We start from the raw sequence: 57,671 nt of genomic DNA on the forward strand, positions 1-57,671 counted from the left end.
AGGAAAAACGAAAAACCAAAAAAGAGGAAACGCTCAAGTCGGAAAAAGAAGAAACGGTATCAGTTCAGCAACTGGTAAAAGATGAACGTACCCATAAAATTACCGGTACTGTATTCCTGCTGGTTTCCATTTTAATTTTTATAGCATTAACATCTTATCTCTTTACGTGGAAAGAGGATTTTGATAAAGTATCCCGGAACACTTCCGATTTTCTTTTTGATGATGAACTGCAGGTAGGTAACCTGCTGGGCCGTTCAGGCGCTTGGGTTTCTCATATGCTTTTTCATGGTGCATTCGGCATAGCCTCCTTTCTTATCAGTTCTTTGTTTTTTGTAATCGGCGTGAACATGGTCTTCGGTAAAAAGATATTTTCGGTTGCCCGTAACATCAAATATGTATTGGTAGGATTGCTGGTACTGCCTGTTTTCTTTTCCTTTTTTTTACCTTCCAAAGGTATCAGTTGGGGCGGCGCTATGGGTAATTACAGTGCTGCCTGGCTCCAGGGTTTTTTAGGCAAAGCCGGCACGGCGATTTTATTGGCAGTAGCTGCACTCAGTTATTTTATATGGAGATTTAACCCGGTGTTTTCATTGCCGGCTAAAAAAGAAAAAGCTCCCATACCGGTTACTGACGAATTAAATGAACTTAAAGAAGAAGCGCCTGTAGCAACATCAGAAATTGCAGAGCCTAAAGCTAAAAATCAACTCAAAAAAGAGAATAACCAACCTGTTCCTCTCACCATCAACAATACAGAAGAGAACAATCCGCTTCATGAGTTTGTCGTTTCAGAAAAAGAAACGGTGGGTACAGACCCCCAACCGATAGCGCCTCTTATTCAGGAGTTGAGCATTCCACCTGTACAGGAAATAACAGCGCCTGCTTTCGAGGAAGATATCATTTCACCAGTGGAACCAAAGAAGAAAGCAACCTCCTCAGAACCTTTGGAACTGGAAATAAAAACAACGCCTGATCCTGTTTCAGAAGAAGAAGGAAGCAATCCTGTTGTTGAAAATCTTCCTCCTTATGATCCTTTTCTTGATTTGAAAGATTATAAATTCCCCACGCTCAACCTGCTTGAAAATCACGGCAGCGAAAAAATTGTACAGGATGCAGGTGAACTGGAGAATTACAAGAACCAGATCATTAATACACTCCGTAACTACGATATTGAGATACAAAAAATATCTGCAACAGTTGGTCCCACGGTAACGCTTTATGAAATTGTACCTGCCGCCGGTGTACGAATTTCAAGGATCAAAAACCTGGAAGATGATATTGCTTTGAGTCTTGCTGCTTTAGGTATACGTATCATTGCACCTATACCGGGCAAAGGAACGATTGGTATAGAAGTTCCCAACGTTAAGAAGACAGTGGTGAGCATGAAAACATTACTTTCTTCTGAAAAATTTCAACATAACAATTTTGCATTGCCTATTGCTGTAGGAAAGCGTATTGATAATGAAAACTTCATTGTTGACCTGGCCAGTATGCCTCACTTACTTATGGCAGGTGCAACCGGGCAGGGTAAATCAGTTGGATTAAATGCCATTCTTGTTTCACTGTTGTATAAAAAACATCCTTCACAACTCAAACTTGTATTGGTTGATCCAAAAAAGGTGGAGCTGAGTTTATATCGTCATATTGAACGTCATTTCCTTGCAAAGTTGCCGGGCGAAGAAGATGCCATCATCACTGATACCAAGAAAGTAATCAATACACTTAATGCGCTTTGTATTGAAATGGACAACCGTTATGATTTGCTCAAGGAAGCCGGTTGCCGTAATATCCGTGAATACAATGAAAAGTTTGTAGCCCGTAAACTCAACCCGCAAAAAGGCCATCAATATCTTCCCTTTATTGTATTGGTGGTGGATGAGTTTGCTGATTTGATTATGACGGCCGGAAAAGAAATTGAAATGCCTATTGCCCGCCTGGCGCAACTGGCACGTGCGGTAGGTATTCACCTCATCATTGCTACACAGCGCCCATCAGTAAATATTATCACAGGTACCATCAAAGCTAACTTTCCGGCACGTATTGCTTTCAAAGTATCGTCAAAAGTAGACAGCCGCACCATACTTGATACAGGAGGAGCGGAGCAATTAATTGGTAAGGGTGATATGCTCATCAGTTATAACGGAGAACTCACCCGTTTGCAATGCGCCTTTGTAGATACGCCTGAGGTAGATGATATCGTTTCTTTCATCAGCAAACAACGGGGCTATGCCCAGCCTTTCCTGCTTCCGGAATATGTGGATGAAAAAGAAATGGAAGGAAAAGATTTTGATTTAAGCGACCGTGACCCGTTATTTGAAGACGCTGCCCGTTTAATTGTACAGAACCAGGTTGGTTCTACTTCTTTACTGCAACGCAGGATGAAACTGGGATACAACAGGGCGGGCCGCTTAATGGATCAGTTGGAAGCCGCCGGTATTGTGGGCGGCAGCCAGGGCAGCAAAGCAAGGGATGTGCTCATTAAAACCGAAGCGGAACTGGAACATCATCTGCAAATGATGGGGTAGGCCGGCTGTTAAAATATATGCAAATCATCTGCTGAAAGAATAACCTCTGCAACACTTATCTTTGCCACCCCCGTCTCAGGGCTATATTGAACGTTAATAGTTAATTCAAATGAAATTATTTCGATTGATTGCAGCTTCATTTTTTGCTTTAGTTGTGTATGTTACCGGAACGGCACAAAATAAATCCATGGGGCAAAGTGATGCCAATGCAAAGAAAATTCTGGATGCTGTAAGTAATAAGTTTAAAACCTATAAAGGAGTGCAGGCTTCTTTTTCTTTTACAACTGAGGATGCAAAAGGAAAGATACAGGGCACCAAAAAAGGAACCTTGCTCATGAAAGGTACTAAGTACCGTGTTACGTTAACAGGAGGTCAGGATATTTTTTGTGATGGAGTAAATATCTGGACGTACGATAAAGCGGCGAATGAAGTAACTCTTTCAAAATTTGATCCCAGCCAGAATACCATAACGCCACAGAAGTTGTTTACCAACTTTTACGACAAGGATTTTCTGTATAAACTCAATGGCGAAAAAAAGCAGGGTGGAAAAACACTCCAGGAAATTGAGTTAACTCCCTACGATAAAACAAAGCCTTTCTTTAAAGTGTACGTTTGGGTGGATAAAGCCACTCAATCCATCTACAGTACAAAAGTGATGGAAAAAAGCGGTAACCGTTATACTTACACCGTTTCATCATTAAACGGGAATGCCAATTTGCAGGATGCTCAGTTTGTGTTTGATAAGAAGAAATACCCGGGTGTTGAAGTGATTGATTTACGATGATAAAATGATTTAATAAAAAAAGCGCTGATTTCAGCGCTTTTTTATTGTTCATTTTTTACTATCTTAACTTTTCATCTGATAAAAAACTACAGCTATGAGAAAATTAATTTACGCAGCAAGCCTGCTGCTGTCAGCAGCTATTTTATTTACTGCCTGTAAGGGTGATGCCGGTCCTCAAGGTCCGCAAGGTCCCCAGGGTCCCCAGGGTCCGCAAGGCGCTCAAGGGGTTATCGGCCCCACAGGTCCGGTTGGCCCACAAGGTCCGCAGGGAGTTCAGGGCCCTCAAGGTCCGCAGGGTCCTGCAGGTCAAAATGCCCAGGTCATCTATTCCAACTGGATTCCTTCGCCTACAACATTTGGGGCAGCAGGTTGGTTTGATACCACGATCAGTACAGTTGGCCAGGTAAGTCGTGCTAATTTACCGGCTCCTTCTGTAACACAGGCCATCCTTACACAAGGTCTTACTTTAATGTATCATACCTTTTCCTCAACAGGAACTGCAGGTTTGGCTACAACTGCCAATGCACAGCCATTACCATTTAGTGCAAGAGCAGGTTCTGATATCATTGAAATCAACTACCGCCCCGCTATCGGACGTATGATTGTGTTTATTAAAAACCTTTCTACCACAACCGGCTACGGAGTACTTACCAATCACTTCTTCCGTTATGTATTGATTCCCGGCCTGGTATCAGGTGGACGTTTTACTTCTGGTCCGGCAACAGGTTATACTGTTGACCAGGTAAAAGCAATGAGTTATGAGCAGGTAACAGCCTTGTTCCGCATTCCTGCAACAGGTACCAATGAACGTTGATAAAAAATGCAAATGTCAATTATAAGAAAGCCCGCTGTTATCAGCGGGCTTTCTTTATTATAATGTGGATTTATTTATCGGAGCAGATGCAGGCTTCCTTTTGTTACTACCTGCTTATTATCTTTTACATACTTGCAGTAATAAACATAGGTTCCGGGATCTTGCGGAACTCCTTTAAGCCTTCCGTCCCATCCGCTCAATACATCAGAGGTAGCAAATACCTGCTGACCCCAGCGGTTATAAATTACAAGTGAGTAATCATTGATGCGAAATGCATTGAGTATTTTAAAGAAATCATTTTTGCCATCACCATTCGGTGTAAAGGCATTGGGGAAAAGAATGATACAATCCACACCTGTTACCAATACGTCATCCGTTTTTGATCCGCAGGCATTGGTAACAGTTACGGAATACAAACCGGGTCTGTCTACAATAAATGTACTGTTCGTGGAATTGTTCTGCCATAGATAGGATGCATAATTGCCGGGGAATAAAATCAATGTATCTCCATTACATAATTCCCTGTTAGCTCCCAGGTTTGGTGTGGCAGGCACATCCACTCTCAGGTTGAGTGTGCGTATGCTGTCACAACCATTCGCTGCTACTAAAGTGTCTATATAAGTTCCTGCAACGGTATAACCAAGATAAGACTGTCCCCTGCATATCGTTTGGTTCAATATTGAACGTCCTCTTCTTAAAACGGTGAGGTTTAAAGTACGTACACTGTCGCAACCATTGGCTGCTACTAATGTATCTCTAAAGATGCCGCTGGTAGTATATCCAAGAAAAGACTGTCCTTCACAAATTGTTTGTGTAATGGTATTGAAGGATCTGGGTTTAACAGTTAAAGTAAGTGTGCGGATACTGTCGCAACCTGAAACAGTTTTCAATGTGTCAATATAAGTTCCGCTGGTGGTGTAACCGGCATAAGAAGTACCGGCACATATCGTTTGTGAAACAGTGGATCTTACTTCACCACCAATGGCAATAAATACAGAATCAAACTGGCTGCCGCAACCCGGCACCGTTACTTTTAATTCATATTTACCGGCATTAAGAGCCGATACATTGGGAATCGTTGGGTTTTGCAACGTACTGAAAAAATTATTGGGACCTCTCCACTCGTAAGTAGCTGTAAGTAATGAGTCAGCAACTAATTTGATGGTGTTTCCATCGCAAATGGTGGCAGTAGGAGTAGAAGCGTTTGCATAGTTGTTATTAAAACTGCTGAAAAAGCCAAAGCTGGTTCCATCTCTTTCTGTACCCTGCAACACACCCATATGAAAGAAGGTGATGGAATTGGTAACAGTTACTGTTGAATCCAGCGGCACAATTCCGTTTGGTAATAAAACAGAAGCAGCATACCATTCATTATTGGTGCCAGGGACTACTCTGAATGAATCAGCAATTATAATCGTTGGGTTGTTATTGACTTTAAAAGAACCTTGTCCTCCGTTTTTAACCAGCAGGTTCATGTAAATCTGCCGGGTGGTGCTTTTTGCAAACGTGGCAGAAAGACTACCTGTACATTTGATAGGAGGAAGGATAGCCGAACCAAGTTCGCAACCAATTCCTGAAATCTGGTACACATATACAGGATTAGTAGAGCGGATATAAATAGAAGGGTTCGTAACGGTTACTTCATAGGTTTGTCCTGCATTGAGCGTGGTTACCTGTACACCATCTTTAAAAATGGCTGTGTTATTGGCAGTGGCAGTTACATAGAGTTTTTCAAGGCTTCCGTTCAGGTATCCTTTTGTGGCCATGTATTCTGTTCCGGTAATACTTACAGGAATGGTTTGATCTCCCACCATATCAGCACAACCAAAGCCAATGGGGCTAATCAAATCATCGGCCAGCGTTATCGCTACCGGTTTATTGGATGTAACACGGGAGCCTTCCAGGTGCTGATTCGGCATGGGTGATGCTGCTACTGCTGCATAGGTTTGTCCACGGTTTAGTGTTATGGTATAAGGCACACCGGCAACATGACCGATCACATCTTTAGAAGGAGTGATGGTAACAGTAGTGTTGTTTTCTGTAGCTACAATACTGAACGATGAAAACGGGGCCGGGTTATAAGAAGCATTGTTGAAGGCTGAATTCTGAGATGAAATAAAGAAGTCATTACCCAATGCATTTCTTCCCTTTAATACAAACAATTCAGGATTACGGCTGGTATGATTCACCTCGTAGTAAACTGAAATCTGTGCAGTAGAACTGATGCGAAGACCTTTGTTGTGCACGGTATTGGCCGGTCTGCATTCAACAGCATCAATCCAGGCAGTAATGTCAACTGATTTACTGGATTGTGGCGCCAATGTAAAAGTTTGAGAAGGCATTCCTCCGCCGGAAGGTTGTGAAATGGTTACAGTACAAGCTTCTTTGAACGAAGTGATCCGAAGAATCATCGGCTTATCAAAGTTGTTATGGGATGATATATCCGGTGCAGCAAACCAGAATTCGGTATCAATTTGCGCATAGCTGCCGGCAGATCCCAACAAAAAAAGTAGCAGGGTAGTTATGGTTTTTCGAATGCAGTTCATGAGGGCCTTTTTCGATGGTACAGAATATTGGTTTTTGTTCACCGGTTTGGCAAAAGTGATTCACAACTGCTTTGCCGGTTTTCGGTTGCTCTAACAGAATTAATCATAACCCTGTAAAAGCCACACAATTTTATAAGATTCTAACGTAAAAAGAAATGAATTGGTATATACTAAATGAGAACCTTTAGTGGAGTTTGAAATTTTACTTATCCGGGAAACTTCCTCAAATAAAAAAACCGCCTGTTGCAACAGGCGGTTGTAAACTATCTTTTAAATGAACTTATTTGTTCTTTGGTCTGTCGAGCATATAATCAAAACGCTTTCCTGAAACTGTTCCTTCCTGTTCCGCCATATCCGGAATGGCTTCTGCTTTATAAGCGCCTGCATCCAGTTTGGCTTTTGTTTCTGTAAAGGCTTTGAGGGTTTCTTCAATATCTGCATCGGTATGAGCCGCAGAAGGAATCAAACGGTAAATGATATGCCCTTTCGGAATTACAGGATATACCACAATTGAGCAGAAGATGTTATAATTCTCTCTCAAATCCATTACCATAGCTGTGGCTTCTTCTACACCACCTGTCATATACACAGGTGTAACAGGACTGTCTGTTTTACCAATATCAAAGCCACGCTCTTTCAACCCTTGCTGCAGCTTGCGTGCATTGTACCAGAGTTTTTCTTTTAACTCAGGCATGGTACGCAACATTTCCAAACGCTTGAGGTTGCCGATTACAATCGGCATGGGCAAACTCTTGGCAAATATCTGGGAACGGATATTGTAACGGATATAATCAATAATCACACGTGGACCTGCTAAGAACGCACCAATGGAAGCCATTGATTTGGCAAAGGTGCTGAAGTATAAATCAATCTCATCCTGGCAGCCCTGCTCTTCACCGGCACCGGCACCTGTTTTACCAAGTGTACCAAAACCATGTGCATCATCCACCAGCAAACGGAACTCATATTTTTTCTTCAACTCACAAATTTCTTTCAGCTTGCCCTGGTCGCCCGCCATACCAAATACACCTTCAGTAATTACGAGGATACCGCCGCTCTTTTGTTTTTCAATCAATGCAGTGGCACGTTGTAATTGCTTTTCGCAATCTTCCACATCATTGTGCTTAAACACATAACGGTGACCGGGGTGTAAACGCAAGCCATCAATAATACAGGCATGGCTTTCGGCGTCATACACAATCACATCATGACGGCCGCAGATGGCATCAATCGCACTCATGATGCCCTGGTAACCGAAGTTCATCAGGATGGCATCTTCTTTCATCTCAAACTCTGCCAGTTCTTTTTCTAACTGCTCATGATAATTAGAGTTGCCGCTCATCATACGTGCACCCATGGGGTAGGCTAAACCAAACTCCTGTGCTGCTTCCGCATCTACTTTGCGGATTTCCGGATGATTGGCCAGACCCAGGTAGTTGTTCAAACTCCACACAATTTTTTCTTTACCACGAAAGATCATGCGGCTGTTGATATCACCTTCCAGTTTGGGAAATGCAAAGTAGCCATGAGCTCTTTCTCTGTGCTGACCGATAGGGCCATAATTCTTAACCAGTTTTTCGAAAATATCTGCCATAAATGAAGGAATTGTTATCTGTTCAAAATTGCCGCAAAGGTAAGGGTTTGAGGGCAAGCATAGAAGGCAGATTTTCAGCCATCTTCTGTGAGAAAATTGACCTGATTTGAAGCCGCAACAGGTATCTTTGAGGCCCCAAAAATCAAACTATGAGAGGATTTTTTCTGAGTGTCAGCGTTCTGCTGGTGATGGCAGCCTTTGCACAGCATAAAACAGGTGCCGTTGTAAAGCCCAATACCATCGAACGACCCAAATTGGTAGTAGGAATTATGATTGACCAGATGCGCTGGGATTACCTGTACCGTTACTATGATCGCTATGCATCCACAGGAGGCTTTAAACGTTTATTAGGGCAGGGTTTCAGTTGTGAAAATGCATTCATTCCTTATACCCCCACAGCTACCGGTTGCGGTCATGCTGCTGTTTACTCCGGCACAGTGCCTGCCATTAACGGCATTACCGGTAATAACTGGTGGGATGCCAAATTGCAACGCAACATGTATTGTGTAGAAGATAAATCTGTAAAAACGGTTGGGTCTGATACAAGAGATGGTGAAATGAGTCCCCGTAATATGATGAGCAATACCATAACAGATGAGTTGAGATTGGCAACCAATTTTAAAAGCAAGAGCATTGGTATTTCCATTAAAGACAGGGGTGCCATTTTACCGGCCGGTCATTCCGGTACCGCTTATTGGTATGATGAAGCAAGAGGTGTGTTTGTAAGCAGCACCTATTACATGAATCAATTACCGGCCTGGGCACAGGAGTTTAATAACCGCAAATTGCCCGATGCGTATTACAAGGAGGGATGGAATACATTATATCCCATCAGCACTTACAGCAACAGTGGTGCCGACAGTGCTGTACATGAGCGGGGTGATTTGCTAAACAAAACAACGTATCCTTACGATACAAAACCGTATATCGGAACCAATTACGGTAAGCTGCCTTATATGCCGCAAGGTACTACCTACACATTTGAAATGGCCAAAGCGGCAATGAACGGCGAGCAGTTAGGTAAAAGAAGCGTTACTGATTTTTTAGCAGTAAGCATTTCTTCGCCGGATTATATGGGACATACGTATGGTCCTAATTCAGTAGAAGCAGAAGATACCTATCTGCGTCTTGATAAAGATCTCGGAGATTTTCTCAACTACTTAGATGCACAGTTAGGCAAAGGTGAGTACCTGCTTTTTTTAACCGCCGATCATGGAGCAGCACATGTGCCCGGATTTTTAAAAGAAAATAAATTACCCGGCGGTTCCATTGCATTGGGCAACCTCGTTAAAAAGGCAAATGAAGAAGTAGCTGAAAAGTTCGGAATAAAAAACGCCATCATTTTTTCTACTTACTATAATCTTTCGCTTAATGTAAAAGCAATGGATACGCTGCAACAGGAAACAGTGGAGAAAATAAAGCAACACATCATTCATTTCTTTGAACAACAGGAAGGCATTTTCAGAGTGGTAGATAAATCAAAACTGGAATATACAGTTCTGCCAAATCCCTTGCGGGAGCGGTTGATCAATGGCTATTATCCTTACCGCAGCGGGGAGTTGCAGGTGATACCACAACCACAATGGTTCAAGGATAATCCGAAAGGTACTGATCACAGTGTTTGGAATCCTTATGACAGTCATATTCCATTACTCTGGTTTGGTTGGAAAATTAAGCCGGGCCGCTCTACCGAAGAAGTGTATATGACGGATATTGCTGCAACGATTGCTGCCATGCTGCGTATTCAAATGCCCAATGGTTGTGTAGGTAAGCCCATACAATCCATTTTGAAATAATTGCACTCTGAAAAATAAAATGCAGTCAGTTGCTATCATTCAATAGCAGCATCCCTCTCTTTTGGAGAGGGACGGGAGGGTGAGGTCGGTAATGAAATAATAGCAGGTATTGACTGCATGGCATTAATCTTGACTCAATAGATACATCATTCAGAAAGCCCCTGAACAAGGGGCTTATCTGTCAAATTGACGAAGTATGAACAAAACAAGTTTGTTTTTAAGAACGCCTGACGAAGATGTTGACTTTTTGCCCATCATCCCCTTAAATGAAAGTGAAGCACAAAGTGATGAAGATCTATCGAGGATTGACACATTGCCCTTACTGCCCTTACGTAATACGGTTTTATTTCCCGGCGTAGTGTTGCCCATTACAGTGGGACGTGATAAAAGCATACAGGCTGTAAATGAAGCGTATAAAGATCAGAAGCTGATTGGTGTAGTAGCGCAAAAAGACAGTAATGTGGAAGATCCTGCCGTTACTGACCTGGAAGATATCGGCACTGTTGCCAAAATCATCAAGTTGATTAAAATGCCGGATGGTGGTACCACCGTCATCATCCAGGGCATGCGCCGTATGCAGATTACCGGCATTGTGAGTGAAGAACCTTTTTTCAAGGCCACCATCACCATTCTCAAAGAAGAAACAACGCCGGAAGATGCCAATTTCCAGGCACAGGCCGGTTCCATTAAAGACCTGGCGGGACAAATCATTCAGCTTTCGCCTAACATACCCAGTGAAGCCGCCATCATTTTAAAAAACATTGAGAATCCTTCTTTTCTTATACATTTTGTAAGTAATAATCTCAATGCAGATATTGTTGAAAAACAAAAACTGCTGGAAACACAAAACATCCGTGAGCGTGCAGATCTGTTGCTCACCTTACTGCAAAAAGAATTACAGTTTGCAGAGTTGAAAAACCAGGTGACCAACAAAACAAGAACGGAGCTGGATAAACAGCAACGGGAATATTTTCTGCACCAGCAAATGAAAAGCATCAAAGAAGAATTAGGTGGTGATGCCAATGACCTGGAGCTGCAGGAAATGAAAAAGAAAGCAGAAACCAAAAAGTGGAGTAAGGAAGCTGCGGAGTTATTCAAAAAAGGAATTGAAAAGCTGGAGCGTATGCATCCCTCCACGCCTGATTATTCTGTTGCTTACAATCATCTTGATTTATTACTCGATTTACCATGGGGTGATTACACAACAGATAATTATGATTTAAAGAAAGCACGCAAAGTGCTGGATCATGATCACTACGGCATTCATAAAGTAAAAGAACGCATTCTTGAATATTTAGCTGTATTGAAGTTGAAAGGCGATATGAAGAGCCCGATTCTTTGCTTGCTGGGCCCTCCCGGTATTGGTAAAACAAGTTTAGGAAAAAGTATTGCGTCTGCTTTGGGAAGGAAATATGTACGCATCAGTTTGGGTGGTTTGCATGATGAAAGTGAAATAAGAGGTCACCGCAAAACATACATCGGTGCTATGCCCGGACGTATTTTGCAATCGCTGCGTAAAGTAAAATCATCCAACCCGGTGATGATACTGGATGAGATTGATAAAATAGGAAATGATTTTCGGGGCGATCCTTCCAGTGCGTTATTAGAGTTGCTTGACCCTGAGCAGAATCATACCTTCTATGATAATTACTTAGAGTTAGAATATGATTTAAGCAAAGTATTATTCATTGCAACTGCTAACAGTTTATCTTCTATTCAACCTCCGTTGCGGGATCGTTTGGAAATTATTGATCTCAGCGGTTATGCCGTGGAAGAAAAAATAGAGATTGCTAAAAACTATCTCGTACCCAAACAGAAAGAGGCACATGGGTTGAACAAAATGAATTTTAAAATCAGCGATACGGTACTCCGTAAAGTGGTGGAAGATTATACAAGAGAGAGCGGTGTGCGGGAACTGGACCGTATGCTGGCTTCACTCATGCGTGCACAGGCAAAAGAATATGCATTGCATGAAAAATTAAAACCTACCATCACAGCAAATGATGTAGAAAAAATATTGGGTAAACCACGTTACAGCAATGAACTCTACAAAACGGCGAATATGCCGGGTGTAGCCGTGGGTTTGGCATGGACTGCTGTTGGTGGTGATATTCTTTTTATTGAAACCAGTTTAACTGAAGGCAAAGGTGAGTTACGCCTCACCGGTAATTTAGGAAATGTGATGAAGGAAAGTGCCACCACTGCTCTCAGTTACCTGCAGGCCAATGCTAAAAAAGCCGGTGTTGATGCGGCCGCTTTTCAAAAGAGCAATGTACATGTGCATGTGCCGGAAGGTGCGGTGCCCAAGGATGGTCCCAGTGCCGGTATTACCATGCTCACGGCAATGGCCAGCGCCTTTACAGGACGCCGGGTAAAACCCTTCTTAGCCATGACGGGTGAAATCACACTTCGTGGACAGGTGTTGCCGGTGGGAGGGATTAAGGAAAAAGTATTGGCAGCCAAACGTGCCGGTATCAAAGAGATCATCATGTGCTGGCAAAATGAAAAAGATGTACAGGAAATTAATTCGCAGTACATCAAAGGAATGAAGTTTCATTATGTAAAAACCATGCAGCAGGTTTTAGAATTGGCCTTAATGCCTGTTCATTAAAACCTATGGCTATATTTTGAAAAAAATGTCTTTTTTCTAAACAATTCAAAGTATTCCCTGTTTTATATTCAACTAACAATTTTTCATGTTGGTTGTTTTAAGGGTTAAAGAGCTTCCCCCGTTTCCACGGGGGAATTTTTTTTGAACTGCTTCTTTGCTGCTGAATCTGTAATTTACAGGCTGTATGCAGCGTGTTTTACTGTTTCTTTTGCTGGTTGTTACAGGTCATTCTCTTGCCGCACAAACACTTGGTGGCAGCAGTACTTATAATTTTCTGCGATTCCCCGCATCACCGCAACTGGCGGCTCTTGGAGGTATAAACGTTGCTCAATCAACCAATGATGTATCGTTAACTGTTCAGAACCCCGCCCTGCTGCATAAAGACATGCATTCGCAGGCATCGTTCAACTTTAACAGCCTATATGATGGTGTAAAAAATTATCATTGGGTGCAGGGTTTTCATCATCCCAAACTCAATACCAATTTTGCTGCTTCTGTACTTTTTTTTGATTACGGCAGTATTACACAAACTGATGCATCCGGTAATAGTTTTGGTACGGTGCGTCCACGAGACTTTGCAATACAGCTTGCAGCCTCCCGTCAATACCTGGAGCGCTGGCATTATGGCCTCAGTGTAAAATATCTTTCCAGCAACTATGGTTTGTACCGGTCTTCTGCTATTGCTGCCAATGCAGGAGTAGTGTATAAAGATTCTGCTAACCTGCTGCAGATTGGTTTGGTGGCGATGAATATGGGCGGACAGTTAAAACGTTATAACGATGCAGTGCCGGAAGAGTTGCCTTTTGATGTAGTGTTTGGCATTTACAAACAGTTAGAAAAAGCGCCCATCCGTTTTTCTTTAACTGCCCACCACCTGCACCGTTTTGATATTTTGTACAATGATACCCTGTTCAATAATGAAAATGGTTTCCGTAATCCTTCTGCTAAAAAGTTTACGTTTGAAAAACTGTTTCAGCATTTTGTATTCTCCACACAGTTGCTCATTGGTCAGCGGGTGGAAGTAACAGTAGGTTATAATTATCTGCGTCGTTCGGAACTGCGTATTACCAATGTGCCTAATGGTTTAACCGGTTTTTCATTGGGTGTGGGTGCCATCCTTCCCAAGTTGCAGTTACGATATGCAAGGAGTTATTTTCAAAACAATACAGCTTATAATCAGATCGGTTTAAACCTGCCGCTCAACCAGTATTTCAGTTTGGGAAAATGGGGAGAGAAAGTGGGGTGGTAGCTTTTGAATGGTTTTACTATAATCCAGTTTTTTCCTTAATCCTCCTCCCAAACAACAACTCCACCAGTACATTGTATAAAAAATGTACAATCATCGGCAGTAACAATCCTCCGCTGATGTACACCAGTGCATGAAAGCCCAATGCAAAGGGAATGATTTGCAGAATGGCTCTTTGCCCCTGTGTGCCATGACCAAAGGCAAATATCACCGCACTGCATCCGGCGGCTGCAATCCACAAAGGAAATGTTTCTTTGTACAGCAACTGAAACAACACACCACGGTATACATACTCTTCACAAAACGCAGCCACAACACAGGCGAGGATCCAAAGAATACGATCCCTTGCAGTATCGGGCAGCAAATGATGCAGCGTACTTTCTTCTTGCTGCTGATTGTATTTCTGTCCCAGCCATGCAATCAATAATGCAGCTATTAAAAAAACAAGCGATGCGCCGATGCTCAATAGATTGAAAGTGCTGTTGATTACAATCTTTAAATCAAGACTGCCTGCAGTGATATAGGCAAGCCCTGCAAGTACTAATTGAAGTGCCATTGATTGCAGGTAGATAGGTGTTTTGGCAAACTGCACATCTCCGGCTTCTGCCTCCAGCGCTTTGATGTTTTTATAACTCATAGCGGAGAGATAAGGAAGCGCTGCTGCAATGATGATAAAGAAAAATAAACTCATGCTTCTGTTTTAATGCCGGCCAGTTGAAGAAATGTTTGATGCAGTTGCATTACCTGCGGTACTACCGGCTCCCGGTCGTTATTGCGGATTACATAATTACAAAGACGCATTTTCAGTTCCTCGTTCACCTGGTTCTTCATCCGTCGTTTTACTTCTTCTGCACTTACACCATCACGATCCATCACCCGTTTTATACGGATAGTTTCAGGTGCCGTAACACCAATGATGTAATCAAGTCCTTCTGCCGTTCCACTCTCAAATAAAAGAGCGGCTTCTTTTATTACATAGGGAGCGGATTGCAATGCAAACCACCGGTTAGCATCAGCAATAGTAGCCGGATGCACGAGGCTGTTCAATAATTCCAATTGTTCTTTCTGCTTAAATACAATCGATGAAAGATGTTCCCTGTTCAGCTTGCCGTGGATATAAGTTTCCGGGCCAAATGCTGCAATAAGTTGCTGCTTTAATAGTTCATCTTCCTGCATTAATCGTTTAGCAGCATCATCAGCATAATAAACAGGTATGCCCAGCACTTCAAATACTTTTGCAACGGTGCTTTTACCGCTGCCAATACCTCCTGTGAGTCCTATCTTGAGCATACTTTATAAAAGCCGATAGCCGGTAGGCATTAGTTTTGAGTAAAGTACACATTACTATTGGCTACCGGCTATTAACGATGAGGCTGTTAAATTATTTCTTATCCGCAGTAGCTGCTTTATTCAGCTGTGCGGTCCAGTCCATACTAATGGAAGATTTTTCAATCTTAATATAACTGCCGGGATTAATTTCCAGCGACAAAGTATTGTCTTCATTTACTTTGTTGATAACACCATGAATGCCGGCGATGGTTACTACTTTATCACCTTTCTGCAAATTGTCAATAAAACTTTTTTGCTCTTTCGCTTTTTTAGCCTGTGGACGAATCATAAAAAACCAGAACACTACAATCATCAATCCTAAAAAGATCAATTGAAAACTTCCGCCACCGCTTTTGGGATCACCCATTAATAAAATAAAATCCATCATTGTTGTTATGTATTAATTATTGTTTGAAAAATTATTTCTTGGCTACCACTTCGCCTTCAAATTTGAGAATATGCTCCCGTTGGGCTGTGTTGCAGGTAACGGTAATATATTTATCTGCTTTACCCACACGGCCCTGGCTGTTAAACTCTGCCTGTATCACACCTTCAGCGCCGGGTTCAATGGGTGCTTCCGGTTTAGAGGGAACAGTGCATCCGCAACTGGCGCTGGCATTGGTAATAACCAATGGTTTGGTGCCTGTGTTTTTAAAATGAAAACTGATGAGCACTTTTTCACCATCCACCACTTTACCAAACTGCTGTACAGAGTCCAGCCATTGAACAGTGGTCCAGTTGCTGCTGTCAGTAACCAGTTCATTGATTTTGTTTTGCTGGGCAGCGGCGTCATTTGGCTCCTTGGGATTTTGAGGGTTGCTGTCGCAGGCACTCATCAAGGCCAGTAAACTCATGCTTAAAAATAACTGCTTCATATACATTTATTTGTCGGTGGCAAATGTACAGCCTAAGTGCGGCTCTACGGTTTTTTGAAAGAAACTTTATGAAGTTTGTTTTCTCTTACAAAATCTTTGTGAATACTGTCAAGGATACCGTTTACAAAGTGACCGCTTTGCGGTGTGCTGTATTCCTTTGCAAGGTCAATATATTCATTGATAGTTACTTTGGGCGGAATGGTTTCAAAATAAAGAAACTCACAAATGCCCATACGCATCAGGATCATATCAAGGAGGGCTGTACGCTCCGGGTCCCAGTTCTGCAGTTTGCTTTTGATGTATTCATTGCACAGTTCCTCTTTGTCAATTACAGCCAGCAACAGGTCTTTTGCATATTTCATCTTTTCACTGCTGATGAAATGCTGAAAATCGTAAGTATGAGGTTTGTTGAAGAAATTCAGCATCAGGAGGTTCATCATTTCACTGTCATCATCCCAATGCACAAAGAGTTCTTCCACATAAGCCACAAAATCTTCATTGGGCAGCATCAGGTCAGTGAAAATAAATTCCAGGATGGATTTTTCTTCCTTCTTATCCCGTAATGGTTTTTGAATATAAGCCCGGTACACTTCTGATTCCGTTAACTCAGTATAGAGTTTCCGCACCCAGTCCATATTCAGCTGGAGTTCGGGTTTTAATTCTTTAACTGCCTGCTGGTAGGAGGGAAGTTCCAGAATGCGCCAGAGCAAGTCATTGCCGGCAATCTTGGTATTTACGTTTAAATCACTTTGGGTAGGTAAATGTTTAGAAGCCTTTTGGCGGCTGTCGGTTTCGGCATAGCGTGCCACTTCGGTTAAAAAGTGCGCAAGAAATATAAATAACTGGCGGCCCTGGTCCAGGTGATTCTCAACTGAGCGCAGTGCCTGTTCACGGGTAATACTGCCATCGGCTGCCGTACAGCTGTAAAGGGTTTGCATTACTTTTACCCGTATGTTTCTTCTACTGATCATTTTCTGAAAGAACTTTTTAACAAGCCGCAAATATAAGCAAACCTTTGCCTTATCTTTACGTTCTTACAGATTCTGTATCATTTAACATTCAACACAAAGCCATGAGAAAAAAACAACTCCTTTTAATCCTTTTATCCTTTTCGTTATTGCTGGTGCAGTGCCGCTTCCAGGAAAACAAAAATCAAACAGCTTCGGAAGCGTATGAAGCGCAGGAAGGGGAAGAGGTTGAAAATGAAGATGGTATTCGTGAAGCACAGGAAATGGATTTTGAAATGACCCGTGATAACAGGCTGGGTTATGTACCGGCGAGCCGGTTAGTGGATGCTTATAACAGGATTACCCTGGAACGCAGAGCAGGCCGTTATGCCCGTACTTCTGCACTTAACTGGGTAGAGCGTGGCCCTAATACTAACACCATCGGACCCAGTAATGGAAATTTTCGTGGACCCGGCCCCGGTGTTCCTGTGGTGAGCGGACGTATGCGTGCTGTACACGTTGACCTCAATGATGCCTCCAATAAAACCGTATGGGCGGCCAGCGTAAGTGGTGGCTTGTGGAAAACCAATGACATTACTGCCAATCCGGCTAACTGGATATTGGTGAATGATTTCCTGGGCAACCTGGCTATTTCCAGCATTACTCAAAGTCCGGCTGATAAAAATATCCTGTATTTCGCCACCGGCGAACGCAATAATAATGTTGATGCTGTGAGAGGCGGCGGTGTATGGAAAAGTATTGATGGAGGTGCTACCTGGAATCTGTTAACCAATACCACAGGTTTCTGGAATGTTTCAAAAATTGTATGTGATGCGGCAGGTAATGTTTATGTGGGAACCAATGGAAATAACCAGGGGTTACAACGTTCAACAAATGGGGGTACAAGCTGGACCAACATCACCCCAACTAATCCGGGAAACAGTAATAGCATTACTGATATTAAAGTAAGCAGTACAGGTCGCCTTCATGTTACCATGAGCGGTACCAATGAAGCCGGTTCTTATTTTACAGATAATCCTTCTACCGTAACATCTGCATCATGGACTGCGCCCATTACACCCATTCCAAATCTTAATCTCAATTGTGAAATAGCGGTTGCAGGTAATGTTCTGTACGCATTACCTGAAGGAGCCAGTGCCCAAACACCGCAAATTTATAAATCTACTGACGGTGGTTTTAGCTGGTTACCAACACCAACATCACCGCCCCCAACTGTACAATTCTCGAACCACTTTATACCGGATTTGACAAGACTTGCGAATCTTATGATTGCATAAGACTTTGACAAGTCTTTTTTATTGCCTGATTTTAAGCGATTTAAAAACCATAAAATTGAGAACTATGACAATTGATAAAGGCTATACTGAATTTATACAGTCTATAAAAAGGCAAATTGTGCAGAGCCGGTATGTGGCCGCCAGGCTGGCCAACAGGGAGCAACTGATGCTGTACTTTAAAACCGGGTTGATGATTTCTGAAAAGATTAAGGCCCAGAAATGGGGTGCTAAAGTACTTGACCAGATTTCGGCAGACCTGCAAAAGGAACTGCCTGGACTAAAAGGTTTTTCGCCGGGCAATTTGAAGAAAATAAGGCTGTTCGCCGAGGCTTATGCACCTCATCTGGCAATTGGTTCGACAGCGTCGAACCAATTTGGGCAGGCTGGTGCTGAAGAACCGTTTTCAATTAGTTCGACACTGTCGAACCTAATTGAAAATAAGACATTTTATGAAGCATTTACAGGCATCAGCTTCTCCCACCATTTTACAATTATAACCAAAATAAAGGGCTGGGAATCCCGCATTTTCTACGTCCAGTCTGCGGCGGGCAATTTTTGGTCGCTGACGGTGCTGGAACACCAAATTGAGAACGACCTGTACGGCAAGGAAGGTAAACTGCCCAACAATTTTGAGGGTACTTTAGCTGAAACTTTAAAGCCTTCTGCACTTAAAGTTTTTAAAGATGAATACCTGCTGGACTTTATTGCCGGAGATGAATTGGACGATGAACGACATATTGAGCAACAGGTGGTTTTAAACATCCGGAATTTTATTCTGCAAATGGGCAAAGGCTTTTGCTTTATTGGCAACCAATACAGGCTTGAAGTAGATGGCGATGAATTTTTTATTGACCTGCTCTTTTTTAACCGGCACCTGCAATGCCTGGTGGCTTTTGAATTAAAGAAAGGAAAATTTAAACCTGCCGATGCCGGGCAGCTTAATTTTTACCTGAATGTGCTGGATGAAAAAGTAAAACTGCAGCAGGAAAACAGCAGCATTGGTATTGTGCTTTGCAAGGAGAAAAATAATACTGTGGTTGAGTTTGCCATTAAAAGTTTTGATAAGGCAATGGGTGTAGCCACTTATAAAACCTCAAAGCATACTCCTGAGAATATAAAGGACTTACTACCAAACCCGAATAGTATTGCCAATTTAATCAAATAACTCTTTATTCATCTTTGCCTGAATTAGATGCCCGTATAACTTCAGGAAGAGTAGTGGCTAATGTCCGTAAAATTAAAGGAGCGGATAGGCCAATATGGAAGTACACAATCTTATTAAGCTTTTGTGCATCATCAAAGTAAACATATCCAAGTATTACACTTAACGCAATATTGAATATTATAGCCAAATAGTACAAGATTGATTTAAAATCAGGACGTCTGTCTTTGGGGGCATTCATGCCATCAATCAAATAAAGAATTTGAACAGCGGCTCCCCCAAGTCCGGAAATAAAAACGGGTTCTGGTATAGACATAATGTTTAATCTATTCGGTTCTTAAATGTTCCTATAATCCTGTCCATTAAGGGCGCCTTATTTCTAAATAAACGCCTTGAAGTAAATAATGGCTCTCCGGCCTTTTTTCTATAAGAAGACCTTACAAATTCCCCGGAATTAGTTATTACATTGACAACAATATTAGGGTCAATTTTTGTTTGCACCGATATTTCATCAAGTGTTTTCCAGTAATCACCTTCTGCTTTGTCAAAAAAAGTTATTATCGCTTCTTTTGCCGTATTTATTTTATCAGACATAGAGCCAATATTTATAAATTTAATTTCATTAAACTATCACATATGAATATATCACTTTTTACAAGGTTGTTTTAAATTGAGCAACGGCTGTCTTTTCCCACTCGTAGAAATTCTCTGGGTCAGCCCAGAATTGTTTCCAGGAATTATTCAACAGTTCACACACTTTACCTTTTGATTCAGGTGAAATGATGTCGCAGCCAATTTGTTTTGTACCAACAAGACAAAATTCTGCCGCCAATTTAAGCAATTTATCAGGTACAGCTACAGGAAATCCAGTTGGTTTTTTATGGTCAACTATAACTTTGAATTCATCCCATTTATCCTCTATTTCTTTCTTAACATCCTTGAAACCCACCAATTCCAGACCATACAAAATTGCTTTCATTCTGGCTTCGCCTGGTGGATGCGATGATTTTTGAAATGTCGGGATTTTATAAACTTCCCATGACATTTTTGTACACATATGTATGTTTGACCAGATATATGCTGGCCCCAAAGTGTATGTAGCGAATAAATCACAGAACAGCTCAACTGACCACTTTTCAACCCATGATTCTTTCCAAACATGAATTGAATCAAATTCTGCCTGATTCGTTTTATTAAGCTCCCGCCTTTTTATTTCATCATCAAAGTACTTTCTCACTTCAACATTAAATAAACCCAGGTTATTTTGCATTGCATCCAGCTTTGGATTTTCTAAATACAAAAGCGGATGGCCTAACTCATGATAAATGTCAGGAATGTGTAACACAAATTCTGATTCCAAAAGAGGTATGCAAATAAGATTATAGTCGGGATAAATGTGATAATACTTTTGAGATAAACATGATGCTACAGGTGTCTGCAGAGGATAATTTATTTCCTGGCAAATTTGATATACAAGTTTATTTACAAACTCATCGTCAGCGGCTTTTCTGCTCATAGCGGCGATGACTACATTTTCAATATCAGACATTCGGCCAGAAAGTTGCTTGAACTTAGAAAATTTCTGCCTTATACTTTTGGGGTCATTGTAGTCATCATCATTGTACAAATAATCAAGTTCAGATATAATTTGTTCAATTTCCCTGTTTGCGATTGTTGCTAATGATGGGAAATACACTCCAAGCTCTCTTGCACCCGGTATCTTTGACATTAGGACCCGACCTTTGGCAATAGCCTCTCTGATTGCGCCGTTAATATAATTCTTCATAAGTTTAATCGCCTATTATCTTTGCCAAAACTTCACTATTCTCAACATCCAAAGCTTCTGTTATCAATTCAATTTTAGGCACAACTGTTTCTGTGTTTTTATTCTTGATATCTTCAATTAATGTACTAAAGAAAACATCAGGTCTTTTGTTAAAGTTCCGCAGTTCCCGTTCAATTATACTTGCCAGCATTTGAAACTGTGGTTCAGCATTATTTACATCAGTGAGTTTGGATACAAAATCAATGAGCTGTTCCTGCCGTGCGTCTGTAATTTCAGGGTGTATTTTGGCCTTCACAATAAAATCATTGAGTATATCCAGATACTTACTTGTAATGCGAAAAGTATTTGTATTTATACCAATATTGCTCATAGTTGTATGTTTAATGTTATGAATGAATAGTTTTAAGAACATCAAGTGCTTCCAAATCAAAATCACTACCGAGTATATTAATTCGTCTGTCAGTTATTTTAATTGTCAACGGGTATCTTGAGCAATCGTCTGGTTTTGTGTAGGCCAGGCATGACAAATAATAGATGTCTTCCAGAATGTGCTCTATATCCATGTTTCCAAAAGGAAATTTAATATATAACGGATTAGAGCTTCCATTATGTTTAAACTCCCGTCCTGTTGTACAAAGAAAAGCCTCCCGATTATTTATCTTAACCCAGGAGCCAATTTCAGGGTTTAATACATAACCGTTGTCATACTCAGTATGCAAAACATCATATTCTTTCAGCACTTCAAAAAGCCGTAATTGAAGTATTGAGTGTTTAGGTATCTCAACAATATTAACAGAAACATCATCAGGCAAAATGCCCTTTTCTTTCAACAATTGAATCGCCTTAAATATTCCATTGCGTTCAACAACAAATAATTTTCCATCACGGTGGATGACAATCTTTTTTAAAAGGTTAGTAGTATTATTTTTCTGCACAGTAATATACCTGACAAGCATTTTAATAATTTGGCTTTCCGATAAACGTTCTTTATTCTTTGATTTATCGAATTTGGTAAGTATGTTCTTAGAATACTTATCAATAAAGGTAAAACCAGCTATATGTTTTTTTACATCAATACCAATTGTTAAATCTGCGTGTAAAGGTGAATTTAAAACATAGGGCCATCTTTCATTATTCAGAAGTACTTGATTGATTGCAACACCTTTCACATAGCCATCGTATTTACCTTTTAATTCTCTTCTTATTACATAACCTTTCTGCCCATTAGTTTCGGTGTATAAAAAACATTCTTCCAAAGTATCGCTGTGCATGATACTTGCAGTAATGTTATATTCTTCAAGGCACTCCGATACTACTAATGCAGCTAAATCATCATGCTGACGTTGTTCTTTTTCTACGCCTGATGGAAGCATAATGAGTGCATACCCGCCACTATTCTTTTTAATATTCTCTTCCATCTTTTGTAAAATTTCAAACCCAATTGCCACGGCATTCCTCTTATTCCTGTTGTCATAAGTAATCACAATGGGATTCCATCCATCTTCTGTAGGATGAGTTCTATTTACCTGCGCCCTTAAGTGACCAAGAAAATGTTTCTCATTACCAAACATATTATATACGGTCTGTGGCACTAAATAATACTGTGTTTCAAATATTGCATTCGTATAAAACCCTGCATTATCATCAAATAACAATGCCTTTCGCTTTTTTCCAAGGTCTTCCAGAAATGTATGAATAGAGTTTTCTGTGTTTCGCACTGACAAAGAAACATTGTTACCAAACAGCGAGTCAGGGGCCAGAAATTTCTTCTTTTCAACACAAATTGGTTGAGTACTTACTTGCAATTTGATTTTACCATACATCAATCTCCGGAAGTAGTTATTATGAATGATGCGAATTAACCTTCTTCTTGGAAAAGGATTTATAATTGACTTATGATGCACTTTTTGCACTATAGGGTCTTCGGTATCATATACTTTATAACAGAGTGCTGCCACTGCGGCTCTCTCTTGCCCATCATTTGTTCTATATAACAACACGGCTGCATCATCCGGAAGATTGGCTACTTCAGGTGGCATAGACTGCCCAAACTTTTCCTGAATATCCTGTAGCAATGTTACCACCTTGCCATCAGCTTCCCGGGTGAACTTATAATTAGATACATTTAAGTCGCTAAATTCAACTGGCCGTATTTCATATCTGACTCCACCATATTGATACACATAATGTGATTTGCTTACCTTTTGCGATTTAAATTCATTTCTTGTTAAACGGGCATTTAGCGGATATAGCGATATGTATTTCTTCGTTATGTCCAGTTCAAAACCAAATCCGTTGCCTGGCAATTCGGTTACCCTTGAATAAAAACCAGTATAAATGCCTACAGGATTTCTTTGCTCTTTAGCAATTACATTAAAGAACCCGTCTCCGGAGCCTGGCTGCCAAAGGCCTTCATTCTTTGTAAGTTCTGATTGGCTATCAAATTGTAAGAACCTCAGAATAACTTTTTTAGTTTCTTCATCATAATTGACAAAATCCAATCTTATAGGATTGCTGCTCTTTTTAAAATATACAACATCGCCGTGTTTTACGGTGTATTCATCAGGTACTTTATTAGTAATATCATCATCTGCCCTTATAACGAGATGAGGCTTTTTATCCTTTGTAACAACAGTAACCGGATGCCTGAGTTTATAAGCCAGGCTTTTGATTATGTATTGAATATTAATATCAAAATCGTCATTGGCATCATCATCAGCCTTTGACTCTTTTAATCCAATTATTTCATACAAAAAATAATCAGCAGACAATAGATTACAATTTTCAATCTTGAAAATGTTCGTCTCGTACTGCGTACTTACTGGCTGTTTCATAACTATTTGTTTTACATATTTTCTGAAATGGACATCTTTGACAATGCTCAATGTATTCTGTGGTGGAAAAATTATCCGCACTCAATTGACTGTACTTTTTATTAGCCCCGGCTATGTGCATCCTGATTATGGCAGAAGACATATTCTCTCCGAAGGCTTCAATTTTATCATCTGTTACATCATAATCCCTTTTTATCCGGTCTTTGTGAAGCAATTGATATTCGGTCAGTTTATAATCCTGAATTTTCCATTTAGAAATATTTGCAGGAAAATCTGCATGAGGTTTTATTGTACCTACTTTATAAAGTGCCACTGCATAGGCAATTAACTGTTCATCGTATGAAGCCGTACCATAGGTATGTACTTTCCAGTCAAAAATATGCGGCGGACTATCATCGAAAAAAGCAATAAAGTCAGGAATTGCCTTTACACTAAACCGGTCAAAATTGTAAATCAATGGCCTTTGACTAATTACATATTTGGCAGTTTTCAGGTAATCAATAAAGCTTTTGTCGTCAAGAATATTTGTAAGAGCAGTAATGATATCATCTTTAGCCTGATTGATTTCCCCGTCAGAAACACCCTCTCCAAGCTCACATTCAAAAAAGGCATTAAATTCAGGGTTATTTGTTAATACAGCATCCGGCTTACGATAGTTTTTAGAAACAGCATACTCTAATTGTACATCAAACATTGCAAGTGCCTGTTCAATAAAATAATCTTTCTTTACCGGGTATTTATTATTGATTGCCAGTACCAGGTATTTGCTTAGAATATTATCTACTATTGTACCCCTCCAGGCTTGAACTGTCTGCAACTTTGAAAGAAGGGTTACTTCCCGCCGAAACAAATCATTCTTTACCCGGCTATCCGCTACAATATTCTTGTAGAACCATAACCTTTCACACTGAACAAACTGCTTATATCCTGTAACTGAAATCATTTTTTCCGATTTCTGATAAACTTTAAATAATTAAGTAATTCCAATTCTTCATCATCTGAAATATCACCAACCCTGTAGGCAATGGATGTTTTACCGGATTCACTTTTCATTTTTTCTTTACGTTCGGGAACAGGATAGCCTACTTTCTCCATAAGCAAATCATAACTTACACCATATATTTCAGAAAGTTTATGAAGCGTTAATGGGGAAGGCTGTTTTACTTTTCCTGATTCAAGCTGACTCAAATAAGCATTCGAAACATCAGCCTGTTTCTCCACTTCCCGAAGGGTCATATTTTTTGCTTCTCTCAAAGCCCTGAAGTATTCGCCATAATTTTGCATGAGTTTAAATTTATCGGTTTGCTAAGTATTGCAAGCAAATATACAGATTGTTGCTTGATATTGCGAGCAATAATTTTAGAAATTTTGTTTCCTTTCAAAATTTTTAATACAACTAATTGATATTTAATTGATTGACAGAGGCAGAACGTTATAATTTCGGAGTATCAGTTGTGCTTGAAATAAAATTTCTGACAAATTTTTCTGCGCTAATAAAATTAATTCGCTTTTGCTCAAGCAGCTTTTTTAACTCAGCAATAAGCCTGAATTGCAACTTAAAATTTATACTGCCTTTTGTTTTGGAATACTCCTGTTTTACTGTCGGCATAATCCTGTTATCAATTTCTGCCAGATAATAAGACGCCGCCGCAGTAATTCTTGATTCGAGCAGTTGATATTTATCCCCTTGTTTTAGTTTGCAGATATTGCTTACTTCGTCTGTAAATTTAAGTGAAGTAGTAATACAGTTTTTAACTCTTACAACTACTTCTGCAATTGCAGAATAGTTGTTTAGAAAATTCTCATTCTGAGAAAAAAAAGCAGATAACTCTTCCCAGCTAAAATGCCCTCTGAGTTTTCGTTCTGCAAACAATGCCTGCTCATTCAAAAGAATTTCGTTTAGTTTATCTCCGTGTAGTGAATTTGGTAAAGTACCGGCAGCAAAAGCTGAATTATTAATAATTTGAAGGTTAACCTGAGAACTTAAGGATAAACCCTGTAAAGATTTTAATCGGCTTAAAGCAACATAAGCCTGTCCCGGAACAAAAACATTTTCTAAATCCAAAACTGCATTTTCAAAAGTTAGTCCCTGGCTTTTATGAATTGTAATAGCCCAGGCTAACTTAACGGGAAACTGTTTGAATGTACCTATTACTTCAGGGCTTACAGTATTTCTTGATTCATTAAATACATATTTTATTTTTGACCAAACTTCCTTTTCAATTTGTATCAATTTACCATCATCAAGAAGGATAGATAATCTTTCAGGTTCTATAATTTTTATCAAACCTGTCTTTCCGTTATAATATTTTTTATCTTTTCCCTTGTCATTACGCAATAACATTATTCTTGCGTCAATTTTTAATGTTAAACAATTCTCAGTGGGGAAAGACACTTCATCAAAGTCGCCATCAACCTCTGCCCACAAAGAGTGCTCTTGGGTGGTAAGCGTTTTAAGCTCTTTTTCATTTATTGAATCAACTTTAGCATTGTGAGTCGTAAGGATAACAGCACTTTTATGATTTACAGCATCAGGTTTGTAATAAGTGTTGATTAACTCAACTTCTCTTTGAGAACAATTACCTGTTCGCATGAGATTCAGCAATTCAATGAAGCTATCGTCTGATTGCCGATAGACTTGCGTAAGTTCGAGAAATAGCGGTGGTGCTTTTTTTACAGATAGTGCGTTTAAGAAATTAATTCCATTGTAATAAGATTTTATCTGCATCCACTCTTCATCTGCAATGATTGGTGAAAGTTGGCATAGGTCTCCTACGAATAAAACCTGAACCCCTCCAAATGGCACATCTTCTTTTTTTCTCGTTCTCCTGAGCACATAGTCAATTGCATCTAATGTATCAGCTCTCAACATTGATACTTCGTCAATAACCAGTAGTTCAAGCTCCTTAATTAGCGCCTTTTTATTACTATCTATTGAAGCTCCTGGCTGACTTTTTCCTGGAAGAAAAGGTCCATAAGGCAAGTTAAAAAAAGAATGAATGGTAACTCCATTTGCATTGACTGCCGCAATGCCGGTAGGTGCAACAATTATACATTTCTTAGCAATGTTTTGCCAAAGTGTATTCAGAAAAGTTGTTTTGCCGGTTCCGGCCTTCCCTGTAAGAAAAACAGATTTATCTGTAGTATTAATAAATTCAGAAGCAAGTTTAAAAGTATCATTAGTTTCTATTGTATTCATTGAACAATAAGAGTTTTTGTGGGCGTTGCAGGCGATTTGCAAATTTAAACTACAATTGTTAATCCAATAAATCACATATTACATACTGTGATATCATCATGTGGTTCCAGCATTTTTTGACTACCCAGCTATTTTCTCCGCCTTCAACCTCCCCACTTCCTCCCCAATCAACCTCTTAATATCCATCTTCACCTGGTAATAATTATCCAGCACTTGCTGTTGCGTAACATTGGAGACCGCAGGAATTTCCCGGTAGTTACTTACTTCTGCATTTAGCTTATCATGGTCATTGATGATTTCGGAATGAAACATTTTGAGTTTTATTTTTTCCAACGGGTCGTCGGCAACCATGCCTACAAATTCGCCGGAAGAAAGGGCAGCGATTTTAGAGGCAGGAATGGCAGCATCCAATTGTTTGCTGTGGCTTACCGATGTATCGGTACGGTTGATGGAAACACTCTGCCTGTCCTGCATTATTTTTCCAAATCTCTCCGATAATAGTCTAGAAGTTTCACCCATCACCTGACCGCTGATGATGTTGCCGGTGATGTTTACAATTACATCTGCTTGTTCCCTACCATAATCTTTTTTGAGCTGACTAAAATCCTGCATGGCTAATGTTGTTGCAACTTTATTGCTTCTGGCAGTGGCAATCAGGCTGTCAATATTGTTGAAGTAGATAGTTGGAAATTCATCAAACACCAAACTGCATTTTTGCATACCCTTTTTGTTTACCTGCCTCACCAACCTGGAAACATACAATGATAACACGGCTCCATAAATCTGCTGCTTCTCCGGGTTGTTGCCCACACAAACAATTTTTGGATGCTTTGGGTTGTTGATGTCTAATGTAAAATCATTGCCGGATAATACCCAATACAACTGCGGCGCAGCAAGCCTTGCCATCCCAATTTTTGCTGAAGCCACCTGACCCTCCAATTGCTCCATTGCATCGTTTTGATATGCGGTAATGAAGGGATTAACCAGCACTTCAATTTCAGGCTGTGTGTTAAGCACCGGAAACAGTTCATCATATTCTGCCTGCATCAGTTCAATTACATGCGGCAGGGTGCAATATTTTCCATCATTATATTTTCGTAAAAACCAAATAACAGCCGTAACAAAATTGATGGGTGATTCCACAAAGAAATCTCCCTGCTTGTTTATCCACTCCCTGTTCAACCCTAATAGTATGGTTCTTGCACTTTCTGTTGCATCGGTGATATCATTCATGCTGTTTGGGTCAAGAGGATTGCAGCGGTGCGATACAGAAAGATTATCAAAGTTGATAACATAGAAAGATGGCTTTACAGAATAGTTGTGTTTGTTTTGTTGGAGCCAGTTGTAAACAATCCTGCTCAAATCATCGTACTTAAAATCATAAACGAACAAGGCAAAGCCCTTTTCAATATGCTGTTTAATTACATGCTGAATAACAAACCAACTCTTACCGGCGCCGGGGCTACCAATAACCAACAAGCCCCGAAAAGGATTGATGATATTTATCCAGCTTTTTCTTACCCTGCCTTTCAGATTGTAACGGGCAGGCAGGTTAATGGAAAATTCATTGGAGATAAGCCGTTCTTCCTGAGGAAATGTTTCGTTGAGTGAATTGAAAACATCGTCACCCAAATTTAGTTTGATTAACCGGCTGAGTAAATTACCGCCTGCAAGTATCAGTAAAAAGCCAATACCGGTGGCTGTGATGTAAACGAAGGCAACTGTCTGTACATCGTACTGTAGTTTAAAATAAAGCTGACTTGAAAAATAGAGCAGCAAGCCAATTAGCAAATATGCTGTGATGCTTCTCCAATTTATCTTTTCATCTTTTTTACCCTGTGCACCAAATAGTGAAATAACCAGCAGCCCCAATGCCATAAATTTTGATGTAAGCTGATTTTGAAATAGTCCTGTGTTAGAAATATTTTTCATCAACCTGTCAGTAATGGTGCTTGTAATTTCCCACTGCTCGAAAGCAACATAGCAGTAATAATAAAAATGCAGCAGCAAAATAAAAATGCTGGCAAATCTGGTCAGGTCAACAATCTTCCGCAGCCCCTGTTCATTCTCGCCTGTGTGTGACATAACATTGTTTTACATTTTACAAATTTGGTTTCTTCTTTTTCCTTTTCTTTTTAAGCAGGCTGTGGGGTGTGTTGTCGTATTGTTCCTTGGTGGATAGCAGAACATCTAACGGACTTTCAGATTTCGTAGTGAGAGATATTGTTTTATCCTGTTGTTTTTGCTGAACCATTTCTTTTTGAATGGAACCACCGGAACCGCTGCCTTTTTTCTCATCTTGTGTTAGCGATTTTTCATTGTCTGTTGCCAACCTGCTTTGTAATGCCGCAGCACTGTAACCTTTACCTAAATCACTGCCATTAAAAACAACCTTGTTCTGATTATCAACAAATGTGATACCGTACAAACTGCCTTCAGCATTTTGGCGAAGCAGGGTGTAGATGTTTTTCTGTTTCAATTGCTCCATTAATTCTTTCATTGTGGAAGGCAATTGTGAAAGGCAATCATCCAGCTTAATTTTTACAAATGGTTTAAGCGATTCCTTTGCAGTTTCATTAAGAGTAAATTTCTTTTCAAGATTACCTAATATTGGTTTGCAAGAAATAGAGCTTGCTTTGATAGGAACACCGACCTTATTTCCATTGTTATCTAAAATGCGGTAAACTAATCCACGGTTCTTGTAAATCCTTCCTTCTTCCTTACCTCTGTCTGCTAATACATTGAACTGTTTGAGTGCTGAATTAAATTCAGGTAAGGATGTAAACTTGTATTGACTGAAAACTGCACTCACTACATTGGAAATACTTCTTTTAGTTTCAACCTTTCCATAAACCGCTTTTTCTGCATCAACAGCTTTAATTCCAGGGCTTCTCGATTGCTGCTGCCTTTCTGCTTTTATCAAACTATATATTTTCTCAATTTCCTTTCTTGCTTTTTCAGATTGATTTCTGCCAATGTTGTGGGTGTTAATCCTGCTGCCATCAGCTTTGATGGTGGTACTTACAATATGAATGTGCGGATGCCCGGCATCTTCATGTCTGTAAACCAGGTATGGTTGGTTGCCAAATCCAATCTTTTCCATGTAGTCAGATGCAATCTGCAGCAACTTATTTTCTGCCAACTTTTCTGACGGGTCAAAATTGAGAGATACATGCAGCGTTTTTGTAGTAGCTCTTTCATTCAAACTGTTTAGTCTTTCAAAGCCAGCCAGCTTTTGATAAAAATTCATCTCTTTTGATTCTTTCAAATAATTTGCAGCATGAAGGCAAAGAGCATTTCCCTTCTGCACTTTCTTTTCGTTGTAGTTGAGTGCAGCTTCAATACTTTTCGGTATCGTTATTTTTGTAACCATTGCTCATAGAGTTGATTCATCCGTAATTTTATTTCTTCCACTTTGCTGATTAATACTTTCTGCAATCCATCATACTGCTGCACCCAAACCCTGAACTCGGGTATCTTATCAAGTATATGAAGTTTGTGTACTGCCTGGTTAAAATTATTGCCGATGGCATTGAGTTCTTTTTTCAGGTTCAGCATGTCCAGCAAAAAATCATCTGCACTTTCGTTTCTGTACTTTACAGTAACAGGTTTTTGCAACGCTACTTTTCGCAGGTAAGCACTTGTATCTTTTTCAGTGGTTTTTTTCTGGAATTTTTCAAGCTGGTTGAACTCTGTTTCATTCATCCTCACCACTACCATTTTCTTTCTCACTTCACTTTCTAACTTCTTCATGGTTTTAAGTTTTCTGTTTCAATATCCCGAAACGACTTCGGAGTGAAGGGCAAGATGACCCAAACGTATAACGTTTGTACATCTTGCCATGTGCAAGACCGGGCACATTATGCCCTTGTAAAGTTTATCGTTTGAGAATATTCTAAGACCTTGCAAAATCATAGAAAAATAAGTGTAAAATCTGTACCAGTATTGCTGTTTGCATGGCTAATATTTAGTCAGGCAAAAGCATCAACGACTGCTAACTATCAGTATTTAAAATCTAATTTTTGGGATGAGCAGTATTGCTTTTCAGAATTTCGAGTAATTCATTGAGTTTATCATCAATTATCAGAATTTCTTTTGTTGCATATTCTTTGCGTTTTGCATCAAAATCCCAGTTGTATTCCAGCAATTCTTTTAGTGAATTATAATAGTGTAAATACATATCAAATGCATCCATATCGTATTCCGGGTAATTGAAATCCGCAATCAGGTGACCAGCCGCATCATAATGAAGAAATTGACTCAAACTTCTCTGCTGGTCCTGTAAAGAATATCTTCCAAACAACACATCATGCAACAAGCCTTTTTGATGAAGCCCTGCACCTCCCGAAAGCATACCTGTAATTAATTCAATTTTAAAAGCAGGATTGTGTAAAACAACCTTTGAAGATGTATTTTCTTTTGAATAGATAATTTCAATTTCAGTATTGGGCGGCAGATGGATTTGATGTGGCAAAAGCTCTTTCAGGATTTGTTTAAAATCCCAGGATAACTGATGAATAAATGACTGCCCCACAACAGTTATTTCATTTATATAGATTGGCGTTGCTAACACAGGTACATCTGTAATCATTTTACCAGATGAAAGGCGGTCAAAGCCTTTATTAATTCCTATGTACCAGGAGTCTTTAAAGTATCCATTCAGCGACTTCAGTATCATGTATGGGAGCAGCCCATTTATGAATGCAGTAAAATGGTTTGAATCCTTTAAAATCATTTCAGCATCACCGGCATTTAACAGGGTTCTGAAATAGGTTAGCTCATAGTTTCCCCAGGGTGTAATGCCTCCAATCATATCAAGCTGTTTACTCAACTCAAAACCTATTCTAAAGTCATAAGTGTAATTAGGCTCTCCTGTATTTTGAAAAAGCCATTGTAACTGGCCATCTGTTACTAATCGTTTTCCATGACTGGTCCGAATGTAGTAAATACGATTGCTTATTTCATGGTTACTTCTTTTTTCTATATAAGCATGAGGAATACTTTTCCGTTTAGGTACATAAATAATAAGAAACTTCGCTTCCGTTTCCTCAATGTATTCAGTGGTTATTTCAATAACGGGACTGATATTATCGAAGCAAATGCTATGTATTTTTCCTTTTAATTCATCCACATCAATATCCTTGTCAAACTCAAAATGCCCGTCATCACTTACTCCAAAAATCAGCTTGCCACCATTTCGGTTAGCAAATGCAACAATTTCACAGGCAATATCCTTTCGGTTCTTGTCATTCAATTGAGTGATTTTATCAAAAGATTTTAATTCAATGTCAGTTCGTTCTCTTTCCTCTGATTGCACTAACTGCTTTAATCTCTCTATGGTTATTTTCATGTGTAAATTTTACTTTAAACTTTGATAAATTTAAGCTGTAAGCTGCAAATATGAAAGAAGCTTTATAGTAGCCCCTCATTAGCAAAGCTATAATACCCTTCGCTGGTGATAATGATGTGGTCTATCACCCGAATATCATGGTAAGAAGCAGCGACTTTTATTTTTTGAGTCATTTCTTCATCAGCCCGGCTTGGTTTTAAATTTCCTGACGGATGATTGTGTGAAAGTATGATTGATACAGCCAAAGATTTAATAGCAGCAGCCAGTATCAGTCTTGGGTCAGCTACAGTACCCGTTAAACCACCTGAAGATGCTTCATAAACACCAATCACTTTGTTGCCTCTGTTTAATAACATCACTTTAAATTCTTCCTGCATTTCGATAGTGTTTTCATTCCATAATTCTTTCAGCAATTGATAGCAATCTTTAACGCTGTTAATCTTTGGTCTTTCAGAAGCTTTTACTTTTGTTTTGTAAACCAATTCTACTTCTGCTACTCTTGTCCATTCCGGAAAATTCATTGCTAACTGTTCCATAACTTTTCATTTTAATGATTTAAAAATTAATTATGGAACCTCATCCGTCTTTTGACGACCAAGGCAATGAAGCAACGGAATAAATAGTATCTCAAAAAGTGTGGGAACAGTTTTCTTTATGCCGGAATTTCGTTGCCGCCCCGGAGACAAAAGGCGAACTTTGTGGGAGAATTAATGAAGGAAAAAAATCTCGAAAAAGATTGCAGCCACAATAAAGACAGTAATGAAATCTCAATAAGTATTTCTGCAGATTATAAGCTGGTCAGGAAATTTCTTTTGTTCTTATTTTATTGAAGGTTTTACATTGTAAAACACTTTTGTATTTCCTGTTGCTGTATGTTGCTTATGTTTATTTGTTATCCAATTCCATATTTTCAACGAACCATCCGTTTTGCATCTCATCCGGTAACGAATTATAAAAGCAGATGTCAGCGTCAGCATACCAATGAAAATGATTGAAGCATTAATGCTTATTAAGTCTGCTATTATTCCTGTAAGTATTGCACCAATAGCATAACCTAAATCTCTCCACAAACGAAAGATGCCGATACTTTTTGCCCTGTCTTGCGGATTTGTATTTTCTGCAACTGTGGCAAGGAATGTTGGATATACCATTGCTGTACCCCATCCTAAAATGGAAGAGAGAACAATAAAATGTAACATAGTATTGGCCCAAACCAAAACAATCAAAGCAATGGCCTGTAAAAACATTCCTATGTAGAGCATATCTTTTTTACAAAACTTATCAGCCATTCTCCCGGTAAACAATTGACCGATGCCCCAAACGGCGGGATATATTGCTGTAACAATTCCGATTTCACGAATAGTAAAACCTTTAGTTGCAAGCAGGATTGGGAAAATTCCCCAGGCCATTCCATCATTCAGGTTATTGATTAAACCTGCCTGTGTTACTGAACCTAAGTTTTTGTCTTTCCATGTTGTATCCCAAAATATATTCTTTAGTCTCGGAACGGTATTGCTGATTGTTTCTTTTGCTACATGATGCTTAGTATCTTTTATAAAAAAGATACTTCCAGCTAATCCCAAAAAAACCAATCCAATTCCCAAATAAAAAGGATACGGTCTTATGCCGTATTCACTGGCAATCCAGCCGGTCAAAAAAGCAACAATAGCGACAGCAATATATCCTGCAAATTCATTTAAACCCATAGCAAAGCCTCTTTGCTTTTCACCAACAAGGTCAATTTTCATCACTACAGTACTTGACCAGGTTAAACCCTGGTTGATTCCTAAAAGTACATTGGCAGCAATTATCCAGTTCCAGTTGGGTGCAAACATCAGCATGAATGGAATAGGAATACCAACTATCCAACCTGCAATTAATAATTTTTTTCTTCCGAATTTGTTTGCTAAAGCACCCGTATAGTAATTGGTGATGGCTTTTACAATACCAAATACAATGATGAAGGAAAGAATCGCTGTTTTCGCTGCAATGGCAAATTCCTTTTCGGCAATTTGTGGCAGAATACTTCGTTCTAAACCAACCATACCACCTACAAAAGCATTTATGATGACAAGTAATGTAAACTGCTTCCAGTTTTCTTTTAACCCTAATTGTATTTTCATTTTTTCTGTTAAGAGATTGAACATCTGTTTGCACCAGCTTCTAAATCAATTGGGTTTATATCACTGAAATCACCTTCAATATTCTTTTCAACAATAGACAAATAATTAGCTGGTGTTGGTGGAATACGTTGCAGAATAGTATTAATAAAATCTTCCTCTTTCAATTGAAGCATTTCCACAGTTTTTTTAATGTTACCTATTGTTGCTTGAATGGGTATGTTATCAAAATCTACCGGCTGACTTGTGTGAGCTGGCAATACAATGATATTTTCATCTAATGCCAGCAGTTTTTTCAACGATTGATAAAGCATTTTTGATTTTTGTATTGCTTCATCATTGTTTGCTTTCAAATCCGGTCTGCCAACTCCGTTTATAAAAAGTGTATCGCCTGTCAGTAATACTTTATCATCAATCAGGAAGCTGATGCTTTCTATTGTATGGCCGGGTGTTTGTATGGCTTTGATTGAGATATTGCCAATTTGAAAAATAGCGGCATCTGTAATTGGCTCAGAAGTAAAACTCACTTTATTTGGTATTGGAAGAAAAAGCGGGGCATTGTTTTTAGCTGCTAATTGTTTTGACCTTGAAAGATGGTCTGCATGAATATGAGTTTCTGACACAAATTTTAATACTGCCTTCTCTGCCAGTAAATATTTTTCATAAGCTTCCGAAACTATTGAAGCATCTATTACCGCTGCTTCATTTTGGGAAATTATCAGGTAAGACAAACAACCCTTACCAGTTCTTCTGAATTGTATTACTTTAAAATTACCAAAGGTCATAGCGGCAGTGTTCCATGCAAGGCTCCAACCTTTCATGCCTGCTTCTAATGAAAATACATTGTAGCCCTGGTCTTGAAGTATTTTAGCAGCAACTAAACTCATTCTGCCGCCTGCACAAAATGTAACCACCGGAACGGCTTTGTCAAGATGCAATCCATTAAATGCTTCGGTATCATTTTTCTTCAGCTTATCATAAGCATTAAAATGTATGCTGCCGGGTATATACCATTCCATTCGTTCTGCTAATGGCCGTATATCGAGAATAGAAACCGGCTGGCCTGTCTCTAACCAGTTACAGAGAGTTTTTGTATCAATTGTTTTTGCTTCTGCCATTTGTGATTTTTATTGCACAAAGGTGAAAGCAATAAATGGCTATTCTTTTAACATAAGATAAATAATCAGCGATGCCCCCGGATGCGGCTGAGGCTTACTTGTGTGATTCCTAAATAAGAGGCAACATACTTTAGCGGAACTTTCATTACTACGTTAGGGGCTTCATTTAATAAGGCATTGTATCTTTCTTCGGCTGAGTGAAACTGCATACCTTCAATACGGTTTACAGTTTCTACATAAGCGGCTTCAAATATCTTCCGAAACAGCCTTTCAATCTCGGGAAAAGTATCATAAAGTTTGAATAGCTGATTGGCATTGATAGCCACTACGTCTGCATCTTCTAATATCTGAATGGCTTTGCGACTTGGTTTGCCTGTAAACAGGCTTTCTACTCTTGCAATAATGTTATTTTCAAATGAGAAACTCTCTGTTATGTCTATGCCATCTTTATAATAATAAATTCTTGCTACTCCTTTATTGATGAAATAAATTGTTTTGCAGGTATGGCCAATGGGTTGCAGGTCTTTATTTTTTTTAATGGTTACAATATTGCTTATTTCTGTAATAGCATTTTCCGCTTCTTTTGAAAGGGGATTGAATTTTTTGAAGTATTTAAAAAGTTTTTGCATAAACTATTAAGCCCTGTAAATATACTTTAGTATTATTCAACAAAAAACCTAAGCTGCCCCGCCATTTTATAAACTCTTTCACAATGTTGCGGGGCAGCTTTTTTATAAGTTTAAGGGGCATTGCAAAATGCCCCTTAATAATCGTCAATAATAAATACCCATGCTGGCCTGGAATAGTGCCAAACAAATGTTTTGCGCTTGCCTTCTCCATCAGCAACAAGAAGAACCTAATTGTTTTGGCGGACATTTTATAGTTCCGTAGCTGCAATAAACACAACAGTCACCTTGTTTAGGCTTTAGTCTTGTCTTGCAGTTTTCACATTCGTAAAAAAATTGGCAAGCATCAGTAGGCATTGTTTCTTCTTTTTTGTGACCGCAGACAGGGCAAGTGATTACCGATTGAAGTATTAATGTGATGTTCATTATTATTTGCTAATGATGGTTGAAGAAGTTACTTTATAGCCGATAATTTTTATAATATTTGCAATACTGTCAACAGATGTTTTACTATTATCAAATCTTACGATTGCAGTAGTATTTTTGTAAGAAGTAGTAGTCTTAATTACTCCGTTTACGTTTGAAAGTTCCCTATTGATATGGGCTGTACAGCCTTCACAAGTCATTCCGCTTATGTTGAGTTGAACTGTTGCAATGTTAGATTTGTCAACTATGATAACCTTTGGTTCTTGTGTTTTAGGATAAAATATTTTTGCGTAATAAGGAAACGCAATTAAAAGTCCGGCCACAATAGTAATAATGGTTAAGAATAATTTGGATTGCCAAAATGATTTTTTATTGTCTGCTTTGCAATCGCAGTCAACCTGCTTTTGTGGTTTTAACTTTTGATACCATGCAAAAGTAAAAATTGCAATTGTTAAGCCAATCAGGTATGGTCGGTACGGCTCAATCCCCGAAAAAGATGAAGCAAGTCCGCTTGCTCCACCGAGAAAAGCTAAAACAGGAGTGATGCAACAAAGAGAGGCTGCAACAGCGGCAATAATTCCAGCAACCCAGCTTTTAGTATTTTTTGTTGTCATTGTCATACTATTTGTGCCGCTACGTCTTGTTGATTGATAATTTTAAAAAACGGTACTAATATTTTTAGATGTTCGCTGCGAAGCGAATAGAAAATGGTTTGCCCGTCTTTTCTGGCTTTAATAATATTGCCATCTTTGAGTTTTCGTAAATGTTGAGACACGGCAGGAATACTCATTCCCAAAATATCACTAAGGTCGCAGGGACAGAGTTCCTTTTCTTCTTTAAGCAGAAAAAGAATTTTCAGCCGCACATCGTTACCTGCCAATGAAAGAATTTGTCCTAACTGCATAAACGATTTGGAGTTTGCCTTTAATTTTTCACGGCAACTTTTTATTTGCTCCATGTCTGCCTGTAACCTGATGCAAGTGTCACTCATTGTCCAAAGTTTTGTCGTGTCAAAGATAGGAAAAGCTTACTTATTTAAGCAAATACTTAAATACAATTGGAATCAGATAATAGTAATCTTCTGCCTGAATAGCTAACGAGCCACACCCTAAAGTGTGGCTCGTTTCCGGGCTTTAAAAGAGGGGCAAACTTTAATAGTTTGCCCCTTGCGACTTAGTTATAGCTCCCTGCATTTTCACCCTTGACAAAACTCTCACAAAGCTGAAAGGCTTTTTGTGTTCTTAGTTGCGCCGTACCGCCGTATAACAAAGATTTCATTTTGGCTTCATCATCTTTGTAATTTCGCACATTCTGAAAATATCCGGTAATGGCGTTGTATGTACCAAACACCGTCCCCTTTGTGGTTTCATATTGTTGCGATGGACTGCTCATGTTGTACTCGTAAACATCATCACACATATTTTTGAAGCAGGTGCTTAATTCATCCAGTTCACCCTTCTCAATGTTCTGCAATACTTCTTTGTTGGGAACCATTGCAAGCTGTATCAGTTTCTGCACTTCTTTATCTGTAATGCGAACCTTTGCCCATTGGTTAAAAATTCCTTCTAACTGTACAGATAGCTGGTTGGATATTCCCATTACTTTGTGTGCTTCTTCCAGCCGTTCTTTCGCATTGGCAGTGTGACGAATTTTAATAAAATTACTACAGTTTCTTAAAGCGGCATTAAGGGTATTGTTACAAACAATACGAATAGGAGTAAAAGCCGCCATAATGCTGCCAAACCCATCATGCGAAGTAGTAAGGAACAAATACTTTTCAATCATATCATCATTGCCCACTTTGATATAACCGGGAAGTTTGGCTGTTATAAAAATCTTTTCGCCTTTTCCCAATGCTCCGGCGGTTTCATACTGTATGCCATCACCATCTACAATAGCATCAAAGAAACTGAAAGCATCGGCATTTTGTACCACTTCATAATCCTTTCCTAAACGGTCGCCTAATATGGCGTTGGTATCAGGGCGGTATGTATAAAATGAACTTGTAGAAATAACCTCATTGCCATTATCCAGTCTATGAAGGTTTGGTCTTTTGCAAACTTCAAAATCAAGTCCTGCAAATTGCAATGCTTCCTTACTGTTGGGATAGTCTTCCACAATTTGCCCTAAACCATGCCATGCTTTTTCTTTTACTGAAAAGAAACTGTGTTTACCTGTTTGCTCATTAAAATTAATATTGTGTGCCATAGTTGTAAATTTTGATTGTTTAAAAAAATGAAAGCATCCCGCCATGTAACGGGATGCCATGAAAGTTAAAATGGTAAGTCCTCTGCAACTTCTGAAACTGCTGCCGGTGCGGTGTTCATTGGCACTACCGGTGCAGGTGCTGTATTGCCCCCTGTGGAACGGCCATGCAGTTTGATGGTATTTACATGGAATGTAAGACTGGCTTTTACTTCACCCTCTTTGTTTGTCCAGGCGTTTGCACCAATGCGGCCTGCACATTCCACCAATGTGCCCTTGGTTAAATACTGTGCCACACCCGGATTAATCCAGTAAGAACAGTTTACATAGGTTACAATTTTCTGCACCTCGGTACTGCCTTTTGCTTTGTAAGTGTCATTAATAGCAATAGAAAAGTTCACCACTTTTTTCCCTGCTTTTGTTTCGCTAACGGTTGCGTCTGCTGTCATTCTTCCGATGATTTCCATAACATGAAATTTTAAATGTTTAAAAAATGATTGTTTAATTGTGTTCTGATGATGAAAAAAAAATGTTTTGTAAAAGAAAAAATGGAAAAAAAGAAAGCATTACAGTAAGGCGGCTGCAGGAAAGCAAAAAGGAAACGGAATAAATAACATCTTAAGTAGTGTGGTATATTCTTGTTTATGCCGTAGTCTTTTTGCACTTTGATAAATCATTATCGCAGCCGCATAGCTTCGCTTTCGCTTTTGCCCATTTTCTTACAAAACGGCTTATTAATATTTATAGACTCTTATTGGGGAAATGAGAGGGGTATTCTTTAAAGTATCAGGAATACTTGAATGTCTGGAATTGTGTTTGGCCGGAGCGATTTCTGGAATCTGGCGGAGAAGCCAATCTCAATTCCCAATAATCTTTACCCGGCGCAATGGTTTCGCCGTTTCGTTATGACGAAGGAGTAACGATTTATATAAACGGTGAAAGGATTGCGCCGGGTCTATTGATGATAGAAGAACAGAACGTTGAACGGAGCGTCGCAACGGAAGATGCACAAAGATTTAAAAGCTGGTAACAACAAAATACTACTTTCCTGAAAGAATAGAATAGTTTTCCCTTCTTCGTTCTTCGTCATGGTCACGAACGGAGCTAATAGATTGCATTTGGGAAATATATTCAGCAGGTAATTTATTTAGGATGGCACCGGACACTATATACTCTTTGTACCAATCATAGGGAAACAAATTATTGTCTATTGCTTTACTATCGGCAATGTAAACCTGTGCCCTGTAAGTATTACCGGCATCATCAAAAAAAGTCAACTTGTCTTCATTATAACCCATGCCTAAACCTTCTGCTTTATCGAGGAAAGATTTTTCATTAATATTAATAGAGAACAACACTCCCCAAACCAATTCAGCAAGATTATCAGTCTTTATAATATTCGCTTTTGCAGAACCATCCTTGCTTACTTTGTTACAAACTAATCTGTACCCCGGAAGAAATGCGTTGGTAATCTTCACTGCTGAAGGAACCCGTTTTGCAAGCCTGTTCAGATTCATATTAGAGCCGTAAGCAAAAATCAACATATAGTATTCAAATTTAGAATTCAAATTTACATTGCTTCTTTGGTTGTCTGGAATTGTGTTTGGCAGGACAGGTTATGTATATCTTCCGATAGCCAAACTCAATTCCTGAGTTCATTGTCCGGCACAGTGGTTCTGCCATCGGTAATAATAAAGGAGAATGTTTGAAAAGGCAGAAGGACTGTGCCGGGTCTCCCTGATAATTAAGAAAATCAGTCTAAATTAGCAATTCACTAACTAACTGTTTATGGCAATCTGGAAATCATATAAAATATCAGACGTAATCAACGAAATCGAAGAGGAAAAATTTGTACTTCCTGTTATTCAACGACGGTTGGTATGGGATGAAGAAAAAATGGAACTGCTATTTGATACATTATTGAAAGGTGACTCTTTTGGCGGCATTATGGTGATTGAAGAAGAGAAGGGAAGTAAACCTCTTTTTAATTACAGGACATTTACAAAAGATGGTGGTATCATAAATTCAAGACAAGTAGATACGCTAACCCAATTACAGAATTTTGTTATTGACGGGCAACAGCGATTGCAATCTTTCTATATTGGATTGAAAGGAAGTTTTAACGGTAAGGTGTTGTACTTTGATTTGTACAGCGATTATAATACGGAATTTGAATTTAAGTTTGAGAAAGAAGAAAGTAAGCTCCCCAAGCAATCAAAGGGAAATGAGGACAGAATTATACCAGAGCATAATTGGTATCTCGCCAGCTCGTTATTGAAAAGACTAAAAGACACCAACGATGAAGACCAGGTAGCAGAGGAGATAATAAAGGCGCAAAATATACAGGATGCTATTCAAAGAAAACATGTTGAGAAAAATATAAAGGCTTTTTACAAGAATACATTGACAGCAGATTGTCTCGGTATTTCAAAAGTATCAGTAAATAAATCATTTGATGAAATAACCAATAAACAAAGAATCGTTGAGTTATTCCGAAGGTTGAACGATGGCGGCACAAAGCTATCTTCTTTTGATTTGGTAGCTTCTGTGCTCAAAGGGTTTGAATGGGAAATGGAGAGCTTTTTGGAAGAAACATTAAAAAGCTATGAAGAGATTGGGTTAACACAGGACAATCTTATTAAGTTGATATTTTTGTTGCAGGACAATCATAAAAAAGAGATGGCTGCAATTGAAGCGGCGGATGCTCAGTTTGCCATAAAGAACAGGGAAAGAATAAAGATTACCCTGAAATGCCTCAAGGATTTTCTCATCAATTCAAAATTATATTATTACTATAAAGATGGCAACCGCTCCTTTATTCCATTGTTTTTTATCGCCTATCATCTTTTTCATAAACAAATAACCGATGGGGAATTGGAAAAATTCTTTGCCAATTTTGATGCTAAGAATACGGAACACCCAAGAATGGAGAAATGGATTTACCATTCTCTGATTAATGGAGTATTCAAAAGCAAAGGAGCAGGATGGATACCCTACAAAACAGGCATCCGTAAGTTATTGGATAAGATGCAACATTTCAAGAACAAAGATTTTCCAACCGATGAATTGTTCCAGGTTTACAATGACCATCCGATAACATTTACACGAACCTATACTATTGGCAATCTCGATGAATTGGAAAGTTCATTTGTTTATTACCTGATGTATGACAGAGGGCAGACCATTAGGATAAATGATATTGACCACATCATGCCTAAATCAATATTAGAATCTCTAAAGATTGAATCAGCAAAAATTAACAGTATCAGGAATTTTCAATTGATAGATTTCAGCACCAACAGGGGATTAAAAAATGCAAGCCTTTTCAAGGATTGGATTAATAGCCATGTATCGGACAAAGCAGCTTTTGTAAAGCGGCATTTAATTCCGGTTGACGAAACATTGTGGACAGAGGATAAATTTGAAGACTTTGCTACTGCAAGAGCAAACCTGATATTGAATTGTATTCTGACGCATTTAAAATAGCTTTTAGAATTGCTGCTAAATGCTTAGAATCACACTTTATATAGCGAAGCGATGAAAGACAAATTATTTAAGAATCTCCTGCACAGCGCCGAGGGTTATGCAGTTCTCAATTCCGGGGGACAACTCACTAAAGGGTATAAACCGGACACTGTCTTGCAAAAGGACAATGATTACATCATTATGGAATGTGATACAGGAACAAGCAGGAAAGGATATTTAGGTGCAATGCTGAAAGCAGCAAAGTTCCTTACCAATGAAAAGAAAGGAATATTAATACTGGTAATAAAGGAAAAGCCAAACACAACCGTAAAGCAAATTGCAGAACATCTTCGGGAATATTTGACATGGTTAAAGCCGCTTACCAACCTGAGAGTAGTTTACTTAATAGAAACAACTAAGTATTGCCCGGATAAAATCCCTTTAAAACTTTTGAGTTCAGAATTTGAAAAATGCGCCATTACCATTAAGGCCGAGATTTAAAAATAGGTACTCACCCCAAACTGAAATCCAGCAAGCTTTGCTGGTGGGTTGCCTAAAATATCTTTTTGCCAGTTGTAACGGTAGTTCAACCGAATCACTGTTTGTGCAGTGGGCCGCCAGCTAATGGCAGGAACAATGGAAAATACTTCGTCACTGATATTATCACCAGTGGATTTGAATGTTCCTTTATTCCAATCCACATATTCAAGACGCAAGGCTGCATTAATAACTGATTTTTCAAAGCCGAATACAGGTTTCTTAATAACAGGTTGCACAAAGTCAATAAAACCTCCTTGTTGTTTTCTGCCAAATTGTTCAGTGTAAGTTTCTGGAACATTCACATTTACCCATGCCCATTCAGCATTGATGTATGTCTTGATTTTTGGAAGCGTTGTGTTAAAATCTATTGCATATACATTTACTCTTCTCTTTTTATCCAATTGCAATCCATCATCCTGATACTTATTGTAAACACCACCCATGTATGAAAGCCCTAATTCACCAATTTTCCGGTTTCTTACAGCAATTTTACCGGTGAACAATGGGCTGCCGTTAAAGCTTTCTTCAAAACGGTCTTTATTTTCTTTGCTCGCCGGCAGGAAAGTTTTGTTTTCTGCATTATCAATTATTTTATCATCAAAACCATTGGTAAGGTAGGCTTCATAAGCATATACCCAATCTTTGCTGTATTTTTTCCCAAACAAACCAAAGCCTACATTGCTCCAGGTTGCCGGAAGCATTTGAGTGGCCGAGACAGGACGGTCAACAAATTCCCATTTAGGGCCATCATGATTTTGATTGAATGCGCCGATTGGGTTCATAACAATACCACCTCTCATGTTTAACAAATGGGCAAATTCAAAATCAACGGACGCAAATTCAATATTGATTTCTTTAGTACCATCTTCAAATTCAATCTCACTCAAAAATTTAATTCTTTTCGAAATGGAAGAAGATACAAACAATGTTAATCGCCTCATTTGAAACTGATGCCCTTCTGATATACCATCTTCCTGTAAATACTGGTAATTGGCTTCTGCATAACCACCTAAGGCAACAGGAAGTTTGCCTAACCGAAGAAAGGGACGGTTATATACAGCATCCATGTTTAATAACAGTCCGGAAGTATCCTTTGCAGTTCTGCGAAGCAATGCAGGGTCAATCTGTGCAATAATAGCAGAGGAAAAGAAAATAAATGTCAATAAGAATATAGATAGTCTCATGTTTTTCTCAAATCAATGAATAGTTGGTTATTGTTAATCGTAACCGGGAAAGTCCTTAAATCTTTGTCAGCAGGCCCGTTGGTCACTTTGCCCCGGTTATCATACTCGCTTCCATGTGCAGGGCACTGGAGATAATCGCCAGCCACATTTAGTTCGGCACCCTGGTGGGCACACTGCATCCATACGGCTGAATAATCTGTATCACTAAACCTGTACACACAAATGGGGAATAGCAACTCTTCGTTTCTAACTACAATATATAGGCGGTGCTTATTTTTTTCTTTTAATGCAAATTCTTTTACATCTATTACTATTCCGTCTTTTATTAATTTACCACTGGCAAATTTTGTAGCAGCACAGGAACTTAAAAATGCAGCGACAGACGATGCAGCCAGACAAGCTGTGCAAGATTTAAGTATGAAGTCTTTTCTATTCATTTTTGATATATACTACAGCGATTTTAAAAATTTTACCAAATTATTTTTCTCCTGTGCCGAAAGCTGCTGAAATTTCTCTTTGCTTTGTTGGGCTTCGCCGCCGTGCATGAGTATCGCTTCTTCAATACTTTTTGCCCTCCCGTCATGCAAGAGAAAGTATTGACCTCCTTGTGAGTTAGGAGATAGACCCAATCCCCAAAGTGGCGGAGTTCGCCACTCAAAAGTTGTGGCGCTGCCTTCTGTATAACCATCATTCAAACCTGGCCCCATATCATGCAGTAATAAGTCTGTATAAGGATGAAAGGTTTTATTTGACAATGCAGCAATAGTTGAAAAACCCGTTTTCAATGTCTGTTTATGGCAATTTTCACAACCGGCTTGTATAAACAGGCTTTTGCCTTGAACTACCTCAGCATCATTTTGATTTCTTTGAATGGGTGCTTTTAATGTTTGTAAGTAGAAGACAACATTATGTACCGTTACATCAGAAACTTCGGGGTCAATATTCAATCCGGTATAAACATCTTTTGGCTGAAATGTTGAAGTGATACCTATGTCCTGGTTGTAGGCATTTACTGTTTGGTGTAATAGATTATAAGCTGCAGCCTTTTTACCAAAGCGATGAATGTACTTGCCGTTTCTTGGAATGGCATTTGAAAAGGGTGTGATGAACGATGGCAAAAATTCATAGTTAGGTACACCGCTTATACCATCGCCATTTGCGTCGTTAGGGTCAGCCATTAACAATATATCAGCATCGGAGACCAATTCAAGAAATCCCAAACCTGTGTTGGCAGGCGGTGTGAACTTTGAAAACGTAGCACCTGCAGGTATTCGTTCAGGTGTATAGCCGGGTAATGCCCTGTTTTGTAATTGCGGGCCACCCAAATTCAGGAACTGGTTTCCACTGCTATCAATTTGCCCAAACCTTGTAAGTGTGGTAAAAGGATGGCCCTTGCCATCACCAGCATGGCAACTGCCACAACTGGTGGCTACGAAGATGGAGCCTAAGCCCGTCTGAGAGGTAAATATTTCGTCATTAAAGGCCACATCACCTGCAAGGAACCGTCTGTTCTCCTCGTAGCTGAGCCCCCCAACAGGACCATCTAACAGCTCATTGTCGGGTGGGGCTTTAGGCAACAGTTTTTGGCAGGCAACTATGCCGATAATCACAAAAATTAATGCTGATATAACTTTAAGTTTATTCATAACTCTCCACTGGCAAAAATAAATAATTAGGCTAATTTAATACAATGATTAGACTAATCTAATTATATTTTTCTACTTGTTTCATTATCTTCATGTAAATATTTTACAACAGTGCATTCATTTACAGAAGAAAACTACCTGAAAGCCATTTATAAATTACAGGAAACCAACGGTGAAGTGGTAGCTACTTCAGCACTTGCCCAGGTAATGGGGGTGCATGCCCCATCTGTAACTGACATGCTTAAAAGGATGGCCGGAAAGAAACTGGTTACCTACCAAAAATCAAAAGGCTTTAAGCTAACAGAAAAGGGTAAACAAGTAGCTGTGGGCATCATTCGTAACCATCGCCTTTGGGAAGTTTTCCTTGTTGACAAATTGGGGTATAAATGGGATGAAGTACATGACCTTGCTGAACAATTGGAGCATATACACAGCGAAGACCTCACTAACAAATTAGATAAGTTCTTAGGCTTCCCAAAGGCTGACCCTCATGGCGACCCCATACCAGATGCCAATGGGGTGCTTCCTAAATCAAAGGCTGTTCTACTTTCTTCACTTAAAGTTGGTGAACAAGGAACATTCACAGGCGTTACAGACCATACACCGGCATTTTTGAATTATCTGGACAAGGCGGGCATATCGTTAGGTAACACCCTAAAAGTAAAAGCCATTGAAGAGTTTGACCAGACTTATACTATACAGCTAAATGATAAAAAAGGTGCCGTGATAAGTCATAAAGTAGCTAATAGCCTGTTAGTGAATAAATAGAAACCAACTACATTAAACGGATGAGTAAATTCCCATTATGGTCTGCCACAGCAAACCTCCTATCACCCAAAGATGTGTTTCAAAAACTGTAGCAGAGCCATGAATTACTTTTGTCCTTCAGAGAATTATCATTACAAGCAACAAGATTTATTTATCTGTATAGGTGGGCAGGCAACAGTCCCGTAACTGCAAAATACACAGCAATCGCCCTGCTTCGGATTTAGTACAGTTTGGCAGTTTGTACACTTATAAAAATACTGACAAGCATCAGTAAGCATTGTTTCCTCTTTCTGAAAACCGCAATTTGGGCAAGTGATAGTGGATTGCAGTGTTAATGTCTTTTCCATGCTTTCTTAGTTTTTATCGAAGCAAGATTTACCACTACCGGGCAAAATCATACTCTTTTACTTTGTAACCTGTTTTATTGATAGCTGCTTCTATTGTTTTTACATCAACTTTCGATTTGTCGAAAGTGACCAAACTGCTTCTTGTCGCATAAGATGTTTTATAAGCTAATACGCCGTTCACTTTAGATAGTTCATTGTTTACATGCTCCTCACATGCCTCGCAAGTCATGCCTTGTATGATGAACTTTACCTGTTGTTTGTTATCAACAACCATAACTGCTTCTGCCTGAACTTTTGGTTTTGGATAAAACACTTTTGCATAGAGTGGGAAAGCCATCATCAGAACAGCAAAAACAGTTACTATGCCCAAAAAATTTTTGGACTGAAGGAATGAAGCTTTCTTAGTTGTTTCGCAATTGCAATCTATATCGTTTGCTTTAGCTGGCTTTAGTTTAAGATACCATGCAAGGGCTAACACGGCAACTGACAATCCTATCAAATAAGGTCTTGCCGGTTCTATCCATGAAAAGTTAGCGGCAATGCTGCTGCTACCGGCAAGCAATGCAATAACAGGGGTTATACAACAAAGCGAAGCTGCAATAGCAGTAAGAACACCTGCGCCGGTAAATGTGCCTGAAGATTTTATACTTATCATACTGTTTCCAGTTTTTGAGTTTGTACATTAATATGTTTGAAGAAAGGCTTCAATATCTTCAAATTTTCCTGTGTAAGGGAATAATAAATTGTTTGCCTGTCTTTCCTGGTTTCAACAATATGTCCATCTTTTAATTTCCGTAAATGCTGCGATACGGCGGGAATACTCATGCCTAAAATATCAGAAAGGTCGCAGGGACACAATTCTTTTTCTTCTTCCAGTAAATAGATAATCTTCAACCTTACTTCGTTACCTGCCAAGGCCAATATAGTAGACAGGCTTGCAAAGGGTTTATGTGCAGTTTTCAGCTTGCTTTTGCAATTCTTTATTTGCTCTTGGTCTGCAAACAACCGGATACAAGTATTATTATCCATGCGTCAAAGATAGGAAAATAATTATTTAAGCAAATACTTAAATAATATAACCCTTATACTATTCTCTTTTAAAACTTCATTCTTTGTATTCTTACCGCATTTAATATTGCCAGCATAGCTACTCCCACATCCGCAAATACAGCTTCCCACATTGTTGCAAGCCCACCGGCACCAAGAATCAATACAATCACTTTAACAGCAAAGGCCAATGCTATATTCTGCCAGACAATTTTAGTTGTTGTTTTACCAATTTGTATAGCAGTAGCTATTTTTGAAGGATGGTCAGTTTGAATGATAACATCGGCTGTTTCAATTGCTGCATCGCTGCCCAGGCCGCCCATTGCAATCCCTACATCACTTAAGGCAAGTACAGGTGCGTCATTAATACCATCGCCTACAAAAGCCACTACATTTATCTTATCCTTTTTAAGGGCTTCTACTTTTTGTACCTTATGTTCTGGTAGGAGGTCGCCATAGGCTTTGTCAATGCCCAAATACTTTGCAACTTTATCTACAACGGCTTGTTTATCTCCGCTAAGCATGGTTGTTTTTACATTCAGTTTGTGCAACGCATCTACTGCTTGTTTACTATCCTCTTTTATTTCGTCTGCAATAGTCAGGTAGCCTGCCAGCTTTCTGTCAATTGCCACAATTACAATTGTATCCACTATTGTTCTTAATCCATCATTTACCGGCACTTTCATCATATCCATCAACTTCACATTACCTGCCAGCATTTCCTTTCCATTCACTTCTCCTTTTAACCCGTGGCCACTTATTTCTTCCAATGCATCTACCTGAATACGACCAATACTATTTCCTGCATATTCAACAACAGCTTTTGCAACAGGATGGGTTGATTTCGCTTCCAGTGCAGCAGCAAGCGGTAACCATTCATCCTGGGGAATGTCATAACTCTTCACTTCCTGCACTTTGAAAACAGCTTTGGTAAGCGTTCCTGTTTTATCCATTACCACCTGGTTTATTTTGGTCATTAAATCCAGGTAGTTGGAGCCTTTGAATAAAATACCAGCCCGGGATGCGGCGCCAATACCTCCAAAATAACCTAATGGAATAGAAATCACCAATGCACAGGGGCAACTGATAACAAGAAAAATTAAAGCCCGGTAGAGCCATGTATTGAAAACATAATTATCAACAATAAAATAGGGTATTACTGTTATGCCAATAGCAAGAAACACAACAATAGGAGTGTATATTCTTGCAAACTTGCGGATGAATTGCTCTGTTTTTGCTTTTCTTGTTGTTGCATCTTGTACAAGTGTTAATATTCTTGCAAGCGAAGAATCATTAAAAAGCTTTGTCACTTTTAACTCCACTACTTTTTCCTGGTTAATCATTCCGGCCAGTACTGTTTCGCCTTTGGTAAAAGTGGACGGTTTACTTTCACCGGTTAATGCAGAAGTATTAAAGGAACTTCCTTCGCTCAACATTTCTCCATCCAGTGGAACTCGTTCACCAACTTTTATCTGAATGGTTTCGCCAACTTTTACACTTTCTGGCGGGAGATTAACGTAAGTGCCATTTCTTAACACATCGGCGCTGTCCGGTCTTACATCCAGCAATGCTTTAATGCTTCTCTTAGCTCGGTTTACAGCAGCATCCTGGAATAATTCTCCCACTGCGTAGAAAAGCATTACCGCAACACCTTCGGGATATTCGCCAATGTAAAAAGCCCCGATGGTGGCGACACTCATCAAAAAGAATTCTGTAAATACATCACCCTTTACAGCAGTTTTTATTCCTTTAATTACTACTGGCAATCCTACCGGAATGTATGCTACCACATACCAAATAAAACGAACCCAGCCTGTAAACCACGCAGGTGTTGGCTTAATCCAGTTGTCCAATGTAATACCGCCTATCAGAAAAATAAAACTTGCGATAGCAGGTAGCCAAGGCTTAATGCCACTGCCTTCTTCGTCACCGTGGTTGTGGCCATCATCTTTACCGTGAAGCGATACCACTTTTGCTTCATTCAATTTTCCATCCAGGTCGCAGCAGGCTTCCTGCTCTGCAATTTTTGTTTCATCATGTTTATATGCCATAAAAACTTATTTAATGTAAAAAAAATGTAACGATGCCTACTATAATTAATACCATACCGGTAATTCGTTTTTCGTTGTGCTCTATAAATTGTGAGTTCATCATCTGCACTCCTTTAAAAGCAAGCATTACAAGAGTGATAATTCCGGTGATGCTGATTGCTGCATACACTAAAGCAAGTAGTAAAATATCATCCCAACCATAGGCTCCCGCTGCAAGGAAAAGACTTTCCACTTCCAGACAGGGAGATAGAAACATCGTTGCTGCGAATATCAGCACCCATTTTGTTTTTGATTTTTTATATTGCTGCACATTCTTGTTGGCAGCATGATGATGGTGCGGCAGGTTTACGGTGTAATATATTAACCCGAATATTATTAACAATACCGGTGCTATTACATGCACATACCCTTCATATTGATGTGCCAGTTTTGAACCAATCATTCCCAATGCAAAACCAAGAATAACAGTGCCCAGCACATGTGCAGATGCTGTAATAGAAGCTACCAGCATCAATTCATACTTTTCCCATTTCTCCGACTTGGCAATAGCCACCAATGGCAACCAGTGGTTTGGAATAAGTGCATGAGTAATGCCTAATAATATGGTGCCTGTTATTATACTATACATGTCACAATAATGTTATTATACAATTTAATTTTAAACAATTAATCAGCGTTGTCTTTTTCGTTATGCTTATTTATCATTTTCTTCTTCCATTCTATATACCAATGCTGGTGATGTAATGAAAGCAGAAAATACAAAGCAATTGCCCCAACAATGGCGATAATAAACATGTTGAGGCCAACTGCCACACCAACTGCCGCTGTACACCAAACAGTGGCAGCAGTAGTTAATCCATGTGATGTACCGGCACTGCTGTTCCGATAGATAATACCAGCTCCAAGAAAACCCACACCCGTAACAATATTGGCTATCACTCGGGAGGCAGCAGCAACATCGCTTACAAGATGAGCCGCAACAGCAGTAAATAACGTAGCTCCGATACAAACGGCGGCATAGGTTCTTATGCCGGCATCACGGCCATGCTTTTCCCTGTCAAGTCCGATAAACGCACCAAGCAGGAATGACACGATAAGTTTAGCGACAATAATTAATTCAACATTTATATCCATCATTAGAACTTTATACTGTAGTTCAAACTCATATTAATGTTTCTAAGCTCTCTTCCTGCGCCATTATCCATTGCAGAGCCTGTTCTTTTTCTATCATGCCGAAATATCTTATCATGGCTTTTGTAAATGGCTGCATGATGGAATACATCAGTTTCTGCCACTTTTGTTCTCCTACGATGGCAATTCTATCTATATCGTCAGCATGTGTGAAATCTGCTTTACTATATTTCACTTCAAGAAGGCCATCCTCCCAAAATCCACCAGAATTTTCGGAAGTATTGCTCTCCATTTCAAAATACCAACGAACTTTTTTTCCTGTCCGGATAATATTGTGAATCAGCGGATGAATTTTTTCGTAATCATTTATGCCTAATATATCATTGGCTCTTGTAGCAATGATATTCTTTTGAGTGATATCAAGTATTTGTAACATGCCTTATACCTTTTTAATTTTACAAAGAGTTATAAGTCCTTTGCGTTAAATGTATCCCCTTGCTTGATATCGCCTGTTTGATAGCCCTTTTTAAACCAGTACATCCTTTGCACCGAAGTACCGTGTGTAAAAGCATCAGGCATTACCTGCCCCGTTGACTGCTTCTGCAACCTGTCATCTCCAATAGCACTGGCTGCATTCAATGCTTCATCAATATCATCTGCATCCAGAATATTTTTCATCTTCTGTGTGTGATGCGCCCATACACCGGCATAAAAATCTGCCTGCAATTCCATCATTACAGAATATTTGTTGAATTCAGTTTCGCTTAGCTGCTGGCGCAGCCGGTTCACTTTATCTGCCGTACCCATCAGGTTTTGAATATGGTGCCCCACTTCATGTGCTACTACATAGGCCATCGGGAAATCGCCGGGTGCATTCAATTTGTATTGCAGGTCCTGGTAAAAAGAAAGATCTATGTACAGTTTATTATCACCGGGGCAGTAGAACGGCCCTGATGCAGAACTTGCATTACCACAGGCAGATTCTACCACACCACGAAACAATACCAGTGTTGGTTCTGAATACTGTTGCCCTTTTTCGGTAAAAATTTTATTCCATACATCTTCTGTTTCTGCCAATACTACTTTTACAAAGGCAGCCCTTTCGTCATCGGCCTTTTGCTCTTCAGGAGTTAATTGCGACGACTGGTTTGTTTGTTCAGAAAGTTGCTGTTGAATTTGTGACGGGTCAATATTATTACCGCTTAGTAAAGTATAAAGCAGGTAAATAACAATGCCGGCCACACCACCGCCTGCGGCAATTTTTCCACCAGATAGCCCCCGGCGGTCATCTACATTGGAGCTTTCTCTTCTTCCAATCCATTTCATGATTTCCTGATTTAAAATTTTAGAGATGATAAATATTAGTGATGGCCTCCATGATGACCTCCACCATGATGCCCGCCATAACTGTGATGCCCTAAATCAATATGATGTCCCAAGTCAATATGCGGCGTAATGATAGGATACAAAAATGGCCTGTTATATCCCCTTCGATACCGCCTGTAATAATTTTGATTTGCCGCATTTTGGTTGGCAGATGACTGTGTGGTAAAAACATCTTTAGCGCCATTGGCATAAACTATCTGCACCGCATCCGATTTGTTGGCCACATAAACAGGCCCATCAGCATTATCAGCTTTGTAATACCGGATTTCTGTTGTGCCTACTTCGGCTACTTTTCCATTAATAGTTTCGCCGCTGCGCAGGGTAATAACATCCTGTGCAAACAGCATAGATGCTGAAAACAGCATCACAAGAAATGCAAATAACTGTTTCATGATTTTAAGTTTTAGAGATTAAATAATTATTTTTTCTTTGAATCCAGTTCATTGCCGCCCATTTTCATGCCCATAGTATCTGTTTCCTTTCTTTCTTTATGAGCGGAATCGTGTTTTTCTGATTGTATTTCCTGTCTTTTTTCTTCGCCACTATTGGTACAACTACTACCGATAGTTATAACTATGATAGCGATTAGGAATATTATCTTTCGCATGTTAAAAAGTTTTGTTTGTTTTATTTGGGTGGGTACGGAAACCCTGCCGCTCAAGGTTTTCCATTTTTAAAACGGGACAAACAAGGCAGGGTTCCGACCCATATTATGTCTATTCTTCCTCTTCCACATTATTCATCTTCGATAATAAATCATAAGCTCCGTTTACTACTACTTTGCTATTCCTGTCAAATCCTTCAGGCAAAATCACTTCGGTATAACCATTTTCTGAAACGCCTGTTGTTACTTCAATTCTTTTAAACGGAATATGTTTTTCAGTAGCTTCTTCCTTTTTCCCATCAGCAGGTTTCTTTTCTTCTTTTGTTTCTTCTGCCGCAATAAAAATGTAAGATTTACCTGCGGACTGTACAATCGCTTTATCAGGCAGAGCGGTGGTGGTAGCAACACCTGTTTCTACTATTCCTTTCAGGTACATACCCGGTAATAAATTTTTATCCTCCTGCAACAGGTGCCCATGCACCCGAACCGTTCTTTCAGCACTGATTTCACGTCCAATTAAATGCACTTCTGCAAAACGTTCCTTTGTTTCATTATTCAACACAAAACGGATTTTCTGGCCTATTTTCAATTTCGGAACATCTTTTTCAAAAATGGTAAGTTCTGCATGAAGGTGGCGGGTATCTACAATTTCAAATAGCTCCTGGTTTGCGTTTACAAACTTGCCTATGTTCACCAATACCTTAGTAACATAGCCTGATATAGGAGCATAAATATTTGCTCTGCCGGAGATGTTTCCCGAATTGATTTTATCAGGATTAATATTGATGAGTTGCAGCTTTGATTTTAATCCCTGCACCCTTGCCATCATACTATTGTACTCGCTGCTGGCTTTTTGCAATGTTTTTTTTGCATTTACATTTTCTTTTGCCAGTTCCTGTTGTCTTTCTAATTCTTCTTTCAGATATACCAACTGGCTCTTATAATCCAGATAATCCTGCTGAAGCTGGATAAATTCAGGGTTTTCGAGTATTGCTATTACTTCGCCTTTTATTACAGGTTTACCTTGCAGCAAATCGGTACTTTTTAATGTGCCTCCATAGGGAGAAGAAACTGTTAATAGCTGTTGCGGAGGGACATCCAGTACTCCCGATGCCCTTATAACACTGCTGAGATTTTTATCTTCTACAGCGCCATATTGTATGTTGACGGTTTTAAACTGGTCTTCCGACAAATCCACCATGTCTGCTTCTTCAACTTTGGTTTCTTCTGCCGGCGTAGCTTCTGCATTCCCTTTGGAAGAGCAGGATGAAAGCCACACAATGGCAGCAGTGAGTATAACCAATGAACTTAAAAATTTCTGTTTCATATTTATAATATTTAACCCGTTTTAATTAATTGATGCCACCAATAAATTCGATAGCAATGACGGTTTGATTGTATTGATTTAAAAGTTTTGTGTATTCCTGTTTTACAACAACAGCATTGTTGAGTGATTGCGTCAATTCATAATATCCGATTTCACCGGCCGTAAAAGCTTTTTGCGCCTGGGTGATGATAAGATTGGCTTGCGGTAAAGCTGTATTGCGGTAGTAGTTGATTTGAACTCTTTGTTTTTGCAATTCGCCAAACAGCCTTGTCAATTCAGCCTGAAGATTGTATTGATAATTGGTCAGTTCTGCTTCACGGCGCACCCGGTTTACTTCGGCAGCCTTTACTTTTTCTTTTTGTGCCCTGGCAAATATGGGAATGCTGACACCCAAATTAACACCCTGGAAACGGCGGCCAACACCATAATATTTATCAGCACCGTTTACGGTTTGATAACCTACTAAAGACTGGTTGAAATAGCCTACTGAGAAATCTGGTTTCAGCCTTGATTGCTCAACAGCTTTCTCCCTGCTTGCAATATCAATCTGCTGTTTAATAAAGGCCAGTGTAGGGTTGGCCGCAATGGCAGCAGTATCAAAATTTACCTGTATCTGCTTTTCAACAAGTGATGTGTCGGCAATAGTTGTAACAGACGAATCGGCCGTAAATACCTTCAGGCGGTTTAGTTCAATACGGTAATCTTCTTCCGCATTTCTCAATTGCGCCTTTATCTCATTTACCTTGCTTTCAGCATTATAATTTTCCAGGGCATTGGTTTCACCTGTCTTATACCGTAGCGCTGATGCTTTCAATACATTTTCGTAGATAGCCAGCAACTCTTTCAGCAATCTTATTTCCTCTATCCAAAAACTTAACTGGTAGTACGATGTTTTTGTATTCGCCGCCAGTTCAGTCTGATAAATTTTCAGTTGCAGTTCACTGCTTTTGATATTTGACTCAGATAACCGTATGAGACTTTTAAAGTAGGCAGGATTCGGTATGCCCTGATTAATGTTGAAATTATTATCATAAGCAATACGACTGTTATACTGACCAAATGTGAGACCCACATTTGTTTTGCCGTAATCCTTTACTGTTTTTTTCAACTGCTGCTGGTAACTTATATCCAGCGTTCCCACTTTTACCAAAGGGTTATTCTTCATAGCAGATGACACGGCATCATTAAGATTTATGATTGTTTTTGGTTGCTGGGCATTTGCAGCGAATGATGATGCTAAAAACAGGATAAGCAATGAGGCTAAACCCTTTGCAACAGAAGACTTTTTAACTTTCGGATTTATCTTTTCAAACCAGGTGTACAACACCGGTAAAACTACCAACGTAAGAAATGTGGCCGTAATCAATCCGCCTATTACAACAGTTGCTAACGGTCTTTGAACTTCCGCCCCGGAACCTGTAGATAATGCCATTGGCAAAAAGCCTAATGAAGCAACCGCTGCGGTCATTAACACCGGTCGCAACCTTACAGAGGTTCCTTTTAGAATAATTGCATTAATGTCAGTCATGCCTTCTTTTTTCAACCGGTTAAATTCGCTGATTAACACAATACCATTTAATACAGCCACACCAAATAAAGCAATAAAGCCAACACCTGCTGAAATACTGAATGGCATACCCCGGAACCATAAGGCAAATACACCACCAATAGCACTCATGGGTATTGCTGTAAAAATGAGTAATGAATATTTGATAGAACCAAACGTAAAGAAAAGAAGCAGCAGGATTAATGCTAAAGCCACAGGAACAGCAACGGATAATCTTTTGTTAGCCTCTTCAAGATTTTTAAATTGCCCACCATAAGTAATAAAGTAACCGGGGGGCATTTTTACCTGCTTCTCAATTTTTTCCTGCATTTCTTTTACAACCGATGAGATGTCCCTGCCTCTTGTATTAAAGCCTACTATGATTCTTCTCTTGGCATCTTCCCGTTGTATCTGGTTAGGGCCTAACTGCAAATTGACATCGGCTACCTGTTCCAATGGAATCTGGTTACCATCAGGGGCCGCAACAAATAATCCTTTTACATCATCAATACTCTGGCGGCCTGTCTTTTCTAACCGCACCACCATATCAAAACGTTTCTCGCCTTCATATACAATACCCGCAGCTTCCCCGGCAAATGCAGCGCTGATGGTGCGGTTTATATCTTCTACATTTAAACCAAATTGCGCAATCTTATCCCGGTTTAGTTTAACCACAATCTGTGGCAAACCGGTCACCTGTTCTACATATAAATCTTCTGCACCTTTTACAGTAGGCACAATCACACCAATTTTTTTGGCCAGGTCTGCCAGCACATCCAGGTCTTCCCCAAATATTTTAATACCTACATCCTGGCGAACACCTGAAATCAATTCATTAAAACGAAGTTGTATAGGCTGCGACAACCCATAGGAAACACCGGGAATTTTTTCCAGTTCTTTTTGCATCAGTTCTGCTAATTCTTCCCGGTTATGTGCACTGGTCCATTCCTTTTTATCTTTTAAAAGGATGGTAATATCACATGCTTCTATGGGCATAGGGTCGGTAGGTATCTCAGAGGCGCCAATCTTTCCAATCACTTCTTTTACTTCGGGAAATTTTTTCATCAGTAAGTCCGAAGCCTGTGTTATTTTTTCAATTGTCTGGCTTAACGAGCTACCTGTTAGCAACCTTGTTTCTACGGCGAAATCGCCTTCTTCCAATGTTGGAATAAATTCGCCACCTAATGTTCTAAAAATTATAAGGCTGATTATAAATACACCAACAGCGATACTCACCACCAGCAATTTCATTTTCAGTGCACCACGTATTAATGGGGTATAAAGCCGTTGGAAAAACTTCATCATTTTATCAGAAAGGTTTTCCTTGTGGCTTATTTTTTTACTTAGAACAAGTGCACTCATCATGGGCACATAAGTAAGTGAAAGCAGGAATGCACCCAGTATAGCAAATGATACTGTTTGTGCCATTGGGCCAAACATT

Annotated in this window: 55 protein-coding genes (2 of these 55 running past the window's edge); 11 read left to right on the plus strand and 44 right to left on the minus strand. The window is 39.4% G+C overall.

Features of this window, described 5'->3' with window-relative positions; translation table 11 throughout:
* From PDL71_RS06905 to PDL71_RS06915, 3 genes are all read left to right on the plus strand, one after another.
* A protein-coding gene (locus PDL71_RS06905; protein ID WP_407527211.1) for a DNA translocase FtsK 4TM domain-containing protein crosses the window boundary here: on the plus strand, window positions 1–2,522 show its 3' portion. Its footprint begins 4 nt before the window's first position; only the last 2,522 of its 2,526 coding nucleotides appear in the window; the start codon falls outside the window, past its left edge; the stop codon is at window positions 2,520–2,522.
* A gap of 109 nt (window positions 2,523–2,631) precedes the next feature.
* Window positions 2,632–3,306 carry a LolA family protein gene (locus tag PDL71_RS06910; protein ID WP_407527214.1) on the plus strand — a complete coding sequence of 225 codons (675 nt, stop codon included), beginning with the start codon at window positions 2,632–2,634 and terminating at the stop codon, window positions 3,304–3,306.
* Window positions 3,307–3,400: 94 nt separating this feature from the next.
* On the plus strand, window positions 3,401–4,120 hold the full coding sequence (locus PDL71_RS06915; protein ID WP_407527217.1) for a hypothetical protein: 720 nt from the start codon (window positions 3,401–3,403) through the stop codon (window positions 4,118–4,120).
* Between the two features lie 74 nt (window positions 4,121–4,194).
* Here the strand turns inward: PDL71_RS06915 and PDL71_RS06920 are convergent, their stop codons facing one another.
* Window positions 4,195–6,666, minus strand: a complete 2,472-nt coding sequence (locus PDL71_RS06920) for a gliding motility-associated C-terminal domain-containing protein (RefSeq protein WP_407527220.1) — start codon at window positions 6,664–6,666, stop codon at window positions 4,195–4,197.
* A 280-nt stretch (window positions 6,667–6,946) separates the two neighbouring features.
* Window positions 6,947–8,260, minus strand: a complete 1,314-nt coding sequence (locus tag PDL71_RS06925) for an aminotransferase class I/II-fold pyridoxal phosphate-dependent enzyme (protein WP_407527222.1) — start codon at window positions 8,258–8,260, stop codon at window positions 6,947–6,949.
* 149 nt (window positions 8,261–8,409) lie between these two features.
* Here PDL71_RS06925 and pafA point away from each other — a divergent pair, with 149 nt between their 5' ends.
* From pafA to porQ, 3 genes are all read left to right on the plus strand, one after another.
* Window positions 8,410–10,056 (plus strand): alkaline phosphatase PafA, encoded by a 1,647-nt coding sequence (gene pafA, locus PDL71_RS06930; RefSeq protein WP_407527225.1) that lies wholly within the window; start codon window positions 8,410–8,412, stop codon window positions 10,054–10,056.
* 196 nt (window positions 10,057–10,252) lie between these two features.
* A complete protein-coding gene (gene lon, locus PDL71_RS06935) occupies window positions 10,253–12,667 on the plus strand; it encodes an endopeptidase La (RefSeq protein WP_407527228.1) in 2,415 nt (804 codons plus the stop codon).
* Between the two features lie 184 nt (window positions 12,668–12,851).
* Entirely contained in the window at window positions 12,852–13,916 is a 1,065-nt protein-coding gene (gene porQ / locus PDL71_RS06940; protein WP_407527231.1) for a type IX secretion system protein PorQ, read from the plus strand.
* 16 nt (window positions 13,917–13,932) lie between these two features.
* On the opposite strand, the gene PDL71_RS06945 is transcribed toward porQ, so the two are convergent.
* The 5 genes from PDL71_RS06945 to nusB all read right to left on the minus strand — a co-directional run bounded on the left by PDL71_RS06945 (window position 13,933) and on the right by nusB (window position 17,055).
* Complete coding sequence (locus tag PDL71_RS06945; RefSeq protein WP_407527234.1) at window positions 13,933–14,604, minus strand: CPBP family intramembrane glutamic endopeptidase; 672 nt, start codon at window positions 14,602–14,604, stop codon at window positions 13,933–13,935.
* Window positions 14,601–15,203: a dephospho-CoA kinase gene (coaE, locus tag PDL71_RS06950; RefSeq protein ID WP_407527236.1), complete on the minus strand. Its 603-nt coding sequence runs from the start codon at window positions 15,201–15,203 to the stop codon at window positions 14,601–14,603. The genes PDL71_RS06945 and coaE overlap by 4 nt, the downstream gene beginning before the upstream one ends.
* A 91-nt stretch (window positions 15,204–15,294) precedes the next feature.
* Complete coding sequence (gene yajC, locus PDL71_RS06955; protein ID WP_407527239.1) at window positions 15,295–15,630, minus strand: preprotein translocase subunit YajC; 336 nt, start codon at window positions 15,628–15,630, stop codon at window positions 15,295–15,297.
* A 31-nt stretch (window positions 15,631–15,661) separates the two neighbouring features.
* A complete protein-coding gene (locus PDL71_RS06960) occupies window positions 15,662–16,117 on the minus strand; it encodes a DUF1573 domain-containing protein (RefSeq protein ID WP_407527242.1) in 456 nt (151 codons plus the stop codon).
* 44 nt (window positions 16,118–16,161) lie between these two features.
* The gene (gene nusB, locus PDL71_RS06965; RefSeq protein ID WP_407527245.1) at window positions 16,162–17,055 is read right to left on the minus strand and encodes a transcription antitermination factor NusB; all 894 of its coding nucleotides are present in this window, start codon (window positions 17,053–17,055) and stop codon (window positions 16,162–16,164) included.
* Window positions 17,056–17,189: 134 nt separating this feature from the next.
* Here nusB and PDL71_RS06970 point away from each other — a divergent pair, with 134 nt between their 5' ends.
* Both PDL71_RS06970 and PDL71_RS06975 read left to right on the plus strand, forming a co-directional pair.
* Window positions 17,190–18,362 (plus strand): WD40/YVTN/BNR-like repeat-containing protein, encoded by a 1,173-nt coding sequence (locus PDL71_RS06970; RefSeq protein WP_407527247.1) that lies wholly within the window; start codon window positions 17,190–17,192, stop codon window positions 18,360–18,362.
* A gap of 64 nt (window positions 18,363–18,426) precedes the next feature.
* Complete coding sequence (locus tag PDL71_RS06975) at window positions 18,427–19,527, plus strand: YhcG family protein (protein ID WP_407527250.1); 1,101 nt, start codon at window positions 18,427–18,429, stop codon at window positions 19,525–19,527.
* A gap of 4 nt (window positions 19,528–19,531) precedes the next feature.
* Here PDL71_RS06975 and PDL71_RS06980 read toward each other — a convergent pair whose 3' ends face one another.
* The 22 genes from PDL71_RS06980 to PDL71_RS07085 all read right to left on the minus strand — a co-directional run bounded on the left by PDL71_RS06980 (window position 19,532) and on the right by PDL71_RS07085 (window position 40,732).
* Window positions 19,532–19,840 (minus strand): hypothetical protein, encoded by a 309-nt coding sequence (locus PDL71_RS06980; RefSeq protein WP_407527253.1) that lies wholly within the window; start codon window positions 19,838–19,840, stop codon window positions 19,532–19,534.
* A 5-nt stretch (window positions 19,841–19,845) separates the two neighbouring features.
* Window positions 19,846–20,118 (minus strand): hypothetical protein, encoded by a 273-nt coding sequence (locus tag PDL71_RS06985; RefSeq protein ID WP_407527255.1) that lies wholly within the window; start codon window positions 20,116–20,118, stop codon window positions 19,846–19,848.
* Between the two features lie 58 nt (window positions 20,119–20,176).
* Entirely contained in the window at window positions 20,177–21,310 is a 1,134-nt protein-coding gene (locus PDL71_RS06990) for a hypothetical protein (RefSeq protein WP_407527258.1), read from the minus strand.
* 4 nt (window positions 21,311–21,314) lie between these two features.
* A complete protein-coding gene (locus PDL71_RS06995; protein ID WP_407527261.1) occupies window positions 21,315–21,680 on the minus strand; it encodes a hypothetical protein in 366 nt (121 codons plus the stop codon).
* 16 nt (window positions 21,681–21,696) lie between these two features.
* Window positions 21,697–24,144, minus strand: a complete 2,448-nt coding sequence (locus PDL71_RS07000; protein ID WP_407527264.1) for a hypothetical protein — start codon at window positions 24,142–24,144, stop codon at window positions 21,697–21,699.
* Window positions 24,095–25,087 (minus strand): PD-(D/E)XK nuclease family protein, encoded by a 993-nt coding sequence (locus tag PDL71_RS07005; protein ID WP_407527267.1) that lies wholly within the window; start codon window positions 25,085–25,087, stop codon window positions 24,095–24,097. Before PDL71_RS07005 ends, PDL71_RS07000 begins: the two co-directional genes overlap by 50 nt.
* Window positions 25,084–25,428: a helix-turn-helix domain-containing protein gene (locus PDL71_RS07010; protein ID WP_407527269.1), complete on the minus strand. Its 345-nt coding sequence runs from the start codon at window positions 25,426–25,428 to the stop codon at window positions 25,084–25,086. The genes PDL71_RS07005 and PDL71_RS07010 overlap by 4 nt, the downstream gene beginning before the upstream one ends.
* Before the next feature lie 148 nt (window positions 25,429–25,576).
* Window positions 25,577–27,343: an ATP-dependent RecD-like DNA helicase gene (locus PDL71_RS07015; RefSeq protein WP_407527272.1), complete on the minus strand. Its 1,767-nt coding sequence runs from the start codon at window positions 27,341–27,343 to the stop codon at window positions 25,577–25,579.
* Window positions 27,344–27,463: 120 nt separating this feature from the next.
* On the minus strand, window positions 27,464–29,428 hold the full coding sequence (gene mobC / locus PDL71_RS07020) for a conjugal transfer protein MobC (RefSeq protein WP_407527275.1): 1,965 nt from the start codon (window positions 29,426–29,428) through the stop codon (window positions 27,464–27,466).
* A 16-nt stretch (window positions 29,429–29,444) separates the two neighbouring features.
* Window positions 29,445–30,716, minus strand: a complete 1,272-nt coding sequence (locus PDL71_RS07025) for a relaxase/mobilization nuclease domain-containing protein (protein ID WP_407527278.1) — start codon at window positions 30,714–30,716, stop codon at window positions 29,445–29,447.
* Window positions 30,701–31,096 (minus strand): plasmid mobilization protein, encoded by a 396-nt coding sequence (locus PDL71_RS07030; protein WP_407527281.1) that lies wholly within the window; start codon window positions 31,094–31,096, stop codon window positions 30,701–30,703. The genes PDL71_RS07025 and PDL71_RS07030 overlap by 16 nt, the downstream gene beginning before the upstream one ends.
* Before the next feature lie 262 nt (window positions 31,097–31,358).
* Window positions 31,359–32,693, minus strand: a complete 1,335-nt coding sequence (locus PDL71_RS07035) for a helix-turn-helix domain-containing protein (RefSeq protein WP_407527284.1) — start codon at window positions 32,691–32,693, stop codon at window positions 31,359–31,361.
* 62 nt (window positions 32,694–32,755) lie between these two features.
* Entirely contained in the window at window positions 32,756–33,229 is a 474-nt protein-coding gene (locus PDL71_RS07040; RefSeq protein ID WP_407527287.1) for a RadC family protein, read from the minus strand.
* 282 nt (window positions 33,230–33,511) lie between these two features.
* Entirely contained in the window at window positions 33,512–34,816 is a 1,305-nt protein-coding gene (locus tag PDL71_RS07045; protein WP_407527290.1) for an MFS transporter, read from the minus strand.
* An 8-nt stretch (window positions 34,817–34,824) separates the two neighbouring features.
* Window positions 34,825–35,931 carry a rhodanese-like domain-containing protein gene (locus tag PDL71_RS07050; protein WP_407527293.1) on the minus strand — a complete coding sequence of 369 codons (1,107 nt, stop codon included), beginning with the start codon at window positions 35,929–35,931 and terminating at the stop codon, window positions 34,825–34,827.
* Between the two features lie 65 nt (window positions 35,932–35,996).
* Window positions 35,997–36,560, minus strand: a complete 564-nt coding sequence (locus PDL71_RS07055) for a Crp/Fnr family transcriptional regulator (RefSeq protein WP_407527295.1) — start codon at window positions 36,558–36,560, stop codon at window positions 35,997–35,999.
* A gap of 210 nt (window positions 36,561–36,770) precedes the next feature.
* Window positions 36,771–36,983, minus strand: a complete 213-nt coding sequence (locus PDL71_RS07060) for a GDCCVxC domain-containing (seleno)protein (protein ID WP_407527298.1) — start codon at window positions 36,981–36,983, stop codon at window positions 36,771–36,773.
* Window positions 36,984–36,985: 2 nt separating this feature from the next.
* Window positions 36,986–37,597 carry a mercuric transport protein MerTP gene (merTP, locus tag PDL71_RS07065; RefSeq protein ID WP_407527301.1) on the minus strand — a complete coding sequence of 204 codons (612 nt, stop codon included), beginning with the start codon at window positions 37,595–37,597 and terminating at the stop codon, window positions 36,986–36,988.
* A gap of 2 nt (window positions 37,598–37,599) precedes the next feature.
* Window positions 37,600–37,974, minus strand: coding sequence for an ArsR/SmtB family transcription factor (locus PDL71_RS07070; RefSeq protein ID WP_407527303.1), 375 nt, complete (start codon window positions 37,972–37,974; stop codon window positions 37,600–37,602).
* Between the two features lie 182 nt (window positions 37,975–38,156).
* Window positions 38,157–39,191 (minus strand): DUF932 domain-containing protein, encoded by a 1,035-nt coding sequence (locus PDL71_RS07075; RefSeq protein WP_407527306.1) that lies wholly within the window; start codon window positions 39,189–39,191, stop codon window positions 38,157–38,159.
* A gap of 65 nt (window positions 39,192–39,256) precedes the next feature.
* On the minus strand, window positions 39,257–39,655 hold the full coding sequence (locus PDL71_RS07080; RefSeq protein WP_407527309.1) for a single-stranded DNA-binding protein: 399 nt from the start codon (window positions 39,653–39,655) through the stop codon (window positions 39,257–39,259).
* A gap of 573 nt (window positions 39,656–40,228) precedes the next feature.
* The gene (locus PDL71_RS07085) at window positions 40,229–40,732 is read right to left on the minus strand and encodes a gamma-glutamylcyclotransferase family protein (RefSeq protein ID WP_407527312.1); all 504 of its coding nucleotides are present in this window, start codon (window positions 40,730–40,732) and stop codon (window positions 40,229–40,231) included.
* A gap of 244 nt (window positions 40,733–40,976) precedes the next feature.
* Here PDL71_RS07085 and PDL71_RS07090 point away from each other — a divergent pair, with 244 nt between their 5' ends.
* Together PDL71_RS07090 and PDL71_RS07095 are read left to right on the plus strand one after the other, a co-directional pair.
* Complete coding sequence (locus PDL71_RS07090) at window positions 40,977–42,674, plus strand: DUF262 domain-containing protein (RefSeq protein WP_407527315.1); 1,698 nt, start codon at window positions 40,977–40,979, stop codon at window positions 42,672–42,674.
* A gap of 51 nt (window positions 42,675–42,725) precedes the next feature.
* Window positions 42,726–43,154, plus strand: a complete 429-nt coding sequence (locus PDL71_RS07095) for a hypothetical protein (protein ID WP_407527318.1) — start codon at window positions 42,726–42,728, stop codon at window positions 43,152–43,154.
* Here the strand turns inward: PDL71_RS07095 and PDL71_RS07100 are convergent.
* From PDL71_RS07100 to PDL71_RS07110, 3 genes are read right to left on the minus strand one after another with little or no spacing between them, the layout of a single operon-like run.
* Window positions 43,151–44,377, minus strand: coding sequence for a hypothetical protein (locus PDL71_RS07100; protein ID WP_407527320.1), 1,227 nt, complete (start codon window positions 44,375–44,377; stop codon window positions 43,151–43,153). The genes PDL71_RS07095 and PDL71_RS07100 overlap by 4 nt on opposite strands.
* Window positions 44,374–44,814 carry a Rieske (2Fe-2S) protein gene (locus PDL71_RS07105; protein ID WP_407527323.1) on the minus strand — a complete coding sequence of 147 codons (441 nt, stop codon included), beginning with the start codon at window positions 44,812–44,814 and terminating at the stop codon, window positions 44,374–44,376. Before PDL71_RS07105 ends, PDL71_RS07100 begins: the two co-directional genes overlap by 4 nt.
* A gap of 12 nt (window positions 44,815–44,826) precedes the next feature.
* Complete coding sequence (locus PDL71_RS07110) at window positions 44,827–46,023, minus strand: di-heme oxidoredictase family protein (RefSeq protein ID WP_407527326.1); 1,197 nt, start codon at window positions 46,021–46,023, stop codon at window positions 44,827–44,829.
* A 111-nt stretch (window positions 46,024–46,134) separates the two neighbouring features.
* Here PDL71_RS07110 and PDL71_RS07115 point away from each other — a divergent pair, with 111 nt between their 5' ends.
* Entirely contained in the window at window positions 46,135–46,791 is a 657-nt protein-coding gene (locus tag PDL71_RS07115) for a metal-dependent transcriptional regulator (protein WP_407527329.1), read from the plus strand.
* Window positions 46,792–46,922: 131 nt separating this feature from the next.
* On the opposite strand, the gene PDL71_RS07120 is transcribed toward PDL71_RS07115, so the two are convergent.
* The 12 genes from PDL71_RS07120 to PDL71_RS07175 all read right to left on the minus strand — a co-directional run.
* Window positions 46,923–47,138 (minus strand): GDCCVxC domain-containing (seleno)protein, encoded by a 216-nt coding sequence (locus tag PDL71_RS07120; protein ID WP_407527332.1) that lies wholly within the window; start codon window positions 47,136–47,138, stop codon window positions 46,923–46,925.
* A 34-nt stretch (window positions 47,139–47,172) separates the two neighbouring features.
* Window positions 47,173–47,793, minus strand: a complete 621-nt coding sequence (gene merTP / locus PDL71_RS07125) for a mercuric transport protein MerTP (RefSeq protein ID WP_407527333.1) — start codon at window positions 47,791–47,793, stop codon at window positions 47,173–47,175.
* A complete protein-coding gene (locus PDL71_RS07130; RefSeq protein ID WP_407527336.1) occupies window positions 47,790–48,167 on the minus strand; it encodes an ArsR/SmtB family transcription factor in 378 nt (125 codons plus the stop codon). Before PDL71_RS07130 ends, merTP (PDL71_RS07125) begins: the two co-directional genes overlap by 4 nt.
* Window positions 48,168–48,235: 68 nt before the next feature.
* Window positions 48,236–50,236: a heavy metal translocating P-type ATPase gene (locus PDL71_RS07135; RefSeq protein WP_407527338.1), complete on the minus strand. Its 2,001-nt coding sequence runs from the start codon at window positions 50,234–50,236 to the stop codon at window positions 48,236–48,238.
* Window positions 50,237–50,246: 10 nt separating this feature from the next.
* A complete protein-coding gene (locus tag PDL71_RS07140) occupies window positions 50,247–50,864 on the minus strand; it encodes a hypothetical protein (protein WP_407527341.1) in 618 nt (205 codons plus the stop codon).
* Window positions 50,865–50,902: 38 nt separating this feature from the next.
* Window positions 50,903–51,328 carry an MgtC/SapB family protein gene (locus tag PDL71_RS07145; protein WP_407527343.1) on the minus strand — a complete coding sequence of 142 codons (426 nt, stop codon included), beginning with the start codon at window positions 51,326–51,328 and terminating at the stop codon, window positions 50,903–50,905.
* 70 nt (window positions 51,329–51,398) lie between these two features.
* Complete coding sequence (locus PDL71_RS07150) at window positions 51,399–51,803, minus strand: STAS/SEC14 domain-containing protein (protein ID WP_407527345.1); 405 nt, start codon at window positions 51,801–51,803, stop codon at window positions 51,399–51,401.
* A 29-nt stretch (window positions 51,804–51,832) separates the two neighbouring features.
* The gene (locus tag PDL71_RS07155; protein WP_407527347.1) at window positions 51,833–52,693 is read right to left on the minus strand and encodes a neutral zinc metallopeptidase; all 861 of its coding nucleotides are present in this window, start codon (window positions 52,691–52,693) and stop codon (window positions 51,833–51,835) included.
* A gap of 35 nt (window positions 52,694–52,728) precedes the next feature.
* A complete protein-coding gene (locus PDL71_RS07160) occupies window positions 52,729–53,145 on the minus strand; it encodes a hypothetical protein (RefSeq protein ID WP_407527349.1) in 417 nt (138 codons plus the stop codon).
* 26 nt (window positions 53,146–53,171) lie between these two features.
* A complete protein-coding gene (locus tag PDL71_RS07165; RefSeq protein WP_407527351.1) occupies window positions 53,172–53,360 on the minus strand; it encodes a hypothetical protein in 189 nt (62 codons plus the stop codon).
* A 109-nt stretch (window positions 53,361–53,469) separates the two neighbouring features.
* Complete coding sequence (locus PDL71_RS07170; RefSeq protein ID WP_407527353.1) at window positions 53,470–54,684, minus strand: efflux RND transporter periplasmic adaptor subunit; 1,215 nt, start codon at window positions 54,682–54,684, stop codon at window positions 53,470–53,472.
* 25 nt (window positions 54,685–54,709) lie between these two features.
* Window positions 54,710–57,671: the 3' portion of a CusA/CzcA family heavy metal efflux RND transporter gene (locus PDL71_RS07175; protein ID WP_407527356.1), read on the minus strand. 1,412 nt of this gene lie beyond the right edge of the window; 2,962 of the gene's 4,374 nt are visible here — the last part of the coding sequence; the start codon falls outside the window, past its right edge — the gene reads right to left on this strand; the stop codon is at window positions 54,710–54,712.

Origin of the sequence: Lacibacter sp. MH-610 (assembly GCF_045780045.1) — a bacterium.
Classification (GTDB): Bacteria; Bacteroidota; Bacteroidia; order Chitinophagales; family Chitinophagaceae; genus Lacibacter.

Coding starts and splice junctions, on each gene's coding strand:
- PDL71_RS07025 (WP_407527278.1), bottom strand. CDS start 30,716: ATGGTTACAAAAATAACGATACCGAAAAGTATTGAAGCTGCACTCAAC.
- PDL71_RS07040 (WP_407527287.1), bottom strand. CDS start 33,229: ATGGAACAGTTAGCAATGAATTTTCCGGAATGGACAAGAGTAGCAGAA.
- PDL71_RS07160 (WP_407527349.1), bottom strand. CDS start 53,145: ATGAAACAGTTATTTGCATTTCTTGTGATGCTGTTTTCAGCATCTATG.
- PDL71_RS07170 (WP_407527353.1), bottom strand. CDS start 54,684: ATGAAACAGAAATTTTTAAGTTCATTGGTTATACTCACTGCTGCCATT.
- PDL71_RS07050 (WP_407527293.1), bottom strand. CDS start 35,931: ATGGCAGAAGCAAAAACAATTGATACAAAAACTCTCTGTAACTGGTTA.
- PDL71_RS07150 (WP_407527345.1), bottom strand. CDS start 51,803: ATGTTACAAATACTTGATATCACTCAAAAGAATATCATTGCTACAAGA.
- PDL71_RS06960 (WP_407527242.1), bottom strand. CDS start 16,117: ATGAAGCAGTTATTTTTAAGCATGAGTTTACTGGCCTTGATGAGTGCC.
- coaE (WP_407527236.1), bottom strand. CDS start 15,203: ATGCTCAAGATAGGACTCACAGGAGGTATTGGCAGCGGTAAAAGCACC.
- porQ (WP_407527231.1), top strand. CDS start 12,852: ATGCAGCGTGTTTTACTGTTTCTTTTGCTGGTTGTTACAGGTCATTCT.
- PDL71_RS07155 (WP_407527347.1), bottom strand. CDS start 52,693: ATGAAATGGATTGGAAGAAGAGAAAGCTCCAATGTAGATGACCGCCGG.
- pafA (WP_407527225.1), top strand. CDS start 8,410: ATGAGAGGATTTTTTCTGAGTGTCAGCGTTCTGCTGGTGATGGCAGCC.
- PDL71_RS06995 (WP_407527261.1), bottom strand. CDS start 21,680: ATGAGCAATATTGGTATAAATACAAATACTTTTCGCATTACAAGTAAG.
- PDL71_RS07110 (WP_407527326.1), bottom strand. CDS start 46,023: ATGAATAAACTTAAAGTTATATCAGCATTAATTTTTGTGATTATCGGC.
- PDL71_RS07085 (WP_407527312.1), bottom strand. CDS start 40,732: ATGTTGATTTTTGCTTACGGCTCTAATATGAATCTGAACAGGCTTGCA.
- PDL71_RS07080 (WP_407527309.1), bottom strand. CDS start 39,655: ATGGAAATCATCGGAAGAATGACAGCAGACGCAACCGTTAGCGAAACA.
- PDL71_RS07010 (WP_407527269.1), bottom strand. CDS start 25,428: ATGCAAAATTATGGCGAATACTTCAGGGCTTTGAGAGAAGCAAAAAAT.
- nusB (WP_407527245.1), bottom strand. CDS start 17,055: ATGCAAACCCTTTACAGCTGTACGGCAGCCGATGGCAGTATTACCCGT.
- PDL71_RS06915 (WP_407527217.1), top strand. CDS start 3,401: ATGAGAAAATTAATTTACGCAGCAAGCCTGCTGCTGTCAGCAGCTATT.
- PDL71_RS07015 (WP_407527272.1), bottom strand. CDS start 27,343: ATGAATACAATAGAAACTAATGATACTTTTAAACTTGCTTCTGAATTT.
- PDL71_RS07105 (WP_407527323.1), bottom strand. CDS start 44,814: ATGAATAGAAAAGACTTCATACTTAAATCTTGCACAGCTTGTCTGGCT.
- PDL71_RS06990 (WP_407527258.1), bottom strand. CDS start 21,310: ATGAAGAATTATATTAACGGCGCAATCAGAGAGGCTATTGCCAAAGGT.
- PDL71_RS07120 (WP_407527332.1), bottom strand. CDS start 47,138: ATGGAAAAGACATTAACACTGCAATCCACTATCACTTGCCCAAATTGC.
- PDL71_RS07000 (WP_407527264.1), bottom strand. CDS start 24,144: ATGAAACAGCCAGTAAGTACGCAGTACGAGACGAACATTTTCAAGATT.
- merTP (WP_407527333.1), bottom strand. CDS start 47,793: ATGATAAGTATAAAATCTTCAGGCACATTTACCGGCGCAGGTGTTCTT.
- PDL71_RS06980 (WP_407527253.1), bottom strand. CDS start 19,840: ATGTCTATACCAGAACCCGTTTTTATTTCCGGACTTGGGGGAGCCGCT.
- PDL71_RS06945 (WP_407527234.1), bottom strand. CDS start 14,604: ATGAGTTTATTTTTCTTTATCATCATTGCAGCAGCGCTTCCTTATCTC.
- yajC (WP_407527239.1), bottom strand. CDS start 15,630: ATGATGGATTTTATTTTATTAATGGGTGATCCCAAAAGCGGTGGCGGA.
- PDL71_RS07135 (WP_407527338.1), bottom strand. CDS start 50,236: ATGGCATATAAACATGATGAAACAAAAATTGCAGAGCAGGAAGCCTGC.
- PDL71_RS07030 (WP_407527281.1), bottom strand. CDS start 31,096: ATGAAGAAGTTAGAAAGTGAAGTGAGAAAGAAAATGGTAGTGGTGAGG.
- merTP (WP_407527301.1), bottom strand. CDS start 37,597: ATGACAACAAAAAATACTAAAAGCTGGGTTGCTGGAATTATTGCCGCT.
- PDL71_RS07005 (WP_407527267.1), bottom strand. CDS start 25,087: ATGATTTCAGTTACAGGATATAAGCAGTTTGTTCAGTGTGAAAGGTTA.
- PDL71_RS07055 (WP_407527295.1), bottom strand. CDS start 36,560: ATGCAAAAACTTTTTAAATACTTCAAAAAATTCAATCCCCTTTCAAAA.
- PDL71_RS06920 (WP_407527220.1), bottom strand. CDS start 6,666: ATGAACTGCATTCGAAAAACCATAACTACCCTGCTACTTTTTTTGTTG.
- PDL71_RS07130 (WP_407527336.1), bottom strand. CDS start 48,167: ATGGATAATAATACTTGTATCCGGTTGTTTGCAGACCAAGAGCAAATA.
- PDL71_RS07045 (WP_407527290.1), bottom strand. CDS start 34,816: ATGAAAATACAATTAGGGTTAAAAGAAAACTGGAAGCAGTTTACATTA.
- PDL71_RS07140 (WP_407527341.1), bottom strand. CDS start 50,864: ATGTATAGTATAATAACAGGCACCATATTATTAGGCATTACTCATGCA.
- PDL71_RS06910 (WP_407527214.1), top strand. CDS start 2,632: ATGAAATTATTTCGATTGATTGCAGCTTCATTTTTTGCTTTAGTTGTG.
- PDL71_RS07165 (WP_407527351.1), bottom strand. CDS start 53,360: ATGCGAAAGATAATATTCCTAATCGCTATCATAGTTATAACTATCGGT.
- PDL71_RS06985 (WP_407527255.1), bottom strand. CDS start 20,118: ATGTCTGATAAAATAAATACGGCAAAAGAAGCGATAATAACTTTTTTT.
- PDL71_RS07075 (WP_407527306.1), bottom strand. CDS start 39,191: ATGGCACACAATATTAATTTTAATGAGCAAACAGGTAAACACAGTTTC.
- PDL71_RS07070 (WP_407527303.1), bottom strand. CDS start 37,974: ATGAGTGACACTTGCATCAGGTTACAGGCAGACATGGAGCAAATAAAA.
- PDL71_RS07100 (WP_407527320.1), bottom strand. CDS start 44,377: ATGAGACTATCTATATTCTTATTGACATTTATTTTCTTTTCCTCTGCT.
- PDL71_RS07090 (WP_407527315.1), top strand. CDS start 40,977: ATGGCAATCTGGAAATCATATAAAATATCAGACGTAATCAACGAAATC.
- PDL71_RS06975 (WP_407527250.1), top strand. CDS start 18,427: ATGACAATTGATAAAGGCTATACTGAATTTATACAGTCTATAAAAAGG.
- PDL71_RS06970 (WP_407527247.1), top strand. CDS start 17,190: ATGAGAAAAAAACAACTCCTTTTAATCCTTTTATCCTTTTCGTTATTG.
- PDL71_RS06925 (WP_407527222.1), bottom strand. CDS start 8,260: ATGGCAGATATTTTCGAAAAACTGGTTAAGAATTATGGCCCTATCGGT.
- PDL71_RS07035 (WP_407527284.1), bottom strand. CDS start 32,693: ATGAAAATAACCATAGAGAGATTAAAGCAGTTAGTGCAATCAGAGGAA.
- PDL71_RS07095 (WP_407527318.1), top strand. CDS start 42,726: ATGAAAGACAAATTATTTAAGAATCTCCTGCACAGCGCCGAGGGTTAT.
- mobC (WP_407527275.1), bottom strand. CDS start 29,428: ATGTCACACACAGGCGAGAATGAACAGGGGCTGCGGAAGATTGTTGAC.
- PDL71_RS07060 (WP_407527298.1), bottom strand. CDS start 36,983: ATGAACATCACATTAATACTTCAATCGGTAATCACTTGCCCTGTCTGC.
- lon (WP_407527228.1), top strand. CDS start 10,253: ATGAACAAAACAAGTTTGTTTTTAAGAACGCCTGACGAAGATGTTGAC.